We start from the raw sequence: 57,671 nt of genomic DNA, 5'->3' as shown, positions 1-57,671 counted from the left end.
GTCTCAAAGCTCCAATTACTATTTGTCTTTTTATATATTTTATTATCTGCAAATAAATGGGTGTTGTATTATCTAGTTCAAAATTCATGCTTCCTCCTATTCTAGTGTATTAATACGTTAGTACACTTGCTTTAAAAAAATACACCTTTAGCTCGTATTTTATTTAATATTCTACTAAGTGTATTATACGATTAATACACTTAGTTTGTAAACACATTTTTATAATTTACATTTTATTTTAATTTATTAAGACATTAAAAGTAAAGCTTGAATTATAACTTTACAAAATGGAGCATCAAATGAGAGGATATATATTTTATGTTATGTTAGACTTGAAAACAAGTGAATGAGATAAGATTATATGTTATCAATCATTTAAAAGTTTTATATGTATTAACAATTAAAAATCTAATAAGAATATTGGTATATATTAGGAGGTAAACAAATGAGTTATAAAATTGAAATTAAAAATATTGAACCAGTCACAGTAGCTACTATGCGTTATAATGGCCCTATGACTGAAGCAACAAAATACTTTCCAAATGTATTTAAATCTATAAAAGGAAAATCTAATGGAGCTCCTTTCTTTTGCTACTATAATGTTGACCAAAAAACTGGTATTGGAGAAATGGAACTATGTGTTCCGACTTCAGAAACTCCAAATCGTATTGGTGTAACCATAAAAGAATTTCCTAAAACAAAAGCTTTGTTTTTTACTCACATAGGAGCCTATAGTAATTTGCCAAAAACGTATGAAATGATATTTAAATATATTCATGAAAATAATATAGAAATACAAACTCCTTGGAGAGAAGTATTCATTAAAGGACCAGGTATGCTGATAAAAGGAAATCCAGATAAATATATTACAGAAATCATATTTCCACTTAAAGAGGAGGAATAACATATGCTAGCGATTAAAATAGACAATTTAGTAAAAGAGTATAAAAATGGTGTAAAAGCTTTAAATGGTCTAAGTTTTAATGTAAATGCTGGAGAGATTTTTTCTTTACTTGGTCCTAATGGAGCTGGTAAATCTTCTCTTATCAACATTTTGACCACCTTTTATAAACCTACATCTGGAAATGTAACAGTCTTTGGAAAAGATTTAGTAGATAATCCTTCTTGGATACGTACTCAAATTGCTTGTGTAGCACAACAAGTCTCTATTGATGAACACCTGTCTCTTATGGAAAATATGGTATTTCAAAGCAAGATGTATAAAGTAGAACCACAAATTGCAAAACAAAGAATAGAATCTTTAATTGATAAATTTGAGTTATCTAACTACTTAAAATATCCCACTTCATCATATTCTGGTGGAGTAAAGCGTAGATTAGATATAGCTATGAATATGGTATCATCTCCTAAGATTCTATTTCTGGATGAACCAACTGTTGGTATGGATGTAGATTCAAGAAAAGCTATGTGGGATATGTTATTAAAAATTAGAGATGAATATGGCACAACTATATTTCTAACTACTCATTATCTTGAAGAAGCTGAACAATTGAGTGATAGCATTTGTATTATGAAAAATGGAAAAGATTTGGCACATGGAACGCCATCCAGTTTACGTAGTTACATTAGACAAAATATACTGCGTATAGTTTTTCATGATATAAAAGATATAAAAAAATATAAAGATGAAATTAAAAATACTGGATTGGTCAAGTTTATGAGTATAAGAGAAAATTCTATTTTTATAAGTGTACAGGATAGTAGAGTTGCTTTTACTTCAATAAATAAGTGGCTTTTAGAACATGACATAAAATTTGATGCAATAGAAATTGTAGAACCAAGTCTTGAAGATGTTTTTTTAGCATTAACAAGTTCTAAAAAAGGCTTAAAGGAGGAATGGAAATGTTAAATATCTTATGGCGTAGTATGAAATGGCGTTTTAAAAATCCAATATCATTTATAGTTACTATATTACAACCTTTTCTTTGGCTTGTACTTTATAGCTCTATTGCAAATCAAACTATGAATAATATGAATATTAGTAATTATACCGCTTTTATACTACCAGGTATTATTATACTAGTTGTATTTTCCTCATGTAGTAGTGGTGGTATCATCAACTTCATAATGAAGAACAGTGGAAGTTTCTATAGGGTTTTGATTGCACCGATTAGTAGATATTCAATTGTTTTTGGTCAATTACTAGAAGCTATCTTAGTTTCTTTCTTAGAAGTGACTATTTTATGTGTAGTAAGTATATTCTTCTCAGTAAAGATAGAATCTGGTATTGGAGGAATTATGCTTATGATAGTACTAATATTTATGACTGCATTTTTTTTATCAAGTCTAGCATATTCTATAAGTCTATTGTTACCAAATGAAATAATTTATGAAACAATTATGACTGCAATTGTACTTCCTATTTTCTTTTTAAGCTCAGCTCTTTTCCCTATAGAAAACTTATCTGGAGGATTAAAAATAGCCGTTATGCTCAATCCATTTACTCATGTTATTAATGCTTTACGTAGTTTAATATTTGGTCAGAATATTCTTATTGGAGATATATTACCTGTTATTCTACTATTCTTAATATTATGCTGTGCAAGTTTCTCACTTGCTATGTGGAGGCTAAAAAAGGAAATGGTAAGTTAATTTACTAATCTATAATAAAAAGTGAACTCTATTATATAGAGTTCACTTTAGATGCTTTATTTTAATATTTCTAAAACTGAATTTAACACAGCGTGTCCATTACAAGTTCCATAGTTCACCATATCTATTACAGATACTGGAGCTCTATCTCCTACTATAGATTTTACATCATCAAACATAAATCTAAGCTGTGGTCCAAGAAGTAAAATATCAAAATTATCAAGTTCTGATTTTATATTTCCCTCTCCAATTGCCCATATTCTACAATCTATATTTCTTTTTTTTGCATCTTTCTCCATTTTATTTACCAATAGAGTAGAAGACATACCTCCAACACATACTAACAATATCCTAATCATTCATAACTCCTTTTAATCAAATCTACATATATCTTGATTAAAAAGTATATGTAGAAAAGTTTATCATTTATAACTTTTTAAATTTCACTCTTAAATTATATCAAATTTTTCCATTTTTTACACTATTAGAACTAATTTTATATTTTTAATGTCCATTTTTCCACTTCTTTAGATATGTCCTTAGCCTTTAATATTGCAGAGATTATAGCATATCCATCACTGTCTAAGCTCTTAAGTTTATCTACATTGTCTAGTTTTATGCCTCCAATTAGTACAAATGGTATATCTACCTTTTCTTTAATTTCTTTGACAGTTTCAAATGAAGCTGATTTTGCATCCAATTTAGTAGATGTTGTAAATATAGACCCTATACCTAAATAATCCGCTCCATCATTTTTTGCACATATAGCTTCTTCTAAAGTTCTTGCTGATACTCCTAGTATCTTATCATCTCCTATAAGCTTTCTAACTTCTCTCGCATCAATATCACTTTGACCTACATGTACTCCATCTGCATCACAGATAAGTGCTATGTCAACTCTGTCATTTATTATAAACTTAACTCCATATCTTTTAGTTATTTCTCTAAGTTTCATAGCTTTTTTTAAAAACTCTCTCCCAGGAGCATTTTTTTCTCTAAGTTGTACGGTTGTGATTCCAGAAGCTATTGCATCTTCGATACACTTATAGAAATCTCTACCTTCAAGCATTTCAGAATCAGTTACTAAATATAATTTTAAGTCTTTTTTTAAGTTTTCTTTATCTATCATTTTAAGTCTCCTCTTAAAGCCTTATTCGTTTAAAAATTCAATATTAGAATTTTTGCTTAAAGTATCTATATTCATTTTATAAATAGTGTTCATAAGATTTTCTTTAAATGTTCCTATTGGTGGATTGTCTAAATTTGCCAACTCTCCACTTAAAGACATCGTAAGAACACCCATTGTAGCTGCTTCTAATGTATTCTCAGTAACAGCCATAAAACTCGCAATTAAACTAGCAGTCATACATCCCGTTCCTGTAATGCCTTTTAATTTATCAGTTCCATTGTTTATTTTATATGTATCTTTACCATTTGTTATTATATCTATTTTTCCAGTTGCTACTACGATACATTCAAGTTTTTCAGAAACTTTTCTTATTATATCAGTGGAGTCTTCTTCTTCATCAAATGAATCTACACCTTTTCCCCTTACATCAAAACCACCTATAAACTTTATTTCTGCCATATTACCCTTAACTACATTAAATTTGACTTCATTCAAAAGTTTGCTTGTAAGTTCTGCCCTAGCTTTACTTGCAAATACTCCAACTGGGTCTAATATAACAGGTTTATTGTACTTATTTGCCGCTTTTCCTGCTAATAAAAATAAATCTAACATATTTGAATTCATTGTTCCTATATTTATTACTACAGAGTTCGCTATACTCACCATTTCTTCTACTTCTTCATATGAAAAACTCATAAGAGGACTTGCTCCTATGGCTAAGGTTACATTAGCACAATCATTTATAGTTACATTATTAGTGTAATGAATTACCAGTGGATTTGATTCTTTTACATCTTCAATTAAATTATACATAGTCTACCTCCAACAATTTTTTATTATTCAAATTTATAAAAATGATGCACTGGTCCTACTCCATGACCTATATCAAAACTATTTTTTATTGCCTCTGTTATATAGATTTTGCCTAAATTTACTGCTTCTGTTATTTCATAACCTAAAGCTAAATAAGAGGTTATTGCAGAAGATAATGTACATCCTGTTCCATGTGTATTTTTTTTATCAATTCTTTCACTTTTATAAACTTTAAACATATTTTTACCAACTAAAATATCAACTGCTTCTCCATCTAAATGTCCTCCTTTCATAAGGACAAACTTAGGACCAAGCTTTAGTATTTCTTTTCCTACTCTATTCATATCATCTATATTATTTATTTTTATTCCTGTGATTTCTTCTGCCTCTGGGATGTTTGGTGTAATTATGTATGCAAGTGGCATCAAGTATTTAATTAAATTTTCTTTTGCTTCTGGCTTTAATAAATAATATCCACTTTTAGATATCATTACTGGGTCTACTACCAAATATTTTGGATTGTATTTCTTTATATTTTCAACTATTTCAAGTATAATCTCAGGACTTGAAACCATTCCTATTTTTACAGCTTTTGGAGGTATATCTTCAAATACTGCCTCTATCTGTTTTTTTATTATGTCCTTACTTAAATCTTCTACTGCAAGAACCCCTTGAGTGTTTTGTGCTGTTATGGCTGTTATTACACTCATACCATAAGTACCAATTGCACTAAAAGTCTTCAAATCAGCTTGAATTCCAGCTCCTCCAGATGAATCTGACCCAGCTATTGTAAGTGTTGGTATTTTATAATTACTCATTTATTCCCTCCTAAAGTTTAATTTAAATAACTTAATTAAAAAAGCTATACCTACAATAGGTATAGCTTAGAAATCGCATATATAGTAAATAATATACACTTAAGTTTTATACTAAGCTTTCCTACGCTGGTATTATCCAGATCAGGTGTAAGGGTCGGTATACCTCTCAGCTCTTGGCTCCCCTAGCTACTTTAATTTATTATATTTATAACTTCATTATAGTACAATAGTATTTATTGTCAAGTTTTTACATAATATACACTTATTATAATATTAATGTTTACATTAATTGTTCTATTTCTTTTCCAACAAGATAAGCATCTTTATTATTAATTGAATCTATAAACGTTTCTGGATTTTTTATTATATATAATTTTTTATTTCTAGTTAATTTCTTTATATAACATTCCAATTTCATTGCATTACTTTTCGTGTTGGTTACAAAATAAACTTCTAGTTTTTTAAATCCTTTTGCTCTTGTATATTTTGAATTAATTCCCGACTTATGTTCATTCATTCTTCTGATTATATTACTGGTATATCCAGTATATAGAGAGTCATCTTTACATCTTATAATATATGTAAAATACATTTCAAATCACATCCTTATTAAATATATAAACATTATATTATAAAATTGATGAAATGGCATGTATTTTGCATATGCAATCTTCTTAGGACTAATTTTATCTAATACATGTGTATAAAATCTATTCTATATAAGTCTAACGCTAAATTTTGACATAATAATAACGTATTTATTTTTGTAACAAAAAATTCACAAATTATAAAAAATAAAATTTTCAAAAAAATTATAATTTTCAAAAAAATAAATTGACACATATAAAAAAATTATGATACTCTAATAAAAAGGGGGCAATGATTATGGAAAACAATTTAATTATAGCTAAAAGCAATAATACTAAATTAACTCAAAAGGAATTAATTAAAGTTAATCTACAGATAGGTGTGGATTTTACACTTTTGTCAAAATCACTTAAAGCCTTTTACAAAAAAGAAAAAGATTTTTATTGCATTGCTCTTGCGCCATGCAATGTATCTAATGAAAAAGCAAATAGAAAAATAAGTATCTCTGATATGATAAAAGAAATTAACACTTTAATCGAAAGTATAACTGATAAAAATGAACTTTTAAGTGAAGAACTCTTCAGCAAAAATTTATCAGAATTTTATGACGAATCTTTAGATGACATTTATATAGAATTAAAACAAGCATATTTATACATTAAAAAGAATACAGATGTTCTTAGTATAGAAGACTGTATTGAATATGTATTTGATGTTGATATAAGTACTGAGACAAAACTAAAAGAAAATCCTTTGATTGACTTTAATTCACTTTCTTTAGTATTTTGGAGTGGTGAAACAAAAAATATTTTACATCAAATGAATATTTTAGATTTAGAAAATATCCACTCTTATACTATGGAAAACAGTACAAACATAACTATATATGAAAATGATACTCTTCAATCTGAATTTGGTGAAAAAGATGAAGATATAAAAGAAAATAACCTAGGCATAATTGAACAAATGCTTATACTTCCAAACGATTTAGACTATGATAAAGATGAAGTCGAAAATATAAAAAATAGGCTTGCAAATATAAATATTAAGTATTTGCAAACACTTAAAGAAAAGGATATAAAAATAAAATTGATAAATTCAAACTTAACTGATGAGCCAGAATTTAAAGATTTAAAGCATCAATTACCACCATGCTGGGTAAAATCAGGTAAAACTTGGAAAGATGTTCCTGGTATATATAGAAACAATTCTATAGTAGTTAAAATAGGCTACAGTAATCCTAGTTATGCAAATGTACATTCAGCTAAAAATTTAGAACTACATGAGACTGCACATGCTATAGATAAAAATGTTTTAAACAAAAAATCGAGTTCAGAGGAATTTATGGAAATATTTGCTCAAGAAAGATATAAACTTTACGACCCAAAACAAGTTGCACATGCCTACATTAGTAAGTTTATAGAAGAATTTTTTGCAGAATCATTTGTACACTACTATCTCGATGATGTTTCAAGAAATACTTTAAAAGAAAATTGTCCTTTAACATATGATTTTCTTGAACAGCTTGAATTAGAATATTAAATACTCTAACTTCCAATAATACATTTAACTATATTCTCTTTATCAATAATGACACAATGATACAATTTATATTTTTAATAAAGTGCTATCATTAAAAGATTTTTATTATTTATGTTATAATATTTATGGTGGCTATGTTTTAAAATAGTTTATGTGACCCATAATTTAAATAAATAATAGAAAAAGGATGAAGAGCTATGAAGTTGAATAGAAATGATAGTTGTTGGTGTGGAAGTACTAAAAAATATAAAAAATGCCATATGGATATGGATAATAAAATAGATTCATTTGCAAGGTTAGGTCATATTGTGCCAACCCATGACATTATAAAAAATCCAACGCAAATTGAAGAAATAAAAAAAAGTGCAGTAATAAATACAAAAATTTTAGATTATATTTCAGATAAAATTGAAATTGGAATGTCTACAGAAGATATAAATAAATTAGTCCATGACTTTACACTACAAAATGGAGCTATTCCTGCTCCTTTAGACTATAATGGATTTCCTAAGAGTGTATGTACATCTATAAACAATGAAGTTTGTCATGGTATTCCTAGTAAAGATATTATTTTAAAAGATGGAGATATTATCAATGTAGATGTTTCTACTATTTTTAATGGATACTACTCAGATGCTTCAAGAATGTTTATGATAGGAAATGTTAAAGAAAATGCAAGAAAATTAGTAGAGGTCACTAAAGAATGTGTTCAAAAAGGTCTTGAGGCTACTAAACCCTGGGGATTCTTGGGTGATATAGGTGATGCTATTAACTCCTATGCTCAAGAAAATGGATACTCTGTTGTCAGAGAAATTGGTGGCCATGGAGTTGGATTAAGCTTCCATGAAGACCCATTTGTAAGTTATGTATCTAAAAAAGGAACTGAAATGTTATTAGTTCCTGGAATGATATTTACAATAGAGCCAATGGTAAATGAGGGTACTCATGAAATTTTTGTTGATGAAGAAAATAATTGGACTATCTATACAGAAGATGGTAAATTATCTGCTCAATGGGAATGTATGGTTTTAATTACAGAAACAGGATTTGAAATTTTAACCCAATAAAAGAAAAATGCCTATAAAAATCGAAAATTCAATTTTTATAGGCATTTATTTTATTAATGCACATCTATTGCATCAACTGGACAGCTTTCTCTAGCTTCTTTTGCTGATTCTTCAGCATCACTTGGTATTTCATCAACTATAACATGTGATTTACCATCATCATTCATATCAAATACTTCTGGACATATTGATGGACATAATCCACAACCTATACAAGTATCTTGATTAACATCTGCTTTCATAATAAAATCCTCCTAAACGCTACAAATTTAAAATCTTATTTGTCAAAGATTTATGAACCAAAACTTTAACATTTAGTTCTTTTTTATTATGTCCTCAGATTTGAAAAAAATACCTTTTAAAATAATTTTCATAAAATTTATTTTATAGTCATATCAAATCTATATATAATACACATTATCTAACTCATCATACTCATAGGACACTTCTTTTTTATTCTTTTTTACAGGTTCTAAATTTCTTATTTTTACTATTTTTGCAGGTATTCCAACAACGGTTGCTCCATTAGGTACATCCTTGACAACAACTGAATTTGCGCCAATTTTTGAATTAGAACCAACATTTAAAGGTCCTAGTATTTTTGTTCCAGCTCCAATCAATACATCATCACCAACAGTTGGATGTCTCTTTCCAGTATCCTTTCCTGTGCCTCCTAAAGTAGCTCCTTGATATATTGTTACTCTGTTACCTACTTCTGCTGTTTCTCCAATTACAACACCCATTCCATGGTCTATTAATATACCTTCTCCCATTTTAGCTCCAGGATGTATTTCTATACCAGTCATAAATCTGGATATCTGAGATATTAATCTTGCTGTAAAAAGCATCTTTTTCTTATAAAGAGCATGAGCCATCCTATGCATTATCATTGCATGTACTGATGGATAAAGTAAAAAGACTTCTACTTTAGATCTAGCTGCTGGGTCATTTTTCATTATATATTCAATATCTTTATTTATTTTCTTAAACAAAGTATTCACTCCCTAAAATAAAATTTTTAAAATAGTCCCATGGACATATACTTATCTACTCCATCTGGAGCTACTGTTACTATCTTTTTATCTGGATATTTTTTCGCCATTTCTATAGCACCAAATATATTAGCTCCAGAAGATATACCTACCAGAATTCCCTCTTTTGCTGCAAGTAATTTAACTGTGTCAAATGCATCTTCATCATCTACTAATATTACTTCATCAACTACACTGGAATCATAATTTTCAGGAACAAAATTAGCTCCTATTCCTTGTATTTTATGAGGTCCAGTTTTGTTTTCTGATATAGCTGGAGATTTTTTTGGTTCAAGCGCGATTATTTTTATATTTGGATTTTGCTCCTTTAAATATCTCGCAGTTCCTATTAAAGTACCCCCAGTTCCAACTCCACATACAAATATATCTAAATCTTTAACATCATTCATAATTTCAACTGCTGTTGTTTTATAATGTGCGTTTGGATTATCTTTATTTTCAAATTGCTTTAAACTCTTATAGTTTGGATTTTCTCTTAAAAGCTCATTTGCTTTTTCTATGGAACCTGCCATACCAGCTTTTCCATCTGTAAGTACCAAGTTTGCTCCATAAGCCTTCATCAAATCTCGTCTCTCAACACTCATAGTCTCAGGCATTACTATTACTACTTCATATCCTTTTAATTTTCCTATCATAGATAATGCAATACCAGTATTTCCACTAGTTGCTTCTACTAATACATCTCCTTTTTTTAATTCTCCTCTTTTCTCTAATCCTTCTAGCATTTCATACACTGCTCTATCTTTTATACTTCCTGCTGGATTTACTTTTTCTAGTTTTACATATATGTTAGAACACCCGTTAGTACATCCTAAATTGTTCAACCTTACTACAGGTGTGTTTCCTATCAACTCTAATGCGTTATTATATAACATACTACTTCCTCCTATATGTCTAAATCTATTATCAAATTGATAACGATAAATATATTATAGTATTATCATTTTGATAATGCAACCTTTTTTTGGATTTTATACTTACAATCGTTTTATTCCAAATATTAGTAATGTTCAAACAAAAAAAGTGAAAATCATTATCGATTTTCACCTTTTAAATATAAAGCTTTAAACTAAGCCATACGCAGTACTTTGCTATAGAACCTCTACAAAATACTATATAAGACCTAATATCTTTGCAATCTCTACATTAACCTTTAACACATTTACCCTATCTTCACCTAATACTCCAAAAAGTTTTTTAGAAGTATTATCATCTACAATTTTTTGCAATTTACTCTCTGATATTCCTGATGCTTTTGCTACAGCAGGTATCTGAACTTTTGCAGAAGCTGGACTTACATTAGGGTCAAGTCCTGAACCTGATGCTGTAAGCAAGTCTGTTGGTATATCCTCTTTTTTAATAGTTGGATTATCCTTTAAAAATTTTTCTATATCTTTTTGTACTCTATCATGAAGTTCTGGATTTGTTGCTCCATAGTTAAAAGAACCTGATGAAACACCTCCATAAGATGTATTTCCATCTTTATCTGGTATTAAATCTTCTTTTGTATAAGTATTATAGTTTATTGATGATACTCTTCCCTTAAAGAACCTTGCATCTGTAAAGTTTTGACCAATAAGTTCTGAACCTACTTTTACACCATTTACTTCTATCATACTTCCATTAGCTTTATCTCTAAATGCAACTTGACTTACACCTGTTAAAGCAAGTGGATATACAAGTCCACAAACAACTAACAATACAAGACTTACAAGCAATGCTGGTTTTAATGTTTTCATTTTTATATCCTCCATTTATTAACCTAAATTAAGAACCATTACTAAAGGTGTAATTAATAAATCAATTAATTTTATTCCTAAAAATGGTACTATAACCCCACCAAGACCAAATATAATCATGTTTCTCATTAACATAGCTTGTGACTTCATAGGTCTATATTTTACACCTTTCATTGCAAGAGGTATTAAACAAGGGATTATTATAGCATTAAATATTAAAGCTGATAATATCGCACTAAATGATGTAGAAAGTTTCATTATATTTAATATCTCCATCTGAGGTATCGCAAGAGTAAATATAGCTGGTATAATTGCAAAATATTTTGCAACATCATTTGCTATACTAAAAGTTGTCAAAGCTCCACGAGTTATCAAAAGTTGTTTTCCTATTTCAACAACTTCTAATATCTTAGTTGGGTCTGAATCTAAATCTACCATATTTGCTGCTTCTTTTGCAGATGTTGTACCACTGTTCATAGCAAGACCTACATCCGCCTGAGCAAGTGCAGGAGCATCATTTGTTCCATCACCTGTCATAGCTACTATTTTACCTTCTAATTGTTCTTTCTTTATAGCATCTATTTTATCTTCTGGTTTACATTCTGCAATAAATCCATCTACTCCAGCTTCTCTTGCAATTGTAGCTGCTGTCAAGGGATTATCCCCTGTGCACATTATTGTCTTTATTCCTATCTCACGAAGTCTAGCAAACCTTTCTACAAGCCCTGATTTTACAGTATCCTTTAAGTAGATAATCCCATATATCTCATTATCCACACACACTACTAAAGGTGTTCCTCCTAATTTAGCCACTCTGTTTACATTTTCTTCTAAATCTTCTGGTACTACCCCACCAGATTCTTTTACTCGTTTTATTATACTATCATAAGCACCTTTTCTTATAGCTCTACCATCAGCTAAATTAATTCCACTCATTCTAGTCTGTGCAGAAAACTCTATGAATTCAGCTTCAGCTGCCTCTTTTGTTTTACCTGTTGAACCTAATTTCACACCTAAATCAACTATAGACTTTCCTTCTGGTGTATCATCTTTTAATGAACACATAACAGAATAATTTATTAAATCTTTTGAATCTGCATTTCCAACTGCTATAAATTCTGACGCAAGTCTATTTCCATAAGTAATGGTACCTGTCTTATCTAAAATCATAGTATCAACATCACCACAAGCTTCTACTGCTTTTCCTGACATTGCAATTACATTGAATCTAGTTACTCTATCCATACCTGCAATACCAATGGCTGACAATAGGCCTCCTATAGTAGTTGGTATTAAGCAAACCAAAAGTGCTACCATAGTAGAAATTGGAATCTTTACACCTGCATAATTTGCCATTGGATAAAGAGAGATTAAAACAACCATAAATATAAGTGTTAACCCTACTAACAAGGTATTTAAGGCAATCTCATTTGGTGTTTTTTGTCTTGAAGCACCTTCCACAAGAGCTATCATTTTATCTAAAAACGATTCTCCTGGTTTTGTTGTTATTTTTATTTTTAACCAGTCACTTACAACTGTAGTACCTCCTGTAACAGAAGCAAAATCTCCACCAGATTCCCTCATAACAGGTGCGGATTCTCCAGTTATTGCTGATTCATCCACAGAAGCTATTCCTTCTATAACTTCTCCATCATTTGGAATAACTTCTCCTGCATTTACCAAAACAATATCGCCAAGTTTTAATTCACTTGCACTTATCATTTTTTCATTTCCTAGCTTATCGAAAACCCTTGCTACTGTGTCTTTTCTAGTTTTCTTCAATGTATCTGCTTGGGCTTTTCCTCTACCTTCAGCTACAGCTTCAGCAAAATTCGCAAAAAGAACTGTTATAAATAATATTATTGTCACAATCCCATTATATGCTCTTAAATTATTACCTTCATCACCAAACAAGCTAGGTATTATTGTAAGTATCAATGTTACTATAAATCCAATCTCTACAACAAACATAACTGGATTTTTCATCATATATTTAGGATTTAACTTTTTAAAAGCTTCTATAATGGAAGTTTTGAATATATCTTTTGTAATAAACTTTGTTTTTTTAGTTTCCATAAAACTTTACTCCCTCCCAATTTTTTAGTGCCATAACACTAGATGCTCTGAAATAGGTCCAAGCGCTAAGGCTGGGAAAAATGTTAAAGCACCAACAATTAAAACAACCAGTACTAAAATTATTGTAAATGTGAAATTATCTGTTCTAAGTGTTCCTATACTTTCACTTACAGCTTTTTTAGATGCCAATAAACTTGATATCGCAAGTAGTATTATAATAGATACATATCTTCCAAAGAACATAACTATGCCTGTTGTTATATTCCAAAACATAGTATTATCTCCTAGACCTTCAAATCCTGAACCATTATTAGCTGCTGAAGATGCAAATTCATATAATACTTGTGATAATCCATGGAATCCAGGATTTGAAATTCCTTCAAGCCCTGCTGGTACTGCAACTGAAAGACCAGAAAACATAAGTATCAAAAGTGGATGTAGTATAATAAGTAAAGCAATAAGCTTCATTTCTTTTCCTTCTATTTTCTTAGTCAAAAATTCTGGAGTTCTTCCTACCATCAATCCACATAAAAATACTGCTATTATAGCGTACATCAACATATTCATAAGACCTACACCTTTACCACCAAACACGACATTTAACATCATATTCAAAAGTGGTACTAAACCTCCTAAAGGAGTTAAGGTATCATGCATATTATTAACTGTACCTGTTGTAAACGAAGTAGTTACTGTTGTAAATAATGCAGACTGTGCTATACCAAATCTAACTTCCTTACCTTCCATACTTCCCATACTTTGACTAAGTCCTAATTGTGATAAAATAGGATTTCCTGCACTCTCTGCTTTAAAACAAACTACTAGACCTATTAAAAATATGATTGACATTGCACCAAACACAACCCAACCTTGTTTTTTATTCTTTATCATATGCCCAAATGCAACAACACAAGCTCCTGGTAATATCATCATAGACAACATTTCTACTATATTTGATATAATAGTTGGATTTTCAAATGGGTGTGATGAATTTGAACCAAAGAATCCACCACCATTTGTTCCTAAATGTTTAATTGATTCAAGAGCTGCTACAGGCCCTCTAGCTATATCTTGAAGCTTTCCTTCTATAGTAGTCACTGTTTCTGTTCCAGCAAAAGTTTGTGGTACTCCTTGTGTAACTAATATAATTCCAACAATTAAAGCTCCTGGTAAAAGTACTCTTGTTGTTATTCTAATTAAATCTACATAAAAATTTCCCAATGTTTTCTTTTTGCCAACCAAACCTCTTACAAATGCCATAGCTGCTGAATATCCTGTTGCTGCTGATGTAAACATCATGTATATTATTACTGTCATCTGACTAAAATATGAAAGACCTGATTCACCTGAATAATGTTGAAGGTTTGTATTTGTCATAAAACTTATTATTGTATTAAATGATAAACCTTGTTCCATACCTTTAATTCCACTTGGATTAAAGATATGCATACTTTGAGTTCTAAGTATGATATATCCTATAAATACCATAGCTGCATTTGTAAATACTAAAGCTAAGGCATACTGTTTCCAGTTCATTTCTTTTTTCTTATCTATACTACATACCTTATATATACAATTGTCTACTTTATCAAACAGTCTATCTCCAAATGTTTTTTGATTAGTAGCTATATGGTATAAATACTTGCCCATAGGTATTACTAAAATCATAAAAATCGCTAACACTATTACTATCTGCACCATAAAAATTGTTCCCCCCAATTCAGCTTACTTATTAGCCTTATACTGTTTAAAATTTTTCAGGATTAATAAGCGCATACACCAAATATATTATTAACATTATAATTACAACTGCCAGAAACCACATAGGTAATCCCTCCATACATTACATTATTTTTTTTCTGTTTGTTTCCCACACCAGTCAGCAAGCAACTTCATGGAAATAAATCCTATGAGTAACAATGCTATCATAACTATATCCAACATTTTAACTCCTCCATTTACTTTAATTTCTTTTACAAATTTTAGTTTTGTATTGCTACTTCATTTATCTTATCATTTTAGGTATAAAGATAGGATTAAGAAACATCTGTTACTGATTAGTATTTCATAAATATAAAATTGAGTTTTTAAAATATACATCTAGCAACCGTATTCCTAGCAATTTCAATACAATTTCTTATCCTAAATTTATAAAAATCTCGATTAAGAAATACCTACTACAAATATATAAACGCAAAAAAAGATGGCAAATTTGCCATCTTTAATAAAAGCTAATGTTATTTAATTTATATTAACATTCTGGAACTATGTCATTACTTATATCCATATCTAAACTTTTGCCATGATAATAAATAAAATCAATTACTTTACCACTAATTGTAACAGCAATCAAAGAATAAAATATATCAAATGCTGATAGATAAAATAATGATAACAACAATACAATAACATCTGTTGCTAAATAAACTTGCCCTATGTTCAAAGATGTAGTCTTAGAAATTACTAATGCTAAAGCATCGTCTCCTCCTGATGCACAACCTGCTTTTACTACTATACCTACACCAGTTCCAACAGTTACACCTGCCAAAACAGTTGATAAAAGCATATTTTGTGATTGTGGTACCAGAGGTCCTATAGCTTCAAATAAATCATATAACACTGAAAAAGTTATAGAAGCTACTATTGAATATATAAGGAATTTTTTACCGAAAAATTTATATCCTACTAAAAGTAGTAAACCATCTATTACAACATTTGCTATTGCTGGCTGTATATTGAATAAATTTTTTAGCAGTAGTAAAATACCTAACACTCCACCTTCTGTTATGTTGTTTAAATAATAAAAATTGTAAACTCCAAATGCCAATATTGCTGAACCTAAAAATATAAGTCCAATCCTTTCTAAAAATAACCGCCTGGCCATACATATCCCTTCCTTTTTCTTAATTTATATATATTATATACAAAAGAAATGGCTTTGTATACCGCACTTTTCGAATCTTTAATTATACAAAATTTTTATGTTTTTTTCAACAATTTTTTTATGTTTTTTTATGTTTTTTTAAACCTATGTATATAACACAGTCATTCCAACACCTTAGACGTTTTCCTTTTTTACAAAAGTTTATATTAATTTGACTTATAATTTAGTATAATTAAGTCTTTGTTTATATTAATTTTTTATTTGTTTAGAAATACTATCCAACAATCTATAACTAAGTCCACAAAAAAAGAGTTACTTTAGAAACTATATAAAGTAACTCTACAAATTTTATTTACTATCTTTTACCACTCACCTTTAAATTCTGAAATGTTATCCTTGTTAACTTCAACTTGCTTAATTTGTGTAACAGGTTCTACTTTTTCACCTTTTAAAATCTTAGACGCTTTTTCTACAACTAATGCTCCTTCTTGCACTGCAGACATATATGTTGTTCCATCTATTAATCCATCAGTTATAGCTTTTAATCCATCTTTACTTCCACCCAAACCTATAACTTTAACTTTATCTTTAAGACCAGCATCCTTTAAGGCTTGTCCTGCTCCTGTAGCAGAGTTATCATCTTGGCATATTATAACATTAAAATCAGTTTTCTTTTGAATTAAGTCTTCTGTTACTTTTAAAGCTTGTTCTTTTTCCCAATTTGAAGTTTGATTATAAATTATTTGTATATTGCTATCTTTTAATTCTTTTTCAAGACCTTTTTTTCTTAATACTTGTGGAGTAGTCCCTGGAACACCTTCTATTAACACAGCTTTTCCACCAGCTTCTCCTAACAAGTTTTTAGCAATTTTACCTGTTAAAGCTCCTGTCTCTTCCTCATTTTGTCCTATATATGTAACTAAACCTTTGAATTCTCCTGTTGGGTTACTTCCTATAGAATTTGTAAATGCTATTATAGGAACCTCTGAATCATTAGCAGCTTTAACTATTCTCTCGCTCACAGCAGAATCAACTCCACACAATGCAATCATATCTACACCTTTAGCCATAAAATCTTCAGCTTGTGACAATTGTTTACTAGCATCCCATTGAGCATCTGCATATTCTACATTTACACCTAATTCTTTAGATTTTGCATCTATACCTTGTTTAGTTGCTACAAAGTAACCCGTTGAACCTGGTAGTAATACTGCTATTTTCTTTTCTCCATTTTTTTCTTTGTCACCACCATTTGAACAACCAACCAAACCAAATATCATAACAAGTGATAGCAACAATGCTAAATGTTTCATTAATTTTTTCATAAAAAAATCCCTCCTTATTTTTTATCTTGAAGCAAGCTTCTTCTTGCTATAAGAATCAAATCCAACTGCTGCTAAAATTATTAATCCTTTAAATATGTATTGGAAATATACATCTATTCCAAGAAGGTTAAAACTGTTGTTTATAACACTCATAAGTAACACACCTATAACAGTTTTAAGTACAGAGCCAGATCCTCCTGCTACTGACGTACCTCCTATTACTACAGATGCAATTGCATCCATATCATACCCTTCGCCTGCAATTGCAGTTGCAGTCCCAAGTCTTCCAGTTAGTACAATACCAGCTATCCCTGCAAGTATAGCATTAATAATAAATACTTTTATTTTATGAGAGTCTACATTTATACCATTAAGTTTACTTGCTTCTTGATTTCCCCCTACAGAATAAACATATCTACCAAACTTAGTTTTATTAAGTACAATAAATGAAACTAACACTACTATAAAGAAAATTACTACTGGTATTGGTATATTAAACAAGTATCCATTTCCAATGTAATCAAGTATTGGTATATTTTCAGTAATTGGATATCCTCCTGTAAGCATCAATAGTAATCCTCTTACAATAGTGACCATAGCCATAGTGGCTATTAACGATGGTACATTTATCTTGGCAACTACTATCCCATTGATTAATCCTATTACTGCACAAATTGCTATACCTAAAAACATAGATACAAGCAAGTTAGTTCCACCAGTTGCAAATTTCATTGTTATAGCACCTGCAAGAGCTGCTACTGCTCCAACTGATATATCAAAGTTGCCAGATATTATAACAAAAGTCATACCTGCTGAAATTATTCCAATTATAGAAGATTGTCGTAAAAGATTAAGTATATTTTGCTTACCTAAAAATGATGGAGTTGCAATGCTTATGGCTATACATAAAGCCAAAAAACCTAGCAATACTCCATAATCTCTTAAATTCAATTTCTCAAAAGCCTTTTTCATCTCAGTCCTCCATTTTCATTTTTTATACATTAAATATACTGTTCATTATGTCTTGAACCTTTATATTTTCTTTTTTTAAATCATCTACAATAGAACCTTCTCTAGTTACTAAAATTCTATCACTTACTCTTATTACTTCTTCTAAATCAGAAGATATAAATATTACTCCTATTCCTTTACTTGAAAATTCCTTTATTGTATTAAAAATATCTTCTTTCGCAGCAATATCTATTCCTTTTGTCGGTTCATCATATATTATTAAATCTAAATCTTTGTCTAGCCATTTAGAAACTACTACTTTTTGTTGGTTTCCACCACTAAGTTCCTTTACCTCTTGTTTTACATCACTAATTTTTATTCCTAGTTCTTTAACTCCTTTTTTAGAAAATTCAATTTCTCTATTTCTATCTATAAACAATAGTTTCTTAAATTTATCAATTTGTACTGATGCTGAATTAGTATATATAGCCTGCTCTAAAATTAACCCCAGATTTTTTCTATCTTCAGGAATCAATCCTATTTTATTCTTTATAGCAATTTTAGGAGATGTTATATCTACTTTTTTACCATTAATAAATATATCTCCACTATCTTTATTCTCTATCCCAAATATCAAATTTATTATTTCAGTTCTTCTTGAACCTACAAGACCTGCAAGACCTACAACTTCACCTCTATAAACTTTAAATGAAACATCTTTTATTTTATTAGACCAACTTATATTCTCAACTTCTAGTACTGGGGGTTCTTCATACTTTGCAAATGTATAATCCTTTTTCTCAATAAGTTTGTGATTATCATCACCTGTCATAAGTTGAGTTATTTTTAATTTATTTAAATCTTTTACATCATAAGTTCCAATCATAACTCCATTTTTCATTATACTTGTACTATCACATACCTTAAACACTTCCTCTAATATATGAGAAATATAAACTATAGTTTTACCTTTAGATTTTAATCTGTTTATTATTTTAAACAATCCTTCTTTTTCATTATTAGTAAGTGATGTTGTTGGCTCATCCATTATGATAATTTCAGAATTACATGAAACTGCTTTCATTATCTCAACCATTTGTTGATTTGCTATGCTCAAATTGGACACTACTATATGTGGGTCTATATTAAAATCAAAATCTTCACAAATCTTCATATATTCTTCTAGCATATCTTTCTTATTTAAAAACACAATTCCCTTTAAAGTTTCTCTACCAAGAAAAACGTTTTCTATAACTGTAAGTGTTGGTATTAAACTTAATTCTTGATAAATTATACTAATACCATTTTCTTTAGAATGATGTGGATTTTTAAACATAATTTCTTTACCCTTTAGGATTACTTTACCTTTAGTTTGAGCATGAACTCCTCCTAAAATTTTAATAAGTGTAGATTTTCCTGCACCATTAGCTCCCAAAAGAGCTCTTACTTCTCCCTTTTCTAATTCGAAATCTATACCATTTAAAACATCTACTTTTCCAAAACTTTTAAATATTTGTTGCATTTCCAATATCTTACTCACTATATCACCCCACTAATTCCTAAACCATTTTATAATTTCATCAATATTTTCTTTTGGTGCTGATAACAAGTCCCAAGATAAAACATATCCTTTTACTGCTGTCTTATTTATATTTAAAATATTTTCACTTATATATTTAGGTGTAACAGGAGCTATAATTTCTTTTTTATTAATTTCAATGCCTACATATATATCTTTAGTAAGATTTTTTGTCATAAAATTTATTTCTTCTAGTACAAATTTTATGGGATATACATCCCCTTCATACTCTGTAATCCCTAAAATATCTAAGAATTTTTGTTTTACAATCTCTTTATTTTCCTGTACAGATTCATCAATAAGTTTTTCAAATTCAAATGGTAAACCTGCTGGAGCTTTTGTAATTCTATACATCATCGGTTTTATAAAATCAGCTACCTCTTGTAGCCTTTCTAAATCTTGACCTGTAAAGTAAGAAATAAAGGGAGAAAAAGTATCTATGCCTATTTTCAATCCTTTATCTTTAAAATAACTACTTATATCTACTAATGCATTGTATATACTTTGATTTTTTATTTCGAAAAAATTTTCCCATATTTTATTTTTAAATTTGTATTTTCCATTAATGTATTCTGTTATGCCAAATGGAGTATCTTTATTACTTATCACTTTGTTAGATACATTATTCATTTCTATTATTAATGACTTTTTATCTATATTATTTTTTTCATATATATTTAAACAATCTTTACAAAAACAATTAAAAACACCATTTAACTTATTCGAAAAAGAAGCATACCTTATCTTATCTAGAAAAATTCCATCAAATTCAATTTCACTAAAATAAGTACTATATATTTTCTTTACATTTTCTATATTTTCCTTATTATTTGGACAATAAAATTCAAAGTTCTCATCTTCTTGTAAAGTATATCCCTTAACTTCTTTTCCAGTATAATCAATTAGTAAATTACTTTTTTCAAGCAATCCTATTTCCGAAAAGCATGGTAACCAAAGATATAATTCAACACTATATTTATTTAACAATTTTTTAGTTTTTATATATAACTCTTTATCTACATTCCAACCCATGATAACCTTTTCTATATCAATATATTCCATCAATTCTAATAGCTTACATTTTATATCATTAAATTTTATTTCTTTATTTTTAAATCCACCTGTAAAAATTTGTACTATCACTTTTTTTCTATCCATGTTTGACCCTCCTATCAGCTAATGCCATAGCAAGTCTTATACCTCCATATACAGGCTGATTTTCTTGAAGTATAAAGTTTAATTTTTTATCTATGTTTTCTGCTTTTAAATTATTCATTAACATTTGAGCATATATAGTTCTGTTTAATGTTCCACCAGACAAGACTATATTTATTTCATTTTTATCCTTTTTCATTGAATTATAGATTTTACTTAATATTACTTGAGCTAATTTAGATAATTCAATTGATGACTCTCTTAATATTTCAATAGCTAATTTATCTCCTTGTTCAGCGCAATCAATCACTAATGAAGCTAAATTTGCTATTTCAACATTGTTATTTATTTCAGTAATCATATATGTAAGTTTTTCAAAGCTATCTGCATTAAAGAAATATAAGACACAATTAAATAAATCACTATACTCATGACACTCATCACAATAAAGTAAGACCTTCTTTAATAATTTTCTTCCTATATCATATCCAGAGCCCAAATCACTAAAATTATATCCCCATCCACCAACTCTATATATTTCTCCATCTTCTCTAATTCCTAATACAATCGAACCTGTCCCAGCTACAATTACTAAACCAGGAGTATCAGTTTGTGCATAAAAGGCTAACACTGCATCATTTACTAGATACATTTTTTCTTTATTAAGTCCAATTTTTAATATTTCATCCATTATAATTTTATAATCATTAGGAGAATCACATCCTGATATCCCAAATACAGTGTACTCAATATCATCATAATTAATATGCAAATCTTTTAATATTTTCTCAAACCCATTATTAATATTTTCATATGTTTTTTGTATTCCAACTGACTTGTAATTAGTTGAACCAGTAGTGTACTCTTTAAGTATGTTTCCATCTAAATCACTTACACAAAATTTTGTCTTTGTTCCTCCTCCATCTATTGAAATCAAATATCTCACATTAATATCCTCCTTTTTTATTAGACAAGGAATATTGATAGTCAGTTTCTTTTAAACACATACTAATTACTCCATTTATACTTCCTTCTCTCAGTGACTCTACTTTTATTAATTTAGGGAAATTTTCTTCTCCCACACTCTTACTTACATCTTTCTCTATAAATTCCATATCAGCCTCAGTTAATATACTGCATTGTATAATCATAGCTTGTGGATTTAAGACACATACAAGAGTTCTTACAAAATTTGATATTATTGATAAGACTTCTTTTTTAAAATTATTATCCTTGCTCTCCAAATATCTTTTTCTTAAACTTAAAATATAATCTTCAATATTTAAGTTTTCATAATTATACTTATTAAACTCCATATTTAAATAACTTAATTCTCCAGCAAAATTTGTGGAACCTAAATATAACTCGCCATTTATAACTATCCCTGAACCAATACCATCTTCTAAATACATAAGAGCCATATTTTTATATTCATCTTTATACTGTTTTTGGTAAATTCCAATAGTAGTAATATTTGTATCATTTTCTATAAATACTTTAGTATTGTATTTACTCTTTATTAAAGTCTCTAGGTTTATACCTTCCCAACTTTTTATAGTTGGTATATTCTTAACCACACCATTTTTTACAACTCCTGGAACTCCAATCCCAATAGCTCTTATACTGTTTTCTCTTACCTTTTCTATTAAAGTATCTATAACAAAAAAAGTATCTTGGTTAACGTTTTCATAGGTATCCATTCTTATGTCAAATTCCTCTTGATAAGTTATATCCCCTAATAAATTTGCAACTACTCCTATACAGCTATTTCTATAATAATATAAAGCTATTATGTGTTCCAAATTTGCATTTATTTCAAATAATTGTGCTCTTCTTCCTCCAGTAGACTCACTTAATCCACTTACTTTGACCTCATTTTTTAAGGCTAATTGTTCTACAATTTTATTAACTGTAGCTAAACTCAATTCAGTAATACTTGAAATTTCTGGCTTCGTTATAGGACCTTCATTTTTTATAATGTTTTTTATTAAATCTTCATTTACTTTTTTTATCGTTTGTGGCTTTCCAACTATATTTTTCATAAACAACACCTTACTTTATAAACTTTATTTATTAAGTTTAGTATAATATCTTCAATACAAATTTGTCAATAAATTTTCAATAAAAAAGCCATTTCAATATAATCTAAAATTATTATGAAATGACGTTTCTATTGAAATAGCTGATTTAAAAACAAGTCTTTTAAAATCTATTTTTTAAACCTAACTTCAGCTGCCTTTGCATGAGCATACAGTCCCTCTTCTTTTGCTAACTTTTCTGCAACAGGAGCTAACGCTTTTATAGCCTTTTCATTCAATATCTGCTTTGTACAAGTTTTTATAAATGTACCAACCCAAACACCACCTGTGTATCTTGATGCTTTAAGTGTTGGTAATGTATGATTTGTACCTGAAACATAGTCACCAAATACTTCTGCAGAAAGATTTCCAATAAATAGAGAACCATAGTTAATTAATTTATCACAAATCTCATCATACTTCTCTACTGCAACTTCTAAATGTTCTGGTGCATAAAAATTACTTATTTTAATAGCTTCCTCAATATCATCAACTAAAATTATCTCTCCATTATTCTCCCATGAACTAGATGCTATATCTTTTGTTGGCAAATCTTCTAACATAATTTTTATATTTTTCTCAACTTCATTTGCTATTTCTAAGCTATTTGTCAATAATATACCTCTTGCATTTAAATCATGCTCACATTGTGCTAATAAATCAGCTGCAATATAAACTGGATTTGAAGTTTCATCAGCTATTATAAGAACTTCACTTGGACCAGCTACAAAATCAATTCCCACTTGACCATAACACTGTCTTTTAGCTTCAGTTACAAATTTATTTCCTGGTCCTACAATTATGTCAACTGGATTAATCTTTTCTGTACCATATGTAAATGCTGCTATAGCTTGGACACCTCCAGTTGCATATATTTCATCAGCCCCTGCTATGTCCATAGCTACCAACGTTTTAGGATTTATATCTTCAGTATTTTTCATAGTTGGCGAACATGCTACTATTCTTTTTACACCTGCAACTTTTGCAGGTATTATAAGCATAAGTGCTGTTGAAAATAATGGATATTGCCCACCTGGAACATATGCAAGGCATGATTCTATTGGAATATTAGTTTGACCTAAGATTACACCTGGATAAATTTCTTTTTCAAAAGAATTTTCAAAACTTGATTTTTGAGCTTTAGCAAATTCTCTTATATTTTCAGCAGCAATCTTCAGATTATTTATAAATTCATTATCTACATGTTTATAAGCTTCTTTTATCTCTTCTTTAGTAATTCTAAATTCATATCTTGTATTTTTATCAAACTTATCATTGTATTTTCTAAGTGCAACATCCTTATTTCTTCTTATATCTTCTATTATAGAACTTACTTGCTCTCTTAAAACCTTTTCATCTACCTTTTCTTTTGTGCTTGATGTTTTGATGCTTTTCATTTTTTACCTCCTAGTTTTACAATATTATTCTCATTTAAGATACATCAATAAATAAAAACTCCCACCCTCTATTAAAAGCTAGAGGATAGGAGTCTAATCATATTGTACTCACCTCACTAACTGAGCACTATTTGTCTAATAACTATACTTATATTTCTTCTAATCATTAATTTTTTTCTGAATTTTCTCTTTATTATACATAATATGATATATTTTAACTATTGATTTGTCAATGAAATTCTTTTATTTTCTACCACAGTTACAGTTAGGTTTATGGCATTTATGGCAACAATTGTTGTTTCCACCATTATTTCCATTTCTTCTAGCTTCACATTCCATACCTTTATCAAATAATCTAGCAGCTTCTGCTAAATATTCTATTCCTCTATAATTGAACTCAGAATATTCATCCCAGTATTTTTCTGCTTTTTCCCATAATTTTCTAGCTTCACATTCATATGCTAATGCTTCTTTTTTTCTTTCTGCAGATTCGCAGAATGCTTCTCTAGCTTCTCTTTCTCTTATTTCAGCTTCTCTTCTAAATCTTTCACAGTTTCTAGGTCTATTTTCTTCTTGATTTGAACATCCACAGTTTGAACCTCTTCTTTCTCTATCTTCATCGTACGCTGCTCTTTCATATTCTTCTCCATCATTTTGGAACCATTTAGCTGTAGCTTCTCCTCTTTCATACCAATCTTCTGGATAACCACCATTTGCATATTTTTTATTTTCCATATAACATATCTCTCCTTTTAATTTTAATTTTTTATGAGATGTTTTGTTTTATCTCATAGTATATAGTATTAAAATTATCAAAATATGTTACATATAAACTTATTTTTTCCCTTTTTTAACTTATTTTCAACATTTTATTCATTTTTTCGCAATATCCCTTATCTTTTATTAGACATAAACTGTTATTTATTTCATACTCAGAATCAGCATAAACCATAATAGCAAGCTCATCATCATCATTTAAAACATCATAATTTACTAAGCAATTCTCAACTATATTCAATATTTCATCTTTATTACATTTTTTAAATCTAAGAAGTGCTCCACATTTTTCTCTAACTATCTTATTAACCTGTATTTTATCTTTAGTAAAAGAATCTATACTTGAAACTCTATTATCTATTATATCAATCACATCTGAATAAACTGCACTTCCTGTTGCTAGACTTCCAGCTCCCTTACCTACAAAAGAAACTTCTCCTACTGAATCGCCATTTACTATAACAGCATTAAATTCATTGTCTATTCTAGCAAGTATATTATCTTTTTCTACTAGGACAGGTCTAACAAAAGCACTTACTTTATCATTTTCATACTTACTTTGACCAATTAATTTTATCTTACAATTTAATTTTTTTGCATATTCAATATCTTTTTCATCTATATCTGTAATTCCCTCTAAATATACATCTTTCCAATACACTCTATTATCATAAGCTAGAGTTGATAATATTGATAGTTTTCTAGCAGCATCATATCCTAATACATCTGACTCTGGATTGGCTTCAGCAAAACCTAATTCCTGAGCTTGCTTTAACGCCATATCATAAGATAAATTCTCGTCATACATTTTAGATAATATAAAGTTAGTAGTTCCATTTAAAATAGCATTTATACTATCTATGTTATTTCCTTCTAATGACTCTATTATTGGTTTTAATACTGGTATCCCTCCAGCAACTGAAGCTTCAAATTTTATACTTACCTTATTTTCACTTGCTAATTTTGCAAGCTCATCTCCACATTCAGCTAGCAAATCTTTATTTGCTGTAACAACATGAATTTTATTATTTAAAGCTTTTTTAATATAAGATAATGTTGGTTCTAAACCACCCATAACTTCTACAAGTATATCTATATCTTTTTCAAATATATCATCTATATTATTAGTTATTATATTAGAGTATTTTTTACCTTTATGTTTTTCTAGATTGTTAACTAAAATTCCAACTATTTCTATATTTCTTTTTTCTTTATTATTATCTATTATATCTATAAGTCCACTTCCTACAGTTCCATATCCTAGTACTCCAATTTTCACTTTATTCTCCATTTTATTATCCTCCTAAAATTTATAATTTTCCGATTTTTTTTTATTTTTAATCTTTTATTGCAATAAAAATAGACTCATCCCTAGATAAAGGGACGAGTCTATGCTCGCGGTTCCACCCAATTTGATTTCATCATTTATTGATAAAATCCACTTTATACTTTAACGCAGTTAACGGTTAATCTTACTAAAACCTTTCAAGGTAACTTCAGACCACAGCTCCTAGGTAGTTTTCAATTTTTCAAACTTAGAAAGTCTTTCAGCCTTTGAACTTTCCTCTCTGATAGTCGAACTAAATCTACTCTTCCTATTCATCGCTTTTATATTTTTTATGATTATTATAATTACTATTTATATTTTTAAATAACAAAAAACTCCCATCCTTATAACATAAGGACGAGAGTATTATTCCCGCGGTTCCACCTAACTTAATTTTCATATATTATGAAAACTCACTTTACACTTTAACGCAGTTAACGACTATTCTTACTAAAATCTATTAATATAGATAACTTCAGAAAGTAGCTCCTAGGTAGTTTTCAATCTCTCTAATTTAAAAAGTCTTTCAGCCGATGGACTCTTCTCTCTGGCAATCGAATTAGATTTACTCTTCCTATTCATCGCTTTTTATTTATTATGTTGTAATTTATTTTAAACCCTTCTAAAACAATTGTCAATAGTTTTTTAAAATTTTATCTATTTACACTTAAATTATAAATCCGAAAATTCTATTTCTAATTTTTTACTTAGTTCATCGCTAACTTCTCTTTTATAATTGCATTTTTCAGTATTATTTTCTCTTCTAATTGGCAATGAAACAATAAATTCACTTCCAATCCCAAGTTGACTCTTTAAACATATACTTCCATCATGTAATTCAACTAAAGATTTCACTAATGAAAGGCCAATTCCACTTCCTTTAACCCTATAAGAAAGTTCATTATCAATTTGTTCAAATCTATTAAATATCTTATCTATTTTTTCTTTTGGTATACCTATTCCACTGTCAGATATTTTCATTTTAAACATATCATCTTTCACACATAGAAATATATTTATCTCTCCATTTTCTTTATTATACTTAATTCCATTAGAAAGCAAATTTAATATTATTCTTTCCAATTTTTCTGAATCAAATAACATAGTAAATTCTTCTATTTCTGTATCAAATGTAAGTTGTATGTTATTTTGACTTGCGAAATCAGCTACAGACATACATATATCCTCTATAAATGAAATTATATCGGATTCTTCTGGTTTGAAATCTAAATATCCTGACTGCATTTTTGTAAAGTCTATAAAATTATTAACCAATCTTAATATTCTATTTCCATTCTGTTTTATCATACCTAGATTTCTTTTTAAAGTATCATTTGATTCTATTAAATCTGCTTCTTTTCTTTCTATTAATTGTAATGAAGACGAGATTAAATTTATGGGGGTTCTAAGTTCATGAGACAAATTTGCAAAGAACTCCATTTTGTTTTTATCCATTTCTTCTTCTAATTTTTTTCTTCTGCTTATATCTCTTGCTGTTCCAATTATTCCAATAACACTTCCATAACTATCAAAAAATGGTCTTTTTGTAATCTCAATGCACTTATTTTCATTATTCATACTTATATTTGATTCAAATGTAACCACTTTTTTATTTTCAACTACATCTTTATCACTTTTAAGTATTGTATCTATTAAGGATTCTTCTGTTGATATTTTATAACTATTCTTTCCTAATAATTCTTCTTTATTCATACAAGCTAAATTTAAAAAACCTGAATTAAATCCAATGTAATTTCCATACACATCTTTATAAAACATATTCTCTGGAATTGAATGTTCAATCATCTTCATTAAGTTTTTTGAATTATAGTTTTTGTTACTATTTCCACTATATATTATATTATCTATTATTCCTATAGTTCCCAAAAGTTCATCTTCATCATACAAAAAATATTTTTCAACCATGAAGAATGTTTCTTTGTATTCAAATAGATTTTGTAAAAATCTTTTTTTACTCGATACACCTTCTATATAATCATTCCTAAATAATTTTCCGGTGCTTTCTCCCCATACTTCTACATCATTCTTCCCAAATATATCTTTTGTTGTTTTAATATTATTATTTAATATTGGAACTAAATTTTCGCTACAATCTATGTATATGCCTTCTTCATCTTTTATATAGGCTATTTTTTCTTTTTTATTAAAAGAATCGATTACTTGTCTGTAATCAAATACAATCTTGCAAAAATACAAAATTATATGTGATTCTCCTATTATTTGTTTTTTTATGTTTATCCAATTTTTAAGTGTTGGTATATATCTTTTTACACAGTTTACATTATCTGAAAATAACTCATTAAAATATTTCTTGGCTTTAAATACAGGTAATAAATCTAATATATTTTCGTCACAAAGTCCTTCTTCTAATTTTAATATTTTCCCCATACCTTTACTTATATATTCTACTCGATATTCTATATTTTCTTGTTCCTTTATAACTTTACAATATAAAAAAGGAACAGGTATATTTTTTATAAAATTTACATATTTATTATGGGTATCCATATCCTAACCACTACCTCTCAATGTTATTTACAATAGTACTCTTTAAGTAATTATATGACAATTTTCTATTAATTATAACATATTTTATAAGATTTTCTTGTAAATAAATTTAATTTTATGTAATTTATTATTTGTTTATAATTATTTGTGTCGCTTTTTTCTCATCAGTTATTATGTGTGTTATGTATCCAGTCTTCAATGCACCTGTTATTGCACTTACACTAGAATCTGAACATATGGCTATAACCTTTTTTGCTTTTTTTAATTTTTCAAGAGGTATTTGTATAACATAGTCATTATCACTTTTAATTATTTCCCCATACTTATTAAAATAATAAGATAAAAATGAACCTACTGCCTTCTCTTTTGTAAGCTTTTTCCCAAATCTAATTGCAGTAGCTTGGTCTGGTACCTGTGGGTAATTATCTATGGATAAAATTATTGTGTCAATATTATCCCATTTTTTCTCCATACTTTGATAATTTTCAGTTTTCAAATATATATCTCTTTCTTCACTACTAGTTGGGAATGCAGGCGCATATAAAAATACAGGACTAAATCCTGTACTATTTGAAAATACAGATATTAACTCATTAGGATGATATCCTTTGTTTGGTATATTTGCCATCCCAACTAATGGATATACCTCTCCTTTAAAAATACAATTATCATCACTCTTTTGCATTTCTTCCATTATATTACCTATAATATAACCCCACCCTATTCCTACATTACTGACCTTATTTAATTCTTCTTTTATATACTTTATTCCATGATTTAGTATAGTCTGTTGAGTTATATATTCAGTTTTAGCTTCAGGAACTATTAACCCGCCTTTAATACTAAAAATATCTTTTATTTGATTCATCAATAAATCATTACTAGAAAACAATTCTCTAATTTCTATTTTTACTATTCCAATCTCTTTTGCTCTATTTAACATCTTACTTACTAAGGGTCTTGATACACCTAAGATTTTTGCAATTTCTGCTTGAGTTTTATTTTCTTCATAATACATTTTTGATACTTCTACCAATTTCAACATTTCATTATCAATAGTCATATTTTCATCCTTTCAAAGTTGATTATAAATTAAAATTATATCATTAAATAAATTTTGTCAAGTTGTATTAATAATAAAAAAAGGCTAGAAAAATCCTAGACTTTTTAGCTTAAATATCAACATTCTTGCATTAATTCAATTATAAAACCACCATTAATTATAAATGCACATTTCAAGTTATCTCCTACATTAAAAGGTTCTACAATTACTTCATTCTCACTCAAGTATTTATCCATATTTTTTACTTTATATGCAACATGAGGATTCTTTTGCATTATTTCTGGAAGTGGACTTCCTTCAACAAATCTCAAGTATTCATATTTAAACTCTGTATATTTTGGGTCTGTTATATAAACCTTTAATTCTTCATTAAATTCCTCATGTTCTTGTGGTTTGTCTGTTATAACACCTATATGTACAAATTCCATAAATTTACCTCCAATATATTGAAATTTATGTATTATATTGATATTTATATACTTAACTTAGTATATATTACTTATACTCCTTCTTTAATTCTTCAAATAACTTATATGCTTGTTCTGGTGTATTGTTCTCGTGAACAATAGCTTTTATTGCTTTTATCATTGCTTTTGGACTTTCTGATTGGAATACATTTCTTCCCATATCAACACCTGCTGCACCTTCGTTTATAGCTCTATAAGCCATCTCTAATGCTTCTTTTTCTGGGACTTTTTTTCCTCCTGCTATAACTATAGGTACTGGACAAGCAGCTGTTATTTTCTCAAAATCTTCACAATAATAACTCTTTACTATACTTGCTCCAAACTCAGCTAGCATTCTAGTAGCTAATAAGAAATATTTTGCTGTTCTTTCCATTTCTTTACCTACTGCAACAACACCCAAAACAGGTATAGAATATCTATTTCCCATATCTATTGTTTTAACTAAATTTTCTATAGCTTTACATTCGCCTTCAGCACCCATAAATGTCTGTATAGCTAGACAAGATGCATTCATTCTTATAGCATCTTCTATATCAACTCCAATTACTTCCCTACTCATATCTTCTCTAAGAACTGAACTTCCTGCTGAACATCTAAGTGCTATAGCCTTATCCTGAATTGGACTTATACATGTTCTCAAAGCTCCTCTTGTAGCCATAAGACAATCTGCATCTTCTATAAGGTCAGGTATTGAAAGGTCTAATCTCTCTAACCCTTGAGTAGGACCCATGATATACCCATGGTCAAAGGCTAACATAAGTGATTTTCCTGTTTTAGGATTGAATATTTTTGACAATCTATTTTTCATTCCCCAATCCACATTATCCATTCCTTTTAAATAAAAGCTTTGTTCTGGAGGCTTTATACCTACTCCGTAATCTTTTGGTAGTATTATTCCATCTTTATCTGCCATTTTTTATCTCCCTTTAATTCAATCTAATTTTTTTTAAAGTAAGGTGTATTACATGGTGAATTGAAATATCTTAACAATTCCTCATTCATTCTAGCTATAAATAGTTGGAATCCAGCTGTTTCTTGAGTAGTTAAAAGCTCTCCAACATGATTTGAAAGTACTTCTATATTTTTTTCTTGCAATATTTTATGACATTTTCTATACACTATTAGCATTTCCATCAAAGTAGTAGCTCCTGAGCCATTAACTATTAACATTACTTTTTCCCCATCTTTAATGTCTAAATCTTTAATCAAAGCTTGTGTCATTATTTCAGCAGTTTCATCAGCAGACTTCATTTCCATACGTCCACCTCCACCTTCTCCATGTTGCCCCATTCCTATTTCCATCTCATTTTCTCCAAGCTCAGAAATAACCATTCCTGTAGAAGGATGAGTAGCTCCCTTACATGCAACAGCTATAGTCGCCATATTATCAGCAAATTTTTGTGCTATTTCTGCAACTTCATCTAAAGATTTTCCTTCTTTAGCAGCTCCTGCAGCTATTTTATATAAAGGTATACAACCAACCAAACCTCTTCTATCATCACTATTTTCTCTTGGTGCATTTGCTATATCTTCTTGAGTAACAACTTTTTTAACATTAAGTCCTTCTTTTTTAACTTGTTTCATAACAAGATTTCCTGTCAACATATCTCCTGCATGATTAAGGACTACAAACAGTACACCTTTGCCTCTGTCAGCCATTTTTATAGCTTCTAAGCAAGAATTTGGACCTGGAGCTGCAAATACATCTCCAACTACAGCTATGTCAATCATTCCATCACCAACAAATCCACTCAATGCTGGTTCATGACCTGCTCCACCTAGAGTGACTATTGTTACTCTTTCTGCTTCTTCTAATTTTTTATTTATTACTAAATTGGAATCTGTAACTCTCAGTAAGTCTGAATTTGCAAGTTCTAAACCTTCTAAAACTTCTCTAGTTAAATCTTCTGACTGGTTAATAAATTTTTTCATTGGCATGATAAATTCCCCCTATTAAACTTGTTATATTTATTATTTAATTTGTTAATCTAATTTATAATGCGTTATATAAACCTTTAAACATCAGTGATATAGAAACAGCACCTGGGTCCATATGTCCTAGACTTCTTTCTCCTATACTTTTTGCTCGTCCAAATTTTGCTATGTAAGTTTTAGTATTCTCAGCACCTTCTACTGCTTTTTCATAAGCTAATCTAAAGATATCTACTATGTCATTACTCTGTACATTATAAATAGCATCTATAGCTGGATATAATGCATCTACCAAAGTTTTTTGACCTATTTTAGCAGTAGAAATAAGAGATAAATTTTCTCTTGCTTCATTAAACATACCTTTTATTTCTTCTATTTCAAGTTCATCTTTATCATCTATTCCTTCAGCCATTCCCTCAAATATAGTCCCCCATAAAGGTCCTGCTGAACCACCATTTACATTCATACATAAAGTACTTAAATCTTCATTAATTGATTTTATGCTATCATTTTTATTTTCTTCTAATGCTCTTTTTTTCATACAATCTGCTATTCTATCTATAGTAACCCCATGGTCACCATCTCCAACTACACTATCTAATTCACATAAATATATCTTATTTTCTTTTAATATTTCCGCCGCACTTATCAACATTTTTTTCCATGTAGTAGTTAATAACATTGAACCATCTCCTTATTAATATCTTGATTCAATATTATCATATGTAATAACAAATGTAAATTATTTTTAGAAAACGTTTTTACAAAATTTACATTTGTTATATTAAACAATGTTTCTTTTTTTAAAGTTTACTTTAAACTTTCATTTCTTATCTTTCTAAAATACAGTCTTGAATTTACTTCATAGCCTATAACAATAGACCAACTGCTAAAATACATCCACGTCATAAGTACAATTATTTCAGCTATACTTCCATAGATTACTTCATAGTTAGCATAATAATTTGTATAATAAGAGTACAAAAATGACACTAAAAACCAAGAAAATGTAGCAAAAATAGCACCTGGTGCAGATTCTTTAAGAGTCAACTTTTTATTTGGTGTATATTTATACAAAGCTGTAAATATAACTATTATTGTTAAAATACCTACAGAGTATCTTAAAATATCCCATATCCTTATAAATATCTTATCTAATCCTATAAAATTAAAAATAAAATAACCTATTTTCTCTCCATAAACCAGAAATATCATAGATAAAAAAATTAACACTAAAAGCATAATTGTAAATAAAAATGATATAGATAGGATTTTAAAAAAAGACCTAGTTTCTTTAACTTTATACGCTCTATTCATCCCTTTAATAAGAGCTTTTACTGCTCTTGAAAATGTCCACATAGTAAGTCCAAAACTAACAGCTAAAAAATTTAAACTTCTATTATCTATTGCAGAAACTATAATTGAAGATAATACATCAAAAGCACTTTCTGGCATCATATTTCTAAAAAGTTCTATATATTTATTTAAATGAAGAACTGGTATATATGCTATAGAACTTATAGTAAATATTAAAAAAGGAAATATAGACAGCATCAAGAAAAAAGATACTTCTGCTGACTTTGAACTTAATTCACTGTAATTAGATTTTGCAACTATATATTCAATCAATTTTTTATCTATCCCAAACATAAATATCCCCTTTTCTCTCAAATTAATTTCATTATACAATATTAATTATACTCAGATTCATACCATAATATAATTATTTAAGTAAAAATAACATAAATAAAAGCTGAAAATAACAATTCTACTAACATTTCTATATTCTAATCAATGAAAGTAAATTATAATTTTCAGCTAAATAAATATTATCATAAAACTATCTTATAAGATAGTTAAACATCTTTTATTTTAATTTTTCAACCATAATATCTATATATTCTTTTAGACCACTTAGTTTTTCATCTGCTTCAACCTCACTAGCTCCTTTTACAGCTATGTAGAATTTAAGTTTTGGCTCTGTTCCAGATGGTCGTATTGCTACCCAAGATTCATCTTCCAAGAAGTATTTTAAAACGTCAGACTTAGGAAGATTATCTATACCTTTTTTATAATCTTTTTTATCCACTACTTTGATATCATTTATATAATCAATTTGATTTTCTCTAAAGTAAGATATTATTTCTTTTATCTTTTCTACTCCTTCTATACCCTTTAAAGTCAAAGATATAGTCTGCTCTTTAAAAAATCCATATTTCTTATAAAGTTCTATTAGACCCTCATATAAACTCATACCTTTTGAATAGTAAAATGCTGCCATTTCAGATATTAATAATGAAGAAACTACTCCATCTTTATCTCTCGCATGAGTACCAACTAAATAGCCATAACTTTCTTCATATCCAAATACATAATTTCTGTCTTTATTTTGTTCAAATAGTTTTATTTTCTCACCAATAAACTTAAAACCTGTAAGAACATTTAACACATCAACATTATTGGCTTTGGCTATATCTGCTCCAAACTCTGATGTAACTATAGTTTTTATCATTGTAGAATTTTCTTTTAATTTATTATTTTCTTTTAAACCTTCTATTATATAATGTGTCAACATACCACCGATTTGATTACCTGTAAGTAGAGCATACTCTCCTGTGGTAGTTTTTACAGCTACACCCACTCTATCGCAGTCTGGGTCAGTTGCTATTACAAGGTCTGCTCCTTTTTCTTTTGCAAGTAATATTCCTCTATTTAAAGCTTTTTTCTCTTCTGGATTTGGATAATCAAGACCTGCAAAATTTGGGTCTGGATTTTCTTCTTCTGGAACTACAATTATATTTTCAAATCCAACTTCTTTTAATGCTCTTCTTATTGGTATATTACCTGTTCCACAAAGAGGTGTATAAACTATTTTAAAAGTTTTACCTACATTTTTAACTAGGTCTGTTCTTATAATTTGACTCTTTACTGCTTCTATAAATTCAGTATCCTGTGATTCATCCAATAAAATAACTAAATGTTTATTATCTTCACTTAAAGTTGGTATTATACTGTAATCATGTATACTATTTACTTTCTCAGTTATTGCATTTGCTATATCTGGCATAACTTGTGCCCCATCTTCCCAGTATACCTTATATCCATTATATTCAGGAGGATTATGACTGGCTGTTATAACTATACCCGCTATTGCATTTAGATTTCTAACTGCAAAAGATAATTCTGGAGTGGTTCTTAAACTATCAAATATATATGCTTTTATACCACATGCTGCCAAAGTATTTGCAGACTCTATACAGAATTCTCTAGACTTGTGTCTATTATCATGAGCTATCACTACTCCTCTATTTTTTTCTTCAGCTGTCGTATTTTCTAATATATAGTTAGCCAATCCAAAAGTAGCTCTTCTAACTGTATATTTGTTTATTCTATTTGTACCTGCTTCGATTATACCCCTAAGACCAGCAGTACCAAATTCTAAGTCCTTATAAAATCTATCTTCTATTTCTTTTTCATTACCTTTTATCTTATCTAATTCTATCTTTGTATCTTCATCAAAATATGAACTTTTTACCCACTCTTCATAAGTTTTCCTATAATCCATAATAAAATCCTCCCTATCTTATGTATTTATTATAATTGTATAAACAAATATCTTTTATATAATTATACTTCTTCTGTATATTTATTAACTGAGCTAATAAATATATCTGCCATTATTCTATGACCTTCTTTTGTTGGATGTAATCCATCAAAATACAAGTTTTTATATCCTTTTTGTTCCATGCACTTATTATATCTCGAATAAAAATCTACAAACTCAGTATTAAATGTTACACTAAACTTTTTTACCCAACAATTATATAATTCTAACTTTTTGGATACTAGATTAAAATCAGTAAAACGACTCCAATCTTCTCTAACATTTGGAATATCTGGTTTCAATGGTATACCTATTATAGGTATGATATTTTTTGAATATGCTTGATGCACCATAGCCATTATATTAGAATTAATAACTTCATTTCCTGCTCCAACAATCAAATCATTGGTACCACCCATTATAAAAACTATATCAGGAGAATTTTTTACAACATCTTCATTAAATCTAACTAACATACCACTTGTTGTATCACCATTTATACCCTTATTTATTATTTCTAATCGAGTCTCTTTATTCACAATGTTTGTCCATGAATTACTTCGTGATACTCCAAACCCATATGTTAAACTGTCTCCTAAGCAGACTATTTTCATCTTATCCCCCCTTAGATATATTTTTATGTTTCAAGAATAATCTAACAGTTTAGTTAATTCATATTTTATACTTTTTTATCTTTCAAGTAAAGTTATTATAGTTACTAATTTAATGTAGATATATATCTATACTCTTTCTTCCCCAATTTGATGCACTTCCTTCACTATTCATAAAAATATCTATTCTGTTACCTTTAATTGCACCTCCACAATCTTCTGCTACAAAAGTCATACCCAATTTAGGTATATATACTTTTGTTCCATATGGTATTATACTAGGGTCGACTGCAATAACACCCCATCTTGGAGTCGTTCCAGTCGATGTTATTGTATCTCCTGCATATGCAGTAGCAACCACTTTCATATGTTTTCCACCTCTTATATTTGCTCCTCTTGATGCAATCAATACTTTTTCTTTAGTTCCATATTTTATAATTTTTGTAGTTGGCTCCTTAGATATTAATTCTTTTGATAAGATTTTTTTGACTAACTTTCCATCATGGTAAGTTAATTTATAGACTAGTTTTTTTTCTCCTTCTTTTCCTTCTTGATAGACCTTAGATTTTCCTTTTAATAAATTACTATCATTCACATGCTTTGTCTCAAATGGAATCTTTTCAATTTCTTCTTTTTGATTATTAGTTACTTTTACAACTTTTATTTGCATATCATCTTTTAATTCTGTATCTAAACTTGGATTAATTTTATCTTCAGAATTACACTTAATACCCTGTTCATCCAAGAGTTCTTCAACTGTTTTTTTAAATGAAGAGACTTTTTGCTCTTGACCTTTAACTATTAAACTTATATCTTCTTTATTTAATATAGAATAAATACTTACCAAACTCAGCAAAATTGATACACTCAATAAAGATGATATTATTATCCTCTTTTCTCTTTTCTCCATAATAATCTCCTTCCCTATTCAAACTTCAAATTAGTATTATTCATTACAGATTTAATCTTATATTATATATGTATATTATAGCTTTCAAAATTTATGTAACTTTTTTGTAACTTCTAAAATCATTAAAATCATTTTTAGACAGTTTAAAAGCCATCACACATACTATTTTTAAATAATCAGTGATTAATATAATAATTTGAAATAATATCATAAACAATTTATCTTTCATCCTAAAAAAGATGGACATAGAGAAAACAAAACGGAAAGATGATACACAGATTAAAACACATTGTATACCAATATTGACTATGATAAAATGAATTCATATGCAGATTAGAAATTTTTATGATTGGGAGGAACAAAATGAAATTTGAACGTTTAAGAACCAGTAAAGATAGATTATACTATAAAGCTATGGAATTATATAAAACTAGTTTCCCATTTCATGAGCAGAGAAAGTCTTCTTTGCAATCAGAAATTATGGAAAATGAAGAATATCAATTCAATTTAATTTATGATAAAGACAAGTTTGTTGGCATAATTTTGTGTTGGGAAACAGAAAGCTTTATTTATGTAGAGCATTTTTGTATTTTTCCAGAAATGCGTAATAATATGTATGGGCAAAGAACATTGGAACTTCTAAATAAAAGAGGAAAAACTGTTATTCTAGAAATTGACCCTCCTATTGATGATATTTCAATCAAACGTAAGGCTTTCTATGAGAGAGTAAAATATAAGGCAAATGATTATGAACATATTCATCCACCATACCAAGATAAATTTAGTGGTCATAATCTAGTTGTAATGTCTTATCCAGAAATTCTATCTAAAATGGAATATGATAAGTTTAATCAATACTTAGGGAACCATGTAATGAATTTCTAGATACAGTCCCTCTCTATTGAACTTTGCAAAATATCATAACAATTATATAAAGCAGTTGATTCACTATAATTAGCTGCTTTTTTAATATTAATTAATGCTATAAAATAAAAGATTCCTTTTCCTTGAACAAAAGAATTATTCCATAAATTGGACTATATTATGAAATTCTTTTCTATTTTCGCACAATAAAGGAGATAATTCAAATTTTTATGTTGAAACATCTCCCTTTAACTTAAGTAATCTTTAAGTCTTATATTAAATTTTTATTTATTATTTATCTTTTAACAATTTCTCTAATTCCAAAAGATTTTCAATTACAGACTCAAAAATTGGCTCGTCTCTAAGTTCATTATAACTCTCATCACTAAACACAATTAACAGATTCGTATATATATTAAAAGTATAGGAATTTTTAGATTTTACTTTATCAAAAAATCTCATTTGGCTAACATCCAAATTTTCATGTATGGGATATTTCTCTAATATTTCTTTTAAACTATATAAAGCTTCTTTAGCTTCTTCTTTCATATTAAAAAATAAAAACGTTAAAGATAATTCCATATAATCCATATATATATTAAAAAATGCACCTTTATCTTCACTAAGTATTTTTTTTATTTCTAAAGAAAAGTTTGCATACCCTAGTAACTTATCTTTTATATATTCCATTTCTTTCTCTATTACTTTTTTATTAGAATCTCCATCCTCCAATTTTTGCTTTAATTCCTTATATTGATATTTGTATATATTAATTATTCCTTTACAATCCATACTTACATTGAATACATTAGTGAACAATTTATTTTGAAGCAATATTTCTGCTTCTTCCAACCTATTTTGATTTAAATATATCATAGCTAAATTAACACTTGTATCTCCTATTGGTTCATGTATCATACTTAAGTACAACTCTGCCTTTTTATAATCTTCCAACATATAATATGCATTTGATAATATAATGAGTGCTGTTTCTTTAATTTGAATATCATCTGTATTTCTTACTATATCTTCAAGAATATTTGTTGTTTCTTTTACTTTGTTGTTCAACTCATTCTTACCAAATTTATATGAATACATCTGGTACAGTGAGCATATCTTTAATTTTAATAAATAACATTTAGGATACTTATCTATGTACATATTAGAAAGTTTTTTCAAAGATTCTAAGTCTTCTTTACATTCTTCTTTTGGTTCTTCTGTTGATAAATCAATTTCAATCCCAGCAAAAATTGCTTCTAATTCTTGATAAATTTTCATTACTTCTTCTTCACTTAAATCAATCTTATAATTCATAAGCTTATCAATAGATACATTAAAAAAATCTGCTAATAGTGGTAATAATTCTATATCAGGATAAGAATTTCCACTTTCCCATTTTGATACTGCTGGTGTTGAAACCCCTATAAATTTTGCCAATTGCTCTTGAGTCAGATTTCTTTCTTTCCTAAGAGTTTGTATGACTTTACCTATTTTAATTTGCATATATACCTCCCTAGTACATCTGTTGTAATTTAAGTATATAAAAAAAGTATTTACTAGTAAATCGAGGCAAAGTTAATAAAATGTTCATAATTTAACCATTGGTTATATTTTAGTCTAAAATTTTCTTTCATTGACTTAAAGTAGATTCCACATCTAATGATAATAATACTTGCTATTAATAACCTATTTGTAATCACTCTTATTTATACTATAAGTGACATTATCATAAAGAGCACATTTAATATAAATAAATCATTTATAGAGCTAATACTATAAGACTAATATTACATTATATACATTTCTTTATTACAATCTGTCTATTTTATTATTTAGCCAACAGATTATGTCCTCAAATACTTCTTCCTTATTTATCTCATTTAATAATTCATGTCTTCCATCTTTGTAAAGCTTACAAGATACATCTTTTACCCCTAAATTTATATATCTGTCCCTAAGTCTTAATACTCCCTTTCCATTTTTTCCTATAGGGTCTTTATCGCCAGATATTATATAAATAGGAATATCAAGAGGTATTTTTTTTAGATTTTGCTTATCCTCAATTTCTTTTAATCCTTGAATCAAATCATAAAAAAAACCACAACTACACACTACTCCACAAAATGGGTCATTTATATATTTCTCAACTTGTTCTCTATCTCTACTCAGCCAATCAAATTTAGAGTTTTTATTTCTTTTTATGATTTTTCCACCAAATATCAAATCATTTATTTTATTACTTCTTGAATTTCTTCCATGTTTTTTAATTTCGTGATTAATTATCATATGGGCAAAATTTAAGATAATCCCTTGTTTTCCATTTGAACCGCATAGTATAAGACCAGACAAATTATCATGGTAATCCATTATGTATCTTTGACTTGCAAACGAACCCATACTATGTCCAAATAAATAAATTGGTAAATTCCCATTTTCCTTTTTTATAATATTTGTTAAAGTGTGCATATCTTCTACAAGACATCTAAATCCTTCTTTTTCAGCTAAATGACCAACATTTTCTATTGTCTTCGCAGTCTTTCCATGACCTCTATGGTCGTTAATATATACTATATAGCCATTTTTAGTAAGTTCTTTAGCAAAAGGCTCATACCTTTGTGCTGTTTCAGCCATTCCATGTGAAATTTGGATAACAGCTTTTGGATTGTTTATATTTTTATCTTCCCATTTGTATGTATATATATCTAAATCTTCCTCTCCTTTGAAAGTAAAGTTTGTACACTTCATAATTATCCCTCCAGATTGATTTTATTCAGTATATTAACTTATATATTATATTACAAGTATTTTCAAGTCAAAATCTTTCTATATACTTTATGATTTACTAACCATTGATACAAATGACTATACAAAGTTATATAATAATTTAACAACTTAAATCTTAATATAAAAAATAATACCTAGATATACTTGGACATCATATTGACATTAGAATCAATTCATGATATTCTGTTTTCGTTAAAATACAATCCAAAGATAAAGGAGATATTTCATGGATTATTCAAATGAATTAAAAGAACTCTTTCTAATGAATCAAACTTATGCTACTCTCTTTACCCTTACAAACAAAATACAAATAGAAGGAGATAAATATTTTGGTATACTTACTTCAAGACAGTATATGACTATTTTATCTATCCTCCATTTACCAGAAGAAGAAACAACATTAAATAATATCGCAAGAAAAATGGGTACAAGTAAACAAAACATAAACAGACTAGTTTCTACTCTTGAAAAAAGTGGATATGTTAAAGTAGTTCCAAGCCCTCATGATAAAAGAGCTATTAATGTTAAAATTACAGACTTAGGAAGAGAAGTTATGATAACATGTAGTAAAATTGGAATAAATTTTATGGCTGATGTGTTTCATGAATTTAGTAAAGATGAACTGGAAACTTTATGGAGTTTACTAAAAAAAATGTACCGTTTTAATGGTGAAGAACAAGATGGATTTGAAGAAGATGCTAATTTTATGGAAGATGAAGAACTAGATAAAATCAAATCTGAACTACTTGAAGAGTTTTCAAGAAGAAGAAATGAGATAAACAAAACTTACTAATATTATAAATATTTATAGAAGTATATAGATTTAAAATTAATTTTTAAAAAATAAAAATTTTAATTTCTCAATACTGCTAACAAAATGATTAAAGTGGTATTTGTTAGTTATAAGAAAAGAACTCTATATTAAGTATAAATATAGAGTTCTTTTCTTGTAGTTATTGTACTCTTAAAAGCATATCATTTAGTTTTTGTAAATCATTAAATGGTTGGCTACAGCTATTGTTTTGACACACATAATAAGTAGTCTTATTATTCTTTAATTTATAATCCTTTAAAAAATCTATCTTGGCATTTTCTTCATTGTATTTCTTTACTAAAAAAGTTGCATTTGGTATAAAATTTTTACTTATTAATTCTTTAAATCCAATCAAATCAGAGTCTTCTTTTAAAATACATATAATTTCTTTGGTAGGATAAAGTTCATACATCAATGAAAGCATATAGAAACTATACCCAGTTGGAGAATTTTTTACATTATCTACATATAGTTTTAATTGTTTATACGATATTTCTTCAAGTTTACTATCACCAGTAATCTTTGCAAGTCTTATAAGATTGTATAATTGAACAGAATTTCCTGATGGAATAGCACCATCATACAAATCTTTTGGTCTTGCTATTAAATTTTCACTATCCTTACCATATATATAGAATCCACTTTTTTCATAATCCCAGAAAAGGTCAATACAGCTTTCATTTAAATTCAACGCCTTTTCTAAATATCTCATATCAAATGTTGAATCATAAAGCTCTATATATGCCCATATTAAAAAAGCATAATCATCTAAATAAGCTAAATAAGCAGAACTTCCTTCTCTATATCTAGCTAACAATCTACCTGACTCATTTACAAGATTGTCATTTATAAAATCAAGGCATTTATTTGAATACTCTAAGTACACACCATTTTTTAGTGTATTATAAGCCTTTGCCAAAGCTACTATCATCAATGCATTCCATGAAGTAAGTATCTTATCATCTTTATGCAAAGATGTTCTTTCTTTTCTATATTCAAATACCTTTTTACTAAGATTAGCTATTTTTTCATTATATCTATCATATTCTTTGTTTTTTATAAGATTTGGGATATTTTTACCCTCAAAATTTCCACCATTAGTTATATCAAAATAATCATTAAAAAACTTTCCATCTTCTTCACCCAGTACATCAATTATTTCAAGAGGATTAAATGTATAAAATTTTCCTTCTTCACCTTCACTATCAGCATCCTGTGCTGAATAAAAACCCCCTTCTTTATCTTGCATCTCTTTAATTACATAATCTATAGTCTTTATAGCAATTTCTTTATATAATTCTCTTTTTGTTATTTTATATGCATCTAAATACGCTATTGTAAGCATGGCATTGTCATATAACATTTTCTCAAAATGAGGTGCTAACCATTTTTTATCAGTTGAATATCTTGAAAAACCAAATCCAATATGGTCAAACAAACCTCCTCTATACATTCCATCTAAAGTTTTTTCCACCATTTTTAATACATCTTCATCTTTTTCTATACTATAGTATTTCATCAAAAACATAAGGTTTTGAGGACTTGGAAATTTAGGTGCATTTCCAAAACCACCATACTTTTCATCATAGATAGCCTTAAATATCCTAACAGATGACTTTAACATCTCTTTTGATAACTCGCCATCTGTATTTTTCACTCCAAAATCATCTTTAAGAGCTTCTATTATTTCATCTCCAGATTTTATAAGTATATCTTTGTTTCTATTCCATTTATCAGATACACTTTCTAATAAATCTATAACACCAGGTCTATTATATCTTGAATACTTTGGGAAATATGTTCCTGCAAAAAAAGGTTTCTTATCTGGTGTCATTATTATAGTCATTGGCCATCCGCCACTGCCTGTCATAGCTTGACAAACTGTCATATATACACTATCTATATCAGGTCTTTCTTCTTTATCTACTTTTATTGCTATAAAGTTTTTGTTCATTATTTCAGCAACTTCTTTATCTTCAAAAGATTCTTTTTCCATAACATGACACCAATGACATGTTGAATACCCTACACTTAAAAATATTGGTTTATCTTCTTCTTTTGCTTTTCTAAAAGCTTCATCATTCCAACTATACCAATTTATAGGATTGTACGCATGCTGTAAAAGATATGGAGATTTTTCATTTATTAGATTATTAGGTTTTTTATTATTTTCCACAATACCACCTCATTATTGTTTTATTATATGTTTTGCAATAAAAAAATAGATATACACTTATATTAAGTGTATACCCATCTTAACTACATATATTTAGATTTTTATCTACTTAATTCTTCTAGGCAAATAATTTTTTATATATTTACTAAAACAAAACAACATGAAAAATATCAAATTATTTTTTTAAAGGTTTTTCAAAAGAAGGAGGATTAATATCTATTTTAGTATCATGATTTGGTCCTGGAGTTGATAAGTCAAAATATAACTTTGAATCTTCTGTAACCCCAAAATCTCTATTTGAACCTGTATCTTTGACTTTATTTAAAGCATCTCTAAATAAAGCATTATGTGCTTCTTCTCTGTTAAGTAAAAAATCTATTGTTTCTTTTACATGTTTATCATCAATCTGTCTATATAAGTGTTCATAAACTACCTTGGCTCTTTGTTCTGAAGCTATATTTGAAAGTAAATCAGCTACTAAATCACCTGTAACTGTAACATAATCAGCAGTCCATGGAGCTCCTGATGAGTTTATTAATACTGGTGATAATCCAGTTAATACATGAGTCTCTATTTCACCTGTATCAACTGCATTATAATCAACATCATGACCATTTAATAAATTTATAGTTTGAGCAACCATTTCCATATGACTAAGCTCTTCTGCTGCTATATCAAGAAATAAATCTTTTATTTGAGGGTCTTTTATTCTAAAACTTTGAGCCAAATATTGCATTGCTGCCTTTAATTCTCCATTTCCTCCTCCTAATTGTTCTTGCATCAAAACAGCATATTGAGGATTTGGTTTTTCTACTTTTACTTCTTTTAATAACGCTTTATCATGTTTAAACATATGAATACCTCCGTAAATTATTATTCAAATTTATTATTTGCTTAAAATACAATCTTATTCTAAGTTCTATAATTAAGATTTAATAAATACTTAGTTATACATTGAGTAATTTATTTACAAAGACAAAAAATCTACACCTAAATAAAAAACTGAACATCAATAAAGTTTCAATAAAAAACTTTATCAATATTCAGTATAAATCTTAGTTACATATTAAATTTTCTAATGCATCATTAGGAGCTACAATAGGATAAACATCATAATCCTTATCTATATCACATTGCAAAAACACAGGTTTATTAAAATCTATCATATCTAAAACTTTCTCTAACCCTTCCATATCAGATACCTTATATCCATCAATATTATAGGCATTTACAAGCTTAACATAGTCTACATTTTCATCAATATCAGTTTGAGAGTATCTTTGATTAGAAAATAATTTCTGCCATTGTCTTACCATCCCTAGTGTTCTATTATTAAGCAATAAAATAAGTATAGGTACATTATAGTTTGAAACTGTAGCTAGTTCATTACAATTCATTCTAAAACTTCCATCACCAGTAACCAAAACTACATTTTTATCTACATTACCAACTTTAGTTCCTATAGCTGCACCTAAACCAAAGCCCATTGTTCCTAGTCCTGCTGATGTTATAAAGCTTTTATTACCTTTAAAATCCCAGTATTTAGCAGCCCACATTTGATGCTGACCAACATCAGTTACCACTACAGTAGGATTATCTAATTTTTCATACTTCTCATTTATTTTTCTAAGTATATTTTGTGGATGAAATTCACCTTCTTGTACACCCTCACTCTTTCTAAAAGTCTTTATTTCTTCTTTCCAGTGACTATTATTCTTACTATCCACTTTCTCTAGTAGTAAGCTAAGAATAAATTTCACATCTCCAACTAGAGATACATTTGATTTTATGTTTTTACTTATTTCAGATGGGTCTATGTCTATGTGTATTACTTTTGCATTTTTAGCAAATTCAGAACTTTTACTTATTACTCTATCACTAAATCTTGCACCTATAGCTATAACCAAATCTGAATTAGAAAGAGCTAAATTACTTTCTCTACTTCCATGCATTCCAACCATACCAAGAGATAACTCATTTTTTCTATCTATATTACCAAGTCCCATAAGTGTATTTAATACAGGTGTATCTATTTTGGATGCAAATTTTTCAAGAATTTCCTCACTATCTGAAGACTTAACACCTCCACCAGCATATATTATAGGTCTTTTAGAATCTTTTATTATATCTATTGCATCACTTAAAAGTTTAATATTTATTTCATCCTCTAAATCAAAATCATTCTTATAATCCATATAATCATCTATTTGGCATGAATCATAATCCTCATCGTTAAAATCCATTTCTGCCAAAAATAAATCCTTTGGTACATCTACAAGTACAGGCCCTTTTCTTCCTGAATTTGCAACCTTAAAAGCTTCCTTTATTGTAGGAATCAATTCTTTGGTACTTCTAACTAGATAATTATGTTTTGTCATAGACAAGGTCGCTCCTGTTATATCAATTTCTTGAAAAGAATCTTTACCTAGTAAACTTGTTGGTACTTGCCCTGAAATCACAACCATAGGAGACGAATCCATAAAAGCTGTTGCTATTCCAGTTATAGCATTTGTTGCCCCTGGACCAGATGTTGTAAAGCAAACCCCCACTGTGTTAGTACTTCTTGCATACCCATCTGATGCATGAACTAAACCTTGTTCATGAGATGTCCTTATATGTTTGAAATCATCTTGATAATCATATAGAGCATCATAAAGAGGTATCACTGCTCCACCAGGATATCCAAATACTGTGTCAACTCCCTCTTTCTTCAAGCATTCTAAAATTACTTTTGCTCCATTCATACGCACTACCATGCACCACTCTTTCCCTCAAACTAATCCATTTAATATATTTATTTTAAGAATGACATCATACTTCTTAGATTTCTTCCAACCTCAGCTATTTCCGTAGCATATTCTGCTTCTCTAGTTTTAAGGAAGTTTTCACGACCTTCTTCATTCTCTTTAATCCATGCCTTCGCAAATTTTCCATTTTGTATATCTTCTAAAACTTCTTGCATACCTTGCTTTGCTGCATCAGTTATTACTCTTTTACCAGATACATAATCTCCATATTCTGCTGTATCACTTATGCTATATCTCATTCTTTCAAATCCACCTTCATATATAAGGTCAACTATTAGTTTCATTTCATGTAGACATTCAAAATATGCTACTTCTTTTTGATATCCTGCATCTACAAGTGTTTTATATCCTAATTTTATAAGTTCACTTATTCCACCACAAAGTACTGACTGCTCTCCAAATAAATCTGTTTCTGTTTCTTCTTTAAAAGTAGTTTCTAAAACTCCTGCTCTTGTTGCTCCAATACCTTTTGCATATGCTAAAACTGTCTCTGTAGCTTTTTTAGTGTAGTCCTGATATACCGCAAATAGTGCAGGAACTCCACTTCCTTTTGTAAATACATTTCTAACTAGGTGACCAGGTCCTTTAGGAGCTACCATTACAACATCAACAAATTCTGGTGGTTGTACTTGGTTATAATGTATATTGAATCCATGTGCAAATGCTAATGTCTGACCTTCTTTTAAGTTATCCCTTACACTCTCTTCATAAACTTTCTTTTGCTTTTCATCTGGCATTAGTAACATTGTCAAATCACTTTCTCTTGTCGCTTCTGCTACACTTTTAACTTCAAATCCATCTTCTCTTGCTTTTTGTGCTGATTTACTTCCATCATAAAGTCCTACTACTACATCTACACCATTATCTCTAAGATTTTGTGCATGTGCATGTCCTTGGCTCCCATAACCTAAAACTGCAACCTTTTTATTTTTTAAAACCTCTAAATTTACATCATTTTCATAATACATCTTTGCCATCTTTATTTCCTCCCAATACTTTCTCTCATTTTTATGATATTTATTTTTATTAGAAATTTATACTCATTATCATTGATTTTATGCTACTTAACAGATTATATTTCTAAATTTAAATGATTTCAAAATTGTATTTTTAGAATTTTCAGTCTTTATAAATTGCGGAAAACTAATAAATTCAATGATATTTGTATTTTCATTCTAAGATTTTTCTAATTTAATATTTATCTTTAGTTTTTCATTTTAACATAAATAGATTTATCATTAGTTTCTATTTTTATAGAACACATTTAATTAATGTCTTACTTTCTCAACAGTTATTTCTCTTATATCATGTAGCTTCTTCATATGATTTAAAACACAATCTAGAGATGTTTTTTCTTCATTTACTATTAGTTTTATTCCTGAATTATTCATGTTATCTACAGTCATACTTATTGATTGTATATCAACTTCTCTCCTTCTAAGAGTCATAGCTACTCTTAAAAAAGAATCTATCCCTTGGTTTAATTTAGCATATACAGTATTTTCCATAAAAATTCCTCCTTATTTTTATTATTTTTTATTAATTTTATATGGATTGAACTTTTTATATTGCTTAAAATAAAAAAACTTTCATCTTTATAAGCAATATAAATATTACTTATAAGGACGAAAGTTATATTCCGCGGTACCACCTTATTTGTAGATATAAAAATACATCTACCCCTCTTTTTTCAGGTCGGGTAATTGATTACCTTAACCTTAGCCATGTAACGTTGGCAGACGTTTGTACTTACTAAAAATATTCAGTACAAAAGCTCCAGAGTGATAATTATACTACTGTTAACACCAATTCTCAGCAACATTGGTTCTCTGTGGATAACACCATTAGCATCATTGTCTCTGTCATCGCTTTTAATTTTTTTAATTTTATATTTTCTATCTGTTTTGTTGTTAATATAGATTATATTCTCTATCTTTTATAATGTCAACGACTTTTTTTAAAATTTTCAGATTATTTATTTTTTTCACAATAATATGTTTTCTATATTCTAAATACAACTTCTGGAATAAGCGTTTTCATATTATTATTTTATATCCATTTATTTTTAGCCAATTTTCTTTTTCTCTATAATCTGGCATAATAGATTTTACCAAATCATAAAATTTTTTAGAATGATTCATATGTATTAAATGACTAAATTCATGTATTATTATATAATCAATTACATCTAATCTTGCCATAGATATTTTTGAATTTATATAAATATTTTTTTGAGATGTGCAACTTCCCCATCTCTTTTTTTGCTCTTTTACCTTAACACTTTTTGGAATCAATTGCTTCATTATTTCACAAGTTGATTTAAGAAAATCTATTCTCTCTAAAACTATTCTTTGGCTTTCTGTTTTATACCATTCCTTCAAAGATGTTCTAATGAAGTCTTTACTGGTATCATTTGTTTGAATAATTATTTGAGATTCATCAAGATTTATTGTACAGTTACTTTTTGAGACACAATCATCTAACATTTCTTTTATAACTAAATAGTATTCTTTACCTAAATAAAGAAATTTCTCGCCATTTATAAACATTCTTTGTCTGTATGATTCTTCTCTGTTCTTATATTTTTCAGACTTTTTAAGTATCCAGTCTCCCTTTTCAATTATTATGTCTTTTATTATTTTTTTAGAGATTTTAGGAGGACTTGTTACAATTATTTTACCAAATGAGTCTATTTTTATAGAAATATTTTTTCTATCTTTATATAACAAAATCACCTTTATCTCATTACCTCTAAAAGTTACATTTAAAATGTCAGTGTCTTTACTTACTGTATTCATCAGTTTCTTTTTTCCTTATTTGCTCTACAATTTATAAGTTCAGCAGCTATACATACAGCTATTTCAGCTGGTGTCTGAGCATCCAATTTTATACCTATTGGAGCATGAACTTTTTCAAGTTCTTCCTTTTTGAAACCTTTTTTCATAAGTTTTTCATATGTTAGCCCAATCTTGGTTCTACTTCCAATCATACCAATATACCCAGAATTTCTTTTAAGAGCCCATTCTAAAGCACTTGAATCATATAAGTGCCCCCTTGTTAAAATAATTATATAACTATTTTCATCAATTGAAAAATCTGGTATATCTTCAAAAGAATCTAAAACTACTACTTCTGAATCTGGAAATCTTTCAGAGTTGGCAAATTCTTCTCTATCATCTATTACTACTGTTCTAAATTCTAAAAGGGATAATATTACAGCCACATCTCTTGAGATATGACCTGCCCCAAATATATACGCTTTACTTGTATTCTCTTTTAAACTTCTATTAAATCTTTCTATATTACTCTCTAATTCACTGTCAATAAAATCTATTTGTATCTCTCCATTGCCACCACATATCATTCCAAGTTTTGCTACATCAGATTTATTTAAAGTAAATTTATACAACATTGATTTTCTATCTCTTATGGCATTAAGTGCATGTTTTATACATGTAGCTTCTACACTTCCTCCACCTACTGAACCAAATATTTTACCATCATTTTTTACAATCATCATGGCTCCAGTTTCACGTGGTGTTGAACCTGAGTGAGAGGTTATAGTAGCAAATGCAAAATCCTCCTTATTTTCTATTAACTGTATAGCTTGTTCATATATATTCATATAATTCTCCTTACCAAGTCTATCTAAAAATCTTCTATATATCTATCTTAGGTTTTTTATCACCTTATTTGGCATTACAAACTCCACTGCTCCCATATAACCAGGTGCTACTTCATATTCATCAAAACTAATTACAAGGTTTCCACTTTTATTAATATAAAAATCTTGATACTTATTTATAGATTCGAAATCCTTTACTGGTGAATCTTTTCCTTGGTCAATAAAATAGGATTTTGTATTATCCTTTTTAATCTGATTTCTCATCTGCTCTTTTATATTATCACTTATAGCTCTTATATATCTACTATCTTTAAAAAATATTGGCAAATTTAATAGTATTTCTCTATTTTTATCAATAGTATAGTGCTTTTTAGTTACAGTTGAAGAAGCTTCTATCTCTTCTTTTTTCATTTCTATGGATAAAAAGTCCTTAGAATTGTTTTTAACATTATAACTTGCATTTAAATATCTATGACCTTTATTATTTTCTTTTTTCATTTCATTTTTAAATTGATTGTAAAGTTTTTTCCCATCTTGCAAAAACTCATTATTTAATTTATTCTCTAAATCTTTATCTTTTAAACCCTCTATTTTGGGAATACTAATTTTCACTTCATAATTACCTTGCTTAAAATTGAGATTCTTAGCATCTACAACCTTTATTGTATTATTGTTTAGAGTCTCATTAGAAGAACTTGCAAATATAGGTTTTATATTTACTAATGATATTAATAAACATATTGAAACTATAGCAATTTTAAATATAGATTTTTTAAGTTTTTTACATGTATTCATGTTGACCTCCTTAATGTATTTATATATAAACTACTATTCAATTTACAAATCTTTTATTACTTTATATGGTATTACAAATTCTACTGCTCCCATATAACCAGGTGCTACTTCATATTCATCAAAACTGATTACAAGATTTCCATCTTTATTAATATAAAAATCTTGATATTTGTTGATAGTTTTAAAATCTTCAGCAGATAAGTCTTTTTCTTGGTCTATAAAATATGATTTTGTATTGTCCTTTTTCATCTGCTCTCTCATCTGTTTTTTTATATTATCACTAATAACTTTTATATATTTATCATCCTTAAAAAGCATAGGTAAAGTCAAAACTATTTGTCTTTTCTTATCAACATTATAATGTATTTTACTAACATAAGATGATGCTTCTATCTCATTTTTTGTCATTTCTATTGAGAGGAAATCTTTAGAATTATTTTTAACACTATAACTCAAACTTAAAGACTTATGTCCTTTATTCTTTGATAATTCTATCTTTTCCATCCTCTGTTGAAATTCATCATAAAGCCTTTTTCCATCTTCCATAAAGCTACTGTTTAAACGCTTTTCTAAGTTTTTATCTTTTAAACCTTGTATCTTAGGAATATCAATCTTAGCTTCATAATTTTCACTCTTTAAGCTATAATTTTTTATAGTTATTACTTCTACTATTCCTCCAATTATAGGTATCTTAGAGAAATTATCTGCAAATACAGGACTTATATTTACTAATACTGTAAACATACAAGCAAAAGCTATTGCAACTTTAAATCTTAATCTATTTACTTTCTTATTTTTCTCATAATATATATTTTCTATTTTCTCATGATTTATTATAGTATCTAGTTTCTTTGGTATTGGAATTTTATGATACTCCTCTTTTAACTTATCTAACCTTTCTTTGCTCGTCATTCTTTTTATCCCTACTCTTCAATTTTTAATTTTAGTTTTTTTAAAGCAGTATATAGCCTAGTTTTAACAGTATTCACATTTTCATCCAATATTATTGCCACTTCTTCAATCTTTAAATCTTCAAAAAATCTTAATATTATAATAGATTTATACTCAATAGGTAATTCTTCTAAAGCTCTTTTTAAATCTAAATCAGTATATTTATCACATTCTCCAGTTTCATCTATATGGTCAATATCTGTCATGTTATTATATTTACGGTTTTTCCTAATAAAATCTATACTAGTTCTAACTAAAATTTTATAAAACCATGTCTTTATATAATTTACTTCTTTAATATTTTCCACTGAATATAGAGCCTTATACATGGCTTCTTGAACCACATCTAAGGCATCTTCTTCATTCTTTGTATAACTATATGCAATTCTATAAAAAGAGTCTTTATTATCGATAATGTATTTCTCAACCTTCGTTCTCTTTAAACTCTTAAACATTCCTGTAAAATCTCCCTCCGATTACAGGCTAGGATTGAGTCTTTAGAGATTCTATCTGTCTATTTTTGCATCTTCATTCAATTTCTTTATATGCTCAATATACTTTTCATTTAAAATAGATTCTCTTATTAAACTCTGACACTCATTAAAACTTTTTTGTCTTTCTCTTTTATCAGTAACTTTGACTATATGATATCCATAACTAGTTTCAAATACATTTGAAACTTCATTTTTCTTTAATTTGAACACTTCTTTTGTAAACTCAGCATTTTTATCTTCTTTTGTGAAATATCCTAGCTGTCCTCCGTTTTTTCCAGTTGCTTTGTCATCTGAATATTTTTTAGCCAATTCTTCAAAACTTTCTCCATTTTTGATTTTAGTTAATATGTTATCTGCCTTTTTCTTTAAAGCTTCTTTCTTATCTTTGCTTACTTCCTTTTTGTTTTTATCTAAAGTTGATATAAGTATCTGAGAAGCATTTACTTCTTCTACATTAAAATCTTTTTTATGTTTCGTATAATAGGATTCCATATCCACATCACTTACATTTATTCTTTCTTCAAAGGCTTTCTTATTTTTATCTATGGCTAAATCTTTAGATATTTCTTGTTTTAAGTATGCTTTATCAACACCTGCTTTGTCCATTTTTTCTTTGTAACTCGTATTCAAATTCATATTATCTTCTAGTTCTTGATACTTTGAGTCTACTTCGCTTTTAGTTGGAGTTAATCCTTTATCCTTAGCCTCTTGATATAAAAGTTCATTATCCACCATAAACGATATTATAACATTTTCTAATTTATTTCTACCTTTTTTATCCAAAGTTTTTTCCAATTCATCTAAAGATTGCCCATTTATATAACTATTAGTAGCAGATAAAACTGCTTTTGTTTTTTGATATTGCTCTTTTGTAATTTCCACATCATTTACTTTTGCCAAACTTTTGTTGCAACCAACCATCATTAAAGATAGTATTCCGACCATTCCTATATAAAGTTTTTTATTCAATATATCTACACCTCACTCATTTTTATTCTCAATTTCTAAAATATCAATTAATGCTCTTATATTTTAACTACTCTAAATTACGCAACCAATAATTTTTTGGTATCTGATTTTGATCCACTGCTGCAAATTCATAACCTTCATCTGATAAGAATTTTAAAACTGAATCTAAAGCTTCTGCACTTTGTTTTTTCTCATGCATTAAAACTACAAGTTGGTCTTTATCCTCACCTTTTCTATTCTTAACATGATTTTTCACATTTTGTAAGATTTGAGCAGAATTAGATCTCCAGTCCTCTGTATCCAAATCCCAGTCCCAAATCTTGTATCCAGCATCAACTAAAGCTTGATAAGAAGCTTGTGGTGTATATGGTTTACTTCCATAAGGTATTCTTATTACTTTTGAATGTTTACCAGTTATTTTGTAAAAAGTTTGGTCATTTGTATCAAATTCCTCTTTTGCTGATGTACTAGTAACATAAAGCTTATGAATATCATGTGATACACTATGGAAACCTCCTGTGTTCCCACTTTTAATTATATTTTTAACTTGTTGTGGATATTCCTTCATATTGCCATCTATCATAAAAAAAGTTGCTTTAACATTATATTTATTTAGAGTTTTTATCATCTGGTCGGTAAATTTAGATGGACCATCATCTATAGTTATGTATGCTACTTTTCCAGAACTCTTACTTGGCCCTTTGCTAATTTCCGTTGTTGTATTAGATACTATATCTGTAATAGTAGAACTTGACAATTTTGTATTTCTACTAATTTCGTCTTCTTTAACATTTAAAGAGCTAACTCGTATACCAACTATTATAAAAGCTAGACATACTACAATAGCACTTAAAAGTACATATAATTTCTTTCTATTTATTTTTTTCTTTTTATTTCTCATCGTTCGACCTCCAATATTGCTATATTTTTACATTTATATTTTTGTAGTATTTTATACCCAAAATTTACACTACATATATATAGACGTTGAACTTCGACAAAAAGTTTTGCTTAATTTTTAAAATTTGTTATTTTGATGATTATTATGCTGTATAATTTATGTATAATTGTATAGAATGTTGAAAATTGAGTATTATATAGTGTTTTTTACAATTAATTCTAGTTAAAATGTCATTTCTAATTTTTAAAATTTATAAATTGTTTTTTATAAATTAGAAATATTAAACAAGAAATAAGTACTAAAACAATGATATTGCACATTTTTCATGTATACATTATGTATTTATGTTAACTAATATTTTTATCAAATAAAAATTACTAACTTTATTCATAAATCATTATATTAATTAGGTAATTTTTTCTTATTAACACAATATTATGTTATTTATAATAGAAAGATTTAATTTTCAAAATGTTATATATATCTTCTACTATACAGATATACTTTAATTTGATTATTTTAAAAAAATACTTATAAACAAAATACATCAGAATAAACAATTATTTAGATTTTCAATTTTATTTCCAAAAAATCAAAAATAAAATCCCAATCTATCTATAAATAGATTGGGATTTTATTTTTAACATAATTATAAAGTATTTATAAGCTACTTAGATTCTCTTTTTGTCCCTCTAGTCATATAAGCATACACTGGTAAGCCTATAGCTGTTATTATAAGGCCTCCTATAGATATCATAGTAGTTTTCATACCTGCAAAACATAATTGATTAACTACAACAAATATACCACTTGCTATAGCTATTATTGGAACTATTGGATATAATGGCACTTTATACTCTCTTGGCATATCTGGATGAGTTTTTCTAAGTTTCATTACTCCTATAAATGTTAATACATAAAATATCCAAGTCGCAAATACTGCTAAATCAGTTAATAAGTTAAATTGACCTGATAAAGCATATATAGATGCAATAACAGATACTAATGTTATAGCATTTGCTGGAACTTGAGCAGAATTTAATTTAGAAAAAGTACCATACTTTGGTAAAGTCTTATCTGTAGCTAAAGTATATGCAACTCTTGAACCAGTTAATAAGAATCCATTTAATGCTCCAAATACTGAAATTAATATACCTACAGATATTATTTTTCCACCAATTGAACCAAATATAACTTCAGCAACTGCTGATGCAGGAGAAGCATAATTTGCTAATTCATTAGCTGGTAATACCCAAAGGTATGCTAAGTTTATTATAAAGTAAACAGCCATAACAACTGATAATCCACCTATTATAGCTTTTGGAAGGTCTTTTCCAGGATTTTTCATTTCTCCAGCTAAAGTACCAACATTCATCCAACCATCAAATGCAAATAGTATAGCAATTAAAACCTGACCTAATACACTACCTAGACTTAATCCCTCACCAACCATAGGTGTAAGTATTGGATTATCTCCACCACCTTTAATAAATCCAACAATCATTATCAAAATAAGTGGTATTAATTTACATATTGTAGAAACTGTCTGTATAGCTCCTCCAGTTTTTGAACCAAGCATATTCAATCCTGCAACTATTACTATAATTCCAATAGCTATTGGAAGTAATAATGATGGGCTACCAATTAAAGCTGAAGCTTGCTCTCCAAATATAACACCCAACGCAGCCATCATACCAGGATAGAATAGTACAATTTGCATCCATCCAGTTAAAAATCCTAATTTCTCTCCATAAATTTCTTTTATATATACCATCATTCCACCAGTTTTTGGTATCGCTACTGATACCTCTGCAGCTGTAAGACCAGCTGTTATAGTTATGATTCCAGCTATTAACCATGCTAATATACCAAGACCTGGAGCTCCTCCAGTCAATGTATAAACTGCTTGTGGTTTAAAGAATACACCAGCTCCTATAACGGAACCAACAACAGTAGATAATGCTGCTGACACGCCAAGTGTCTTTTTTAGTTCGTTACTTCCCATTTTCTTCCTCCTACTTAAACTTATTTAATTTCATAGTTATATAAGCATATATTATGCCAATATTATAGAAAAATAGTTTTTATTATTTATTAAAATAAAATAATCTCTACTAAACGTTTGTAATCTTTTACTTTTATGATAGCTTAAAGCTTTAAAAAAATTATAAAAATTAAAAATCCAAATCTAATAATATTTCTTAAAAGTACATGTATTTTTTATATTGTATAATATACATTGTATATTTATAACAAGTAAAATAGATTATACTTATTAAGTTGAAATCGTTTTAAATTTCTTGCAATAAAATTTCACCATTTCTCAAAAACATTTTATTTGTATTTCTGTAATTTCCTATTTTATATGTCTTTTATAAATAGTATGACTTTTACTTGTTTTATAGTCTATTTTATAATAATAAATAATTTGACAATTTATTATAACCCAACTTAAACCAGAAATC

The 57,671-nt window shown here is 28.1% G+C and carries 55 protein-coding genes, 1 riboswitch and 3 other annotated features (1 of these 59 running past the window's edge); of the genes, 7 read left to right on the top strand and 48 right to left on the bottom strand.

Going from position 1 to position 57,671, the window contains the following annotated elements:
• Window positions 1-88 carry the beginning of a GntR family transcriptional regulator gene (locus KGF38_RS15025; protein ID WP_054270091.1) on the bottom strand. It extends 269 nt beyond the left edge of the window, so 88 of the gene's 357 nt are visible here — the first part of the coding sequence; the start codon lies at window positions 86-88; its stop codon lies beyond the left edge, outside the window.
• A 357-nt stretch (window positions 89-445) separates the two neighbouring features.
• Between KGF38_RS15025 and KGF38_RS15020 the strand changes: the two genes are divergently transcribed.
• The 3 genes from KGF38_RS15020 to KGF38_RS15010 are packed head-to-tail and all read left to right on the top strand — an operon-like array spanning window position 446 to window position 2,613.
• Window positions 446-904: a GyrI-like domain-containing protein gene (locus KGF38_RS15020; protein WP_054270090.1), complete on the top strand. Its 459-nt coding sequence runs from the start codon at window positions 446-448 to the stop codon at window positions 902-904.
• A 3-nt stretch (window positions 905-907) separates the two neighbouring features.
• Window positions 908-1,870: an ATP-binding cassette domain-containing protein gene (locus tag KGF38_RS15015; RefSeq protein WP_074179041.1), complete on the top strand. Its 963-nt coding sequence runs from the start codon at window positions 908-910 to the stop codon at window positions 1,868-1,870.
• On the top strand, window positions 1,864-2,613 hold the full coding sequence (locus tag KGF38_RS15010) for an ABC transporter permease (protein WP_207644665.1): 750 nt from the start codon (window positions 1,864-1,866) through the stop codon (window positions 2,611-2,613). The genes KGF38_RS15015 and KGF38_RS15010 overlap by 7 nt, the downstream gene beginning before the upstream one ends.
• Before the next feature lie 56 nt (window positions 2,614-2,669).
• On the opposite strand, the gene KGF38_RS15005 is transcribed toward KGF38_RS15010, so the two are convergent.
• From KGF38_RS15005 to KGF38_RS14985, 5 genes are all read right to left on the bottom strand, one after another.
• A complete protein-coding gene (locus tag KGF38_RS15005; RefSeq protein WP_074179039.1) occupies window positions 2,670-2,972 on the bottom strand; it encodes a PTS sugar transporter subunit IIB in 303 nt (100 codons plus the stop codon).
• 137 nt (window positions 2,973-3,109) lie between these two features.
• Window positions 3,110-3,742, bottom strand: a complete 633-nt coding sequence (thiE, locus tag KGF38_RS15000) for a thiamine phosphate synthase (protein ID WP_054270086.1) — start codon at window positions 3,740-3,742, stop codon at window positions 3,110-3,112.
• 21 nt (window positions 3,743-3,763) lie between these two features.
• Window positions 3,764-4,555: a hydroxyethylthiazole kinase gene (gene thiM, locus KGF38_RS14995; protein ID WP_074179038.1), complete on the bottom strand. Its 792-nt coding sequence runs from the start codon at window positions 4,553-4,555 to the stop codon at window positions 3,764-3,766.
• A 23-nt stretch (window positions 4,556-4,578) separates the two neighbouring features.
• Complete coding sequence (thiD, locus tag KGF38_RS14990) at window positions 4,579-5,373, bottom strand: bifunctional hydroxymethylpyrimidine kinase/phosphomethylpyrimidine kinase (RefSeq protein WP_054270084.1); 795 nt, start codon at window positions 5,371-5,373, stop codon at window positions 4,579-4,581.
• Between the two features lie 101 nt (window positions 5,374-5,474).
• Window positions 5,475-5,567, bottom strand: a riboswitch (TPP riboswitch).
• 86 nt (window positions 5,568-5,653) lie between these two features.
• The gene (locus KGF38_RS14985; RefSeq protein ID WP_074179037.1) at window positions 5,654-5,965 is read right to left on the bottom strand and encodes a GIY-YIG nuclease family protein; all 312 of its coding nucleotides are present in this window, start codon (window positions 5,963-5,965) and stop codon (window positions 5,654-5,656) included.
• A gap of 293 nt (window positions 5,966-6,258) precedes the next feature.
• Between KGF38_RS14985 and KGF38_RS14980 the strand changes: the two genes are divergently transcribed.
• Window positions 6,259-7,503: an anthrax toxin lethal factor-related metalloendopeptidase gene (locus tag KGF38_RS14980; protein WP_176702484.1), complete on the top strand. Its 1,245-nt coding sequence runs from the start codon at window positions 6,259-6,261 to the stop codon at window positions 7,501-7,503.
• A 197-nt stretch (window positions 7,504-7,700) separates the two neighbouring features.
• Window positions 7,701-8,570 (top strand): methionyl aminopeptidase, encoded by an 870-nt coding sequence (locus KGF38_RS14975; RefSeq protein ID WP_054276554.1) that lies wholly within the window; start codon window positions 7,701-7,703, stop codon window positions 8,568-8,570.
• 53 nt (window positions 8,571-8,623) lie between these two features.
• Here KGF38_RS14975 and KGF38_RS14970 read toward each other — a convergent pair whose 3' ends face one another.
• The 27 genes from KGF38_RS14970 to KGF38_RS14840 form a co-directional block, all read right to left on the bottom strand.
• Window positions 8,624-8,812, bottom strand: coding sequence for a ferredoxin (locus KGF38_RS14970; protein ID WP_021384372.1), 189 nt, complete (start codon window positions 8,810-8,812; stop codon window positions 8,624-8,626).
• Window positions 8,813-8,971: 159 nt separating this feature from the next.
• A complete protein-coding gene (gene epsC / locus KGF38_RS14965) occupies window positions 8,972-9,562 on the bottom strand; it encodes a serine O-acetyltransferase EpsC (protein ID WP_074179035.1) in 591 nt (196 codons plus the stop codon).
• A gap of 26 nt (window positions 9,563-9,588) precedes the next feature.
• Window positions 9,589-10,497 (bottom strand): cysteine synthase A, encoded by a 909-nt coding sequence (cysK, locus tag KGF38_RS14960; protein ID WP_074179034.1) that lies wholly within the window; start codon window positions 10,495-10,497, stop codon window positions 9,589-9,591.
• 237 nt (window positions 10,498-10,734) lie between these two features.
• Window positions 10,735-11,361, bottom strand: coding sequence for a K(+)-transporting ATPase subunit C (locus KGF38_RS14955; protein ID WP_054276552.1), 627 nt, complete (start codon window positions 11,359-11,361; stop codon window positions 10,735-10,737).
• An 18-nt stretch (window positions 11,362-11,379) separates the two neighbouring features.
• Window positions 11,380-13,437 (bottom strand): potassium-transporting ATPase subunit KdpB, encoded by a 2,058-nt coding sequence (gene kdpB / locus KGF38_RS14950; RefSeq protein ID WP_054270078.1) that lies wholly within the window; start codon window positions 13,435-13,437, stop codon window positions 11,380-11,382.
• A 24-nt stretch (window positions 13,438-13,461) separates the two neighbouring features.
• Entirely contained in the window at window positions 13,462-15,138 is a 1,677-nt protein-coding gene (kdpA, locus tag KGF38_RS14945; protein ID WP_054270077.1) for a potassium-transporting ATPase subunit KdpA, read from the bottom strand.
• Window positions 15,139-15,184: 46 nt separating this feature from the next.
• Complete coding sequence (gene kdpF / locus KGF38_RS20610; RefSeq protein WP_100852713.1) at window positions 15,185-15,262, bottom strand: K(+)-transporting ATPase subunit F; 78 nt, start codon at window positions 15,260-15,262, stop codon at window positions 15,185-15,187.
• A gap of 426 nt (window positions 15,263-15,688) precedes the next feature.
• The gene (locus KGF38_RS14935; RefSeq protein WP_021384339.1) at window positions 15,689-16,321 is read right to left on the bottom strand and encodes a YitT family protein; all 633 of its coding nucleotides are present in this window, start codon (window positions 16,319-16,321) and stop codon (window positions 15,689-15,691) included.
• Between the two features lie 362 nt (window positions 16,322-16,683).
• Window positions 16,684-17,646, bottom strand: coding sequence for a sugar ABC transporter substrate-binding protein (locus tag KGF38_RS14930; protein ID WP_054270076.1), 963 nt, complete (start codon window positions 17,644-17,646; stop codon window positions 16,684-16,686).
• A gap of 21 nt (window positions 17,647-17,667) precedes the next feature.
• Window positions 17,668-18,618, bottom strand: coding sequence for an ABC transporter permease (locus KGF38_RS14925; RefSeq protein WP_054270075.1), 951 nt, complete (start codon window positions 18,616-18,618; stop codon window positions 17,668-17,670).
• 22 nt (window positions 18,619-18,640) lie between these two features.
• A complete protein-coding gene (locus KGF38_RS14920) occupies window positions 18,641-20,137 on the bottom strand; it encodes a sugar ABC transporter ATP-binding protein (protein WP_074179031.1) in 1,497 nt (498 codons plus the stop codon).
• A gap of 12 nt (window positions 20,138-20,149) precedes the next feature.
• Window positions 20,150-21,334, bottom strand: a complete 1,185-nt coding sequence (locus tag KGF38_RS14915; protein ID WP_074179030.1) for a hypothetical protein — start codon at window positions 21,332-21,334, stop codon at window positions 20,150-20,152.
• Window positions 21,327-22,277, bottom strand: coding sequence for an N-acetylglucosamine kinase (locus tag KGF38_RS14910; protein WP_054270072.1), 951 nt, complete (start codon window positions 22,275-22,277; stop codon window positions 21,327-21,329). The genes KGF38_RS14915 and KGF38_RS14910 overlap by 8 nt, the downstream gene beginning before the upstream one ends.
• A gap of 1 nt (window position 22,278) precedes the next feature.
• On the bottom strand, window positions 22,279-23,373 hold the full coding sequence (locus tag KGF38_RS14905) for an ROK family protein (protein WP_074179029.1): 1,095 nt from the start codon (window positions 23,371-23,373) through the stop codon (window positions 22,279-22,281).
• A 167-nt stretch (window positions 23,374-23,540) separates the two neighbouring features.
• Window positions 23,541-24,806, bottom strand: coding sequence for a histidinol dehydrogenase (gene hisD, locus KGF38_RS14900; RefSeq protein ID WP_054270070.1), 1,266 nt, complete (start codon window positions 24,804-24,806; stop codon window positions 23,541-23,543).
• A 243-nt stretch (window positions 24,807-25,049) separates the two neighbouring features.
• Window positions 25,050-25,541 carry an exosporium morphogenetic protein CdeM gene (cdeM, locus tag KGF38_RS14895; RefSeq protein ID WP_054270069.1) on the bottom strand — a complete coding sequence of 164 codons (492 nt, stop codon included), beginning with the start codon at window positions 25,539-25,541 and terminating at the stop codon, window positions 25,050-25,052.
• Between the two features lie 115 nt (window positions 25,542-25,656).
• The gene (locus tag KGF38_RS14890) at window positions 25,657-26,874 is read right to left on the bottom strand and encodes a homoserine dehydrogenase (protein ID WP_054270068.1); all 1,218 of its coding nucleotides are present in this window, start codon (window positions 26,872-26,874) and stop codon (window positions 25,657-25,659) included.
• Window positions 26,875-26,959: 85 nt separating this feature from the next.
• Window positions 26,960-27,195 (bottom strand) — a binding site (T-box leader).
• Window positions 27,196-27,260: 65 nt separating this feature from the next.
• Window positions 27,261-27,501 (bottom strand) — a binding site (T-box leader).
• Window positions 27,502-27,582: 81 nt separating this feature from the next.
• Window positions 27,583-29,439, bottom strand: coding sequence for a PAS domain-containing sensor histidine kinase (locus KGF38_RS14885; protein WP_074179028.1), 1,857 nt, complete (start codon window positions 29,437-29,439; stop codon window positions 27,583-27,585).
• A gap of 127 nt (window positions 29,440-29,566) precedes the next feature.
• The gene (locus KGF38_RS14880; protein WP_074179027.1) at window positions 29,567-30,502 is read right to left on the bottom strand and encodes a sugar-binding transcriptional regulator; all 936 of its coding nucleotides are present in this window, start codon (window positions 30,500-30,502) and stop codon (window positions 29,567-29,569) included.
• Between the two features lie 116 nt (window positions 30,503-30,618).
• The gene (locus tag KGF38_RS14875) at window positions 30,619-30,930 is read right to left on the bottom strand and encodes a hypothetical protein (RefSeq protein WP_054270065.1); all 312 of its coding nucleotides are present in this window, start codon (window positions 30,928-30,930) and stop codon (window positions 30,619-30,621) included.
• A 67-nt stretch (window positions 30,931-30,997) separates the two neighbouring features.
• Window positions 30,998-31,882, bottom strand: a complete 885-nt coding sequence (gene lsrF, locus KGF38_RS14870; protein WP_054270064.1) for a 3-hydroxy-5-phosphonooxypentane-2,4-dione thiolase — start codon at window positions 31,880-31,882, stop codon at window positions 30,998-31,000.
• Window positions 31,883-31,905: 23 nt separating this feature from the next.
• The gene (locus KGF38_RS14865; RefSeq protein WP_074179026.1) at window positions 31,906-32,907 is read right to left on the bottom strand and encodes a dihydroxyacetone kinase subunit DhaK; all 1,002 of its coding nucleotides are present in this window, start codon (window positions 32,905-32,907) and stop codon (window positions 31,906-31,908) included.
• Between the two features lie 55 nt (window positions 32,908-32,962).
• Window positions 32,963-33,583: a dihydroxyacetone kinase subunit DhaL gene (dhaL, locus tag KGF38_RS14860; RefSeq protein ID WP_074179025.1), complete on the bottom strand. Its 621-nt coding sequence runs from the start codon at window positions 33,581-33,583 to the stop codon at window positions 32,963-32,965.
• Between the two features lie 128 nt (window positions 33,584-33,711).
• A complete protein-coding gene (locus tag KGF38_RS14855; RefSeq protein ID WP_054270061.1) occupies window positions 33,712-34,551 on the bottom strand; it encodes a YihY/virulence factor BrkB family protein in 840 nt (279 codons plus the stop codon).
• A gap of 217 nt (window positions 34,552-34,768) precedes the next feature.
• Window positions 34,769-36,466: a phospho-sugar mutase gene (locus KGF38_RS14850; RefSeq protein ID WP_054276540.1), complete on the bottom strand. Its 1,698-nt coding sequence runs from the start codon at window positions 36,464-36,466 to the stop codon at window positions 34,769-34,771.
• 62 nt (window positions 36,467-36,528) lie between these two features.
• Window positions 36,529-37,119 carry an SGNH/GDSL hydrolase family protein gene (locus KGF38_RS14845; RefSeq protein ID WP_054270059.1) on the bottom strand — a complete coding sequence of 197 codons (591 nt, stop codon included), beginning with the start codon at window positions 37,117-37,119 and terminating at the stop codon, window positions 36,529-36,531.
• A gap of 109 nt (window positions 37,120-37,228) precedes the next feature.
• Complete coding sequence (locus KGF38_RS14840; protein WP_074179024.1) at window positions 37,229-38,026, bottom strand: 3D domain-containing protein; 798 nt, start codon at window positions 38,024-38,026, stop codon at window positions 37,229-37,231.
• A 363-nt stretch (window positions 38,027-38,389) separates the two neighbouring features.
• Between KGF38_RS14840 and KGF38_RS14835 the strand changes: the two genes are divergently transcribed.
• Window positions 38,390-38,911 (top strand): N-acetyltransferase, encoded by a 522-nt coding sequence (locus KGF38_RS14835; protein ID WP_054276537.1) that lies wholly within the window; start codon window positions 38,390-38,392, stop codon window positions 38,909-38,911.
• A gap of 270 nt (window positions 38,912-39,181) precedes the next feature.
• Here KGF38_RS14835 and KGF38_RS14830 read toward each other — a convergent pair whose 3' ends face one another.
• Complete coding sequence (locus KGF38_RS14830) at window positions 39,182-40,393, bottom strand: helix-turn-helix domain-containing protein (RefSeq protein WP_075050861.1); 1,212 nt, start codon at window positions 40,391-40,393, stop codon at window positions 39,182-39,184.
• A gap of 306 nt (window positions 40,394-40,699) precedes the next feature.
• Complete coding sequence (locus tag KGF38_RS14825) at window positions 40,700-41,635, bottom strand: alpha/beta hydrolase (protein WP_074179022.1); 936 nt, start codon at window positions 41,633-41,635, stop codon at window positions 40,700-40,702.
• Between the two features lie 265 nt (window positions 41,636-41,900).
• On the opposite strand from KGF38_RS14825, the gene KGF38_RS14820 reads away from it, so the two are divergent.
• Window positions 41,901-42,467, top strand: a complete 567-nt coding sequence (locus tag KGF38_RS14820) for a MarR family winged helix-turn-helix transcriptional regulator (protein WP_074179021.1) — start codon at window positions 41,901-41,903, stop codon at window positions 42,465-42,467.
• A 160-nt stretch (window positions 42,468-42,627) separates the two neighbouring features.
• Here KGF38_RS14820 and KGF38_RS14815 read toward each other — a convergent pair whose 3' ends face one another.
• The 13 genes from KGF38_RS14815 to KGF38_RS14755 all read right to left on the bottom strand — a co-directional run bounded on the left by KGF38_RS14815 (window position 42,628) and on the right by KGF38_RS14755 (window position 57,211).
• On the bottom strand, window positions 42,628-44,664 hold the full coding sequence (locus KGF38_RS14815; RefSeq protein WP_074179020.1) for a thioredoxin domain-containing protein: 2,037 nt from the start codon (window positions 44,662-44,664) through the stop codon (window positions 42,628-42,630).
• Between the two features lie 175 nt (window positions 44,665-44,839).
• Window positions 44,840-45,517 carry a manganese catalase family protein gene (locus tag KGF38_RS14810; RefSeq protein ID WP_074179019.1) on the bottom strand — a complete coding sequence of 226 codons (678 nt, stop codon included), beginning with the start codon at window positions 45,515-45,517 and terminating at the stop codon, window positions 44,840-44,842.
• 202 nt (window positions 45,518-45,719) lie between these two features.
• Window positions 45,720-47,408, bottom strand: a complete 1,689-nt coding sequence (ilvB, locus tag KGF38_RS14805; RefSeq protein WP_176702487.1) for a biosynthetic-type acetolactate synthase large subunit — start codon at window positions 47,406-47,408, stop codon at window positions 45,720-45,722.
• A gap of 50 nt (window positions 47,409-47,458) precedes the next feature.
• Window positions 47,459-48,505, bottom strand: coding sequence for a ketol-acid reductoisomerase (gene ilvC, locus KGF38_RS14800; protein WP_265327124.1), 1,047 nt, complete (start codon window positions 48,503-48,505; stop codon window positions 47,459-47,461).
• Window positions 48,506-48,739: 234 nt separating this feature from the next.
• The gene (locus KGF38_RS14795) at window positions 48,740-48,979 is read right to left on the bottom strand and encodes an ACT domain-containing protein (protein ID WP_021384344.1); all 240 of its coding nucleotides are present in this window, start codon (window positions 48,977-48,979) and stop codon (window positions 48,740-48,742) included.
• 110 nt (window positions 48,980-49,089) lie between these two features.
• Window positions 49,090-49,346 (bottom strand) — a binding site (T-box leader).
• A 161-nt stretch (window positions 49,347-49,507) separates the two neighbouring features.
• A complete protein-coding gene (locus KGF38_RS14790) occupies window positions 49,508-50,269 on the bottom strand; it encodes a M48 family metallopeptidase (RefSeq protein WP_074179017.1) in 762 nt (253 codons plus the stop codon).
• Window positions 50,269-51,096: an XdhC family protein gene (locus KGF38_RS14785; protein ID WP_074179016.1), complete on the bottom strand. Its 828-nt coding sequence runs from the start codon at window positions 51,094-51,096 to the stop codon at window positions 50,269-50,271. Before KGF38_RS14785 ends, KGF38_RS14790 begins: the two co-directional genes overlap by 1 nt.
• Window positions 51,097-51,138: 42 nt before the next feature.
• Window positions 51,139-51,891 (bottom strand): DUF3298 and DUF4163 domain-containing protein, encoded by a 753-nt coding sequence (locus KGF38_RS14780; protein ID WP_074179015.1) that lies wholly within the window; start codon window positions 51,889-51,891, stop codon window positions 51,139-51,141.
• A 42-nt stretch (window positions 51,892-51,933) separates the two neighbouring features.
• Window positions 51,934-52,803, bottom strand: coding sequence for an anti-sigma-V factor rsiV (locus tag KGF38_RS14775; protein ID WP_074179014.1), 870 nt, complete (start codon window positions 52,801-52,803; stop codon window positions 51,934-51,936).
• A gap of 11 nt (window positions 52,804-52,814) precedes the next feature.
• Window positions 52,815-53,297: an RNA polymerase sigma factor gene (locus KGF38_RS14770; protein ID WP_021384362.1), complete on the bottom strand. Its 483-nt coding sequence runs from the start codon at window positions 53,295-53,297 to the stop codon at window positions 52,815-52,817.
• Window positions 53,298-53,348: 51 nt separating this feature from the next.
• On the bottom strand, window positions 53,349-54,305 hold the full coding sequence (locus KGF38_RS14765; protein ID WP_074179013.1) for a peptidylprolyl isomerase: 957 nt from the start codon (window positions 54,303-54,305) through the stop codon (window positions 53,349-53,351).
• A gap of 67 nt (window positions 54,306-54,372) precedes the next feature.
• Window positions 54,373-55,206 (bottom strand): polysaccharide deacetylase family protein, encoded by an 834-nt coding sequence (locus KGF38_RS14760; protein WP_054270045.1) that lies wholly within the window; start codon window positions 55,204-55,206, stop codon window positions 54,373-54,375.
• Between the two features lie 667 nt (window positions 55,207-55,873).
• Window positions 55,874-57,211: an APC family permease gene (locus KGF38_RS14755; RefSeq protein ID WP_074179012.1), complete on the bottom strand. Its 1,338-nt coding sequence runs from the start codon at window positions 57,209-57,211 to the stop codon at window positions 55,874-55,876.
• Window positions 57,212-57,671: the final 460 nt, after the last annotated feature.

It is taken from the genome of Clostridioides sp. ZZV14-6387, assembly GCF_020657835.1.
Taxonomy (GTDB): Bacteria; Bacillota; Clostridia; order Peptostreptococcales; family Peptostreptococcaceae; genus Clostridioides; species Clostridioides difficile_A.
This window is presented reverse-complemented; position numbering and strand designations above follow the sequence as displayed.

Excerpts from the sequence above, each read along its gene's own strand:
- KGF38_RS15020 (WP_054270090.1), top strand. The coding sequence starts at position 446 with ATGAGTTATAAAATTGAAATTAAAAATATTGAACCAGTCACAGTAGCT.
- KGF38_RS15015 (WP_074179041.1), top strand. The coding sequence starts at position 908 with ATGCTAGCGATTAAAATAGACAATTTAGTAAAAGAGTATAAAAATGGT.
- KGF38_RS15010 (WP_207644665.1), top strand. The coding sequence starts at position 1,864 with ATGTTAAATATCTTATGGCGTAGTATGAAATGGCGTTTTAAAAATCCA.
- KGF38_RS15005 (WP_074179039.1), bottom strand. The coding sequence starts at position 2,972 with ATGATTAGGATATTGTTAGTATGTGTTGGAGGTATGTCTTCTACTCTA.
- thiE (WP_054270086.1), bottom strand. The coding sequence starts at position 3,742 with ATGATAGATAAAGAAAACTTAAAAAAAGACTTAAAATTATATTTAGTA.
- thiM (WP_074179038.1), bottom strand. The coding sequence starts at position 4,555 with ATGTATAATTTAATTGAAGATGTAAAAGAATCAAATCCACTGGTAATT.
- thiD (WP_054270084.1), bottom strand. The coding sequence starts at position 5,373 with ATGAGTAATTATAAAATACCAACACTTACAATAGCTGGGTCAGATTCA.
- KGF38_RS14985 (WP_074179037.1), bottom strand. The coding sequence starts at position 5,965 with ATGTATTTTACATATATTATAAGATGTAAAGATGACTCTCTATATACT.
- KGF38_RS14980 (WP_176702484.1), top strand. The coding sequence starts at position 6,259 with ATGGAAAACAATTTAATTATAGCTAAAAGCAATAATACTAAATTAACT.
- KGF38_RS14975 (WP_054276554.1), top strand. The coding sequence starts at position 7,701 with ATGAAGTTGAATAGAAATGATAGTTGTTGGTGTGGAAGTACTAAAAAA.
- KGF38_RS14970 (WP_021384372.1), bottom strand. The coding sequence starts at position 8,812 with ATGAAAGCAGATGTTAATCAAGATACTTGTATAGGTTGTGGATTATGT.
- cysK (WP_074179034.1), bottom strand. The coding sequence starts at position 10,497 with ATGTTATATAATAACGCATTAGAGTTGATAGGAAACACACCTGTAGTA.
- KGF38_RS14955 (WP_054276552.1), bottom strand. The coding sequence starts at position 11,361 with ATGAAAACATTAAAACCAGCATTGCTTGTAAGTCTTGTATTGTTAGTT.
- kdpB (WP_054270078.1), bottom strand. The coding sequence starts at position 13,437 with ATGGAAACTAAAAAAACAAAGTTTATTACAAAAGATATATTCAAAACT.
- kdpA (WP_054270077.1), bottom strand. The coding sequence starts at position 15,138 with ATGGTGCAGATAGTAATAGTGTTAGCGATTTTTATGATTTTAGTAATA.
- kdpF (WP_100852713.1), bottom strand. The coding sequence starts at position 15,262 with ATGTGGTTTCTGGCAGTTGTAATTATAATGTTAATAATATATTTGGTG.
- KGF38_RS14935 (WP_021384339.1), bottom strand. The coding sequence starts at position 16,321 with ATGGCCAGGCGGTTATTTTTAGAAAGGATTGGACTTATATTTTTAGGT.
- KGF38_RS14930 (WP_054270076.1), bottom strand. The coding sequence starts at position 17,646 with ATGAAAAAATTAATGAAACATTTAGCATTGTTGCTATCACTTGTTATG.
- KGF38_RS14925 (WP_054270075.1), bottom strand. The coding sequence starts at position 18,618 with ATGAAAAAGGCTTTTGAGAAATTGAATTTAAGAGATTATGGAGTATTG.
- KGF38_RS14915 (WP_074179030.1), bottom strand. The coding sequence starts at position 21,334 with ATGGATAGAAAAAAAGTGATAGTACAAATTTTTACAGGTGGATTTAAA.
- KGF38_RS14905 (WP_074179029.1), bottom strand. The coding sequence starts at position 23,373 with ATGAAAAATATAGTTGGAAAGCCACAAACGATAAAAAAAGTAAATGAA.
- hisD (WP_054270070.1), bottom strand. The coding sequence starts at position 24,806 with ATGAAAAGCATCAAAACATCAAGCACAAAAGAAAAGGTAGATGAAAAG.
- cdeM (WP_054270069.1), bottom strand. The coding sequence starts at position 25,541 with ATGGAAAATAAAAAATATGCAAATGGTGGTTATCCAGAAGATTGGTAT.
- KGF38_RS14890 (WP_054270068.1), bottom strand. The coding sequence starts at position 26,874 with ATGGAGAATAAAGTGAAAATTGGAGTACTAGGATATGGAACTGTAGGA.
- KGF38_RS14885 (WP_074179028.1), bottom strand. The coding sequence starts at position 29,439 with ATGGATACCCATAATAAATATGTAAATTTTATAAAAAATATACCTGTT.
- KGF38_RS14880 (WP_074179027.1), bottom strand. The coding sequence starts at position 30,502 with ATGACTATTGATAATGAAATGTTGAAATTGGTAGAAGTATCAAAAATG.
- KGF38_RS14875 (WP_054270065.1), bottom strand. The coding sequence starts at position 30,930 with ATGGAATTTGTACATATAGGTGTTATAACAGACAAACCACAAGAACAT.
- lsrF (WP_054270064.1), bottom strand. The coding sequence starts at position 31,882 with ATGGCAGATAAAGATGGAATAATACTACCAAAAGATTACGGAGTAGGT.
- KGF38_RS14865 (WP_074179026.1), bottom strand. The coding sequence starts at position 32,907 with ATGCCAATGAAAAAATTTATTAACCAGTCAGAAGATTTAACTAGAGAA.
- dhaL (WP_074179025.1), bottom strand. The coding sequence starts at position 33,583 with ATGTTATTAACTACTACATGGAAAAAAATGTTGATAAGTGCGGCGGAA.
- KGF38_RS14855 (WP_054270061.1), bottom strand. The coding sequence starts at position 34,551 with ATGTTTGGGATAGATAAAAAATTGATTGAATATATAGTTGCAAAATCT.
- KGF38_RS14850 (WP_054276540.1), bottom strand. The coding sequence starts at position 36,466 with ATGGATTATAGGAAAACTTATGAAGAGTGGGTAAAAAGTTCATATTTT.
- KGF38_RS14845 (WP_054270059.1), bottom strand. The coding sequence starts at position 37,119 with ATGAAAATAGTCTGCTTAGGAGACAGTTTAACATATGGGTTTGGAGTA.
- KGF38_RS14840 (WP_074179024.1), bottom strand. The coding sequence starts at position 38,026 with ATGGAGAAAAGAGAAAAGAGGATAATAATATCATCTTTATTGAGTGTA.
- KGF38_RS14835 (WP_054276537.1), top strand. The coding sequence starts at position 38,390 with ATGAAATTTGAACGTTTAAGAACCAGTAAAGATAGATTATACTATAAA.
- KGF38_RS14830 (WP_075050861.1), bottom strand. The coding sequence starts at position 40,393 with ATGCAAATTAAAATAGGTAAAGTCATACAAACTCTTAGGAAAGAAAGA.
- KGF38_RS14825 (WP_074179022.1), bottom strand. The coding sequence starts at position 41,635 with ATGAAGTGTACAAACTTTACTTTCAAAGGAGAGGAAGATTTAGATATA.
- KGF38_RS14820 (WP_074179021.1), top strand. The coding sequence starts at position 41,901 with ATGGATTATTCAAATGAATTAAAAGAACTCTTTCTAATGAATCAAACT.
- KGF38_RS14810 (WP_074179019.1), bottom strand. The coding sequence starts at position 45,517 with ATGTTTAAACATGATAAAGCGTTATTAAAAGAAGTAAAAGTAGAAAAA.
- ilvB (WP_176702487.1), bottom strand. The coding sequence starts at position 47,408 with ATGAATGGAGCAAAAGTAATTTTAGAATGCTTGAAGAAAGAGGGAGTT.
- KGF38_RS14795 (WP_021384344.1), bottom strand. The coding sequence starts at position 48,979 with ATGGAAAATACTGTATATGCTAAATTAAACCAAGGGATAGATTCTTTT.
- KGF38_RS14790 (WP_074179017.1), bottom strand. The coding sequence starts at position 50,269 with ATGAATACAGTAAGTAAAGACACTGACATTTTAAATGTAACTTTTAGA.
- KGF38_RS14785 (WP_074179016.1), bottom strand. The coding sequence starts at position 51,096 with ATGAATATATATGAACAAGCTATACAGTTAATAGAAAATAAGGAGGAT.
- KGF38_RS14780 (WP_074179015.1), bottom strand. The coding sequence starts at position 51,891 with ATGAATACATGTAAAAAACTTAAAAAATCTATATTTAAAATTGCTATA.
- KGF38_RS14775 (WP_074179014.1), bottom strand. The coding sequence starts at position 52,803 with ATGACGAGCAAAGAAAGGTTAGATAAGTTAAAAGAGGAGTATCATAAA.
- KGF38_RS14770 (WP_021384362.1), bottom strand. The coding sequence starts at position 53,297 with ATGTTTAAGAGTTTAAAGAGAACGAAGGTTGAGAAATACATTATCGAT.
- KGF38_RS14760 (WP_054270045.1), bottom strand. The coding sequence starts at position 55,206 with ATGAGAAATAAAAAGAAAAAAATAAATAGAAAGAAATTATATGTACTT.
- KGF38_RS14755 (WP_074179012.1), bottom strand. The coding sequence starts at position 57,211 with ATGGGAAGTAACGAACTAAAAAAGACACTTGGCGTGTCAGCAGCATTA.